Source organism: Lacipirellula parvula (genome assembly GCF_009177095.1).
Taxonomy (GTDB): Bacteria; Planctomycetota; Planctomycetia; order Pirellulales; family Lacipirellulaceae; genus Lacipirellula; species Lacipirellula parvula.
On sequence record NZ_AP021861.1, the window covers coordinates 4,435,127 to 4,492,797 of the forward strand.

Annotated in this window: 46 protein-coding genes (2 of these 46 running past the window's edge); 20 read left to right on the forward strand and 26 right to left on the reverse strand. The window is 61.7% G+C overall.

Annotation, left to right across the window (positions count from 1 at the left end; all coding sequences use genetic code 11):
* Nucleotides 1-1,670: the 3' portion of a glycoside hydrolase family 127 protein gene (locus PLANPX_RS17350; RefSeq protein WP_172992137.1), read on the forward strand. 358 nt of this gene lie to the left of the window's left edge; the window shows 1,670 of its 2,028 coding nt (coding positions 359-2,028); its start codon lies off the left edge, out of view; it ends in the stop codon at nt 1,668-1,670.
* A 31-nt stretch (nt 1,671-1,701) separates the two neighbouring features.
* Here PLANPX_RS17350 and PLANPX_RS17355 read toward each other — a convergent pair whose 3' ends face one another.
* Both PLANPX_RS17355 and PLANPX_RS17360 read right to left on the reverse strand, forming a co-directional pair.
* Complete coding sequence (locus PLANPX_RS17355; RefSeq protein WP_152099951.1) at nt 1,702-4,851, reverse strand: DUF6298 domain-containing protein; 3,150 nt, start codon at nt 4,849-4,851, stop codon at nt 1,702-1,704.
* 129 nt (nt 4,852-4,980) lie between these two features.
* Complete coding sequence (locus PLANPX_RS17360) at nt 4,981-5,763, reverse strand: LssY C-terminal domain-containing protein (RefSeq protein ID WP_198421755.1); 783 nt, start codon at nt 5,761-5,763, stop codon at nt 4,981-4,983.
* A 300-nt stretch (nt 5,764-6,063) separates the two neighbouring features.
* Between PLANPX_RS17360 and PLANPX_RS17365 the strand changes: the two genes are divergently transcribed.
* The 10 genes from PLANPX_RS17365 (at nt 6,064) to PLANPX_RS17410 (ending at nt 14,913) form a co-directional block, all read left to right on the forward strand.
* Nucleotides 6,064-6,339 carry an EsaB/YukD family protein gene (locus tag PLANPX_RS17365; RefSeq protein ID WP_152099952.1) on the forward strand — a complete coding sequence of 92 codons (276 nt, stop codon included), beginning with the start codon at nt 6,064-6,066 and terminating at the stop codon, nt 6,337-6,339.
* Between the two features lie 12 nt (nt 6,340-6,351).
* Nucleotides 6,352-6,750, forward strand: a complete 399-nt coding sequence (locus PLANPX_RS17370) for a DUF4190 domain-containing protein (RefSeq protein WP_152099953.1) — start codon at nt 6,352-6,354, stop codon at nt 6,748-6,750.
* 25 nt (nt 6,751-6,775) lie between these two features.
* A complete protein-coding gene (locus PLANPX_RS17375; RefSeq protein ID WP_152099954.1) occupies nt 6,776-7,972 on the forward strand; it encodes a ThiF family adenylyltransferase in 1,197 nt (398 codons plus the stop codon).
* Nucleotides 7,969-9,210, forward strand: a complete 1,242-nt coding sequence (locus tag PLANPX_RS17380) for a Mov34/MPN/PAD-1 family protein (RefSeq protein WP_172992138.1) — start codon at nt 7,969-7,971, stop codon at nt 9,208-9,210. Before PLANPX_RS17375 ends, PLANPX_RS17380 begins: the two co-directional genes overlap by 4 nt.
* Before the next feature lie 62 nt (nt 9,211-9,272).
* Nucleotides 9,273-10,334, forward strand: a complete 1,062-nt coding sequence (locus PLANPX_RS17385; RefSeq protein ID WP_152099956.1) for an FHA domain-containing protein — start codon at nt 9,273-9,275, stop codon at nt 10,332-10,334.
* 4 nt (nt 10,335-10,338) lie between these two features.
* Complete coding sequence (locus PLANPX_RS17390) at nt 10,339-11,400, forward strand: zf-TFIIB domain-containing protein (RefSeq protein WP_152099957.1); 1,062 nt, start codon at nt 10,339-10,341, stop codon at nt 11,398-11,400.
* Between the two features lie 252 nt (nt 11,401-11,652).
* Nucleotides 11,653-12,180, forward strand: coding sequence for a hypothetical protein (locus tag PLANPX_RS17395; protein ID WP_152099958.1), 528 nt, complete (start codon nt 11,653-11,655; stop codon nt 12,178-12,180).
* A gap of 34 nt (nt 12,181-12,214) precedes the next feature.
* A complete protein-coding gene (locus PLANPX_RS17400) occupies nt 12,215-13,561 on the forward strand; it encodes a trypsin-like peptidase domain-containing protein (RefSeq protein WP_152099959.1) in 1,347 nt (448 codons plus the stop codon).
* Nucleotides 13,558-14,409 carry a ubiquitin-conjugating enzyme E2 gene (locus PLANPX_RS17405; protein ID WP_152099960.1) on the forward strand — a complete coding sequence of 284 codons (852 nt, stop codon included), beginning with the start codon at nt 13,558-13,560 and terminating at the stop codon, nt 14,407-14,409. The genes PLANPX_RS17400 and PLANPX_RS17405 overlap by 4 nt, the downstream gene beginning before the upstream one ends.
* A 3-nt stretch (nt 14,410-14,412) precedes the next feature.
* Nucleotides 14,413-14,913, forward strand: a complete 501-nt coding sequence (locus PLANPX_RS17410; protein WP_152099961.1) for a DUF2752 domain-containing protein — start codon at nt 14,413-14,415, stop codon at nt 14,911-14,913.
* Between the two features lie 138 nt (nt 14,914-15,051).
* On the opposite strand, the gene PLANPX_RS17415 is transcribed toward PLANPX_RS17410, so the two are convergent.
* From PLANPX_RS17415 to PLANPX_RS17450, 8 genes are all read right to left on the reverse strand, one after another.
* A complete protein-coding gene (locus tag PLANPX_RS17415; protein ID WP_152099962.1) occupies nt 15,052-16,059 on the reverse strand; it encodes a DUF1559 domain-containing protein in 1,008 nt (335 codons plus the stop codon).
* A 61-nt stretch (nt 16,060-16,120) separates the two neighbouring features.
* Nucleotides 16,121-16,591: a hypothetical protein gene (locus tag PLANPX_RS17420; protein WP_152099963.1), complete on the reverse strand. Its 471-nt coding sequence runs from the start codon at nt 16,589-16,591 to the stop codon at nt 16,121-16,123.
* Nucleotides 16,592-16,672: 81 nt separating this feature from the next.
* Nucleotides 16,673-17,110, reverse strand: coding sequence for a hypothetical protein (locus tag PLANPX_RS17425; RefSeq protein WP_152099964.1), 438 nt, complete (start codon nt 17,108-17,110; stop codon nt 16,673-16,675).
* Between the two features lie 185 nt (nt 17,111-17,295).
* Nucleotides 17,296-17,499: a YezD family protein gene (locus PLANPX_RS17430; protein ID WP_198421756.1), complete on the reverse strand. Its 204-nt coding sequence runs from the start codon at nt 17,497-17,499 to the stop codon at nt 17,296-17,298.
* 53 nt (nt 17,500-17,552) lie between these two features.
* Nucleotides 17,553-18,629 carry a sulfate/molybdate ABC transporter ATP-binding protein gene (locus PLANPX_RS17435; RefSeq protein WP_152099965.1) on the reverse strand — a complete coding sequence of 359 codons (1,077 nt, stop codon included), beginning with the start codon at nt 18,627-18,629 and terminating at the stop codon, nt 17,553-17,555.
* A 189-nt stretch (nt 18,630-18,818) separates the two neighbouring features.
* Nucleotides 18,819-19,727: a sulfate ABC transporter permease subunit CysW gene (cysW, locus tag PLANPX_RS17440; RefSeq protein ID WP_152099966.1), complete on the reverse strand. Its 909-nt coding sequence runs from the start codon at nt 19,725-19,727 to the stop codon at nt 18,819-18,821.
* A gap of 2 nt (nt 19,728-19,729) precedes the next feature.
* A complete protein-coding gene (gene cysT, locus PLANPX_RS17445; RefSeq protein WP_152099967.1) occupies nt 19,730-20,569 on the reverse strand; it encodes a sulfate ABC transporter permease subunit CysT in 840 nt (279 codons plus the stop codon).
* Nucleotides 20,570-20,654: 85 nt separating this feature from the next.
* Nucleotides 20,655-21,713, reverse strand: coding sequence for a sulfate ABC transporter substrate-binding protein (locus PLANPX_RS17450; protein ID WP_152099968.1), 1,059 nt, complete (start codon nt 21,711-21,713; stop codon nt 20,655-20,657).
* A gap of 205 nt (nt 21,714-21,918) precedes the next feature.
* Between PLANPX_RS17450 and PLANPX_RS17455 the strand changes: the two genes are divergently transcribed.
* Nucleotides 21,919-23,508: a sigma-54 interaction domain-containing protein gene (locus PLANPX_RS17455; protein WP_232536160.1), complete on the forward strand. Its 1,590-nt coding sequence runs from the start codon at nt 21,919-21,921 to the stop codon at nt 23,506-23,508.
* A 158-nt stretch (nt 23,509-23,666) separates the two neighbouring features.
* On the opposite strand, the gene PLANPX_RS17460 is transcribed toward PLANPX_RS17455, so the two are convergent.
* Nucleotides 23,667-23,960 carry a hypothetical protein gene (locus PLANPX_RS17460; protein ID WP_152099970.1) on the reverse strand — a complete coding sequence of 98 codons (294 nt, stop codon included), beginning with the start codon at nt 23,958-23,960 and terminating at the stop codon, nt 23,667-23,669.
* A 243-nt stretch (nt 23,961-24,203) separates the two neighbouring features.
* Between PLANPX_RS17460 and PLANPX_RS17465 the strand changes: the two genes are divergently transcribed.
* The 4 genes from PLANPX_RS17465 (at nt 24,204) to PLANPX_RS17480 (ending at nt 31,465) form a co-directional block, all read left to right on the forward strand.
* Complete coding sequence (locus PLANPX_RS17465) at nt 24,204-27,080, forward strand: efflux RND transporter permease subunit (protein ID WP_172992140.1); 2,877 nt, start codon at nt 24,204-24,206, stop codon at nt 27,078-27,080.
* Nucleotides 27,081-27,128: 48 nt separating this feature from the next.
* Entirely contained in the window at nt 27,129-28,616 is a 1,488-nt protein-coding gene (locus tag PLANPX_RS17470) for an MFS transporter (protein WP_152099972.1), read from the forward strand.
* 77 nt (nt 28,617-28,693) lie between these two features.
* The gene (locus tag PLANPX_RS17475) at nt 28,694-30,055 is read left to right on the forward strand and encodes an MFS transporter (protein WP_152099973.1); all 1,362 of its coding nucleotides are present in this window, start codon (nt 28,694-28,696) and stop codon (nt 30,053-30,055) included.
* Nucleotides 30,056-30,061: 6 nt separating this feature from the next.
* On the forward strand, nt 30,062-31,465 hold the full coding sequence (locus tag PLANPX_RS17480; RefSeq protein WP_152099974.1) for an NAD(P)/FAD-dependent oxidoreductase: 1,404 nt from the start codon (nt 30,062-30,064) through the stop codon (nt 31,463-31,465).
* Between the two features lie 6 nt (nt 31,466-31,471).
* Here PLANPX_RS17480 and PLANPX_RS28275 read toward each other — a convergent pair whose 3' ends face one another.
* Complete coding sequence (locus PLANPX_RS28275; protein ID WP_152099975.1) at nt 31,472-32,485, reverse strand: OmpA/MotB family protein; 1,014 nt, start codon at nt 32,483-32,485, stop codon at nt 31,472-31,474.
* Between the two features lie 139 nt (nt 32,486-32,624).
* The gene (gene motA, locus PLANPX_RS17490) at nt 32,625-33,485 is read right to left on the reverse strand and encodes a flagellar motor stator protein MotA (RefSeq protein ID WP_152099976.1); all 861 of its coding nucleotides are present in this window, start codon (nt 33,483-33,485) and stop codon (nt 32,625-32,627) included.
* Between the two features lie 468 nt (nt 33,486-33,953).
* On the opposite strand from motA, the gene PLANPX_RS17495 reads away from it, so the two are divergent.
* On the forward strand, nt 33,954-36,368 hold the full coding sequence (locus PLANPX_RS17495; RefSeq protein WP_198421757.1) for a PSD1 and planctomycete cytochrome C domain-containing protein: 2,415 nt from the start codon (nt 33,954-33,956) through the stop codon (nt 36,366-36,368).
* A gap of 33 nt (nt 36,369-36,401) precedes the next feature.
* Complete coding sequence (locus PLANPX_RS17500; protein ID WP_152099977.1) at nt 36,402-37,880, forward strand: DUF1501 domain-containing protein; 1,479 nt, start codon at nt 36,402-36,404, stop codon at nt 37,878-37,880.
* Between the two features lie 119 nt (nt 37,881-37,999).
* Here the strand turns inward: PLANPX_RS17500 and PLANPX_RS17505 are convergent, their stop codons facing one another.
* The 8 genes from PLANPX_RS17505 to PLANPX_RS17540 all read right to left on the reverse strand — a co-directional run bounded on the left by PLANPX_RS17505 (nt 38,000) and on the right by PLANPX_RS17540 (nt 45,418).
* Nucleotides 38,000-38,365, reverse strand: coding sequence for an STAS domain-containing protein (locus PLANPX_RS17505; protein ID WP_172992141.1), 366 nt, complete (start codon nt 38,363-38,365; stop codon nt 38,000-38,002).
* Nucleotides 38,366-38,624: 259 nt separating this feature from the next.
* Nucleotides 38,625-39,638 (reverse strand): hypothetical protein, encoded by a 1,014-nt coding sequence (locus tag PLANPX_RS17510; protein WP_152099979.1) that lies wholly within the window; start codon nt 39,636-39,638, stop codon nt 38,625-38,627.
* Between the two features lie 140 nt (nt 39,639-39,778).
* Nucleotides 39,779-41,224, reverse strand: coding sequence for a TAXI family TRAP transporter solute-binding subunit (locus PLANPX_RS17515; RefSeq protein WP_172992142.1), 1,446 nt, complete (start codon nt 41,222-41,224; stop codon nt 39,779-39,781).
* A gap of 116 nt (nt 41,225-41,340) precedes the next feature.
* Nucleotides 41,341-42,144: an alpha/beta fold hydrolase gene (locus PLANPX_RS17520; protein ID WP_152099981.1), complete on the reverse strand. Its 804-nt coding sequence runs from the start codon at nt 42,142-42,144 to the stop codon at nt 41,341-41,343.
* Between the two features lie 51 nt (nt 42,145-42,195).
* Entirely contained in the window at nt 42,196-43,026 is an 831-nt protein-coding gene (locus PLANPX_RS17525; protein ID WP_198421758.1) for a sugar phosphate isomerase/epimerase family protein, read from the reverse strand.
* A gap of 86 nt (nt 43,027-43,112) precedes the next feature.
* Complete coding sequence (locus PLANPX_RS17530) at nt 43,113-44,156, reverse strand: TIM barrel protein (protein WP_152099982.1); 1,044 nt, start codon at nt 44,154-44,156, stop codon at nt 43,113-43,115.
* 101 nt (nt 44,157-44,257) lie between these two features.
* Nucleotides 44,258-44,785, reverse strand: coding sequence for a DinB family protein (locus PLANPX_RS17535; RefSeq protein WP_232536161.1), 528 nt, complete (start codon nt 44,783-44,785; stop codon nt 44,258-44,260).
* Between the two features lie 132 nt (nt 44,786-44,917).
* Nucleotides 44,918-45,418, reverse strand: coding sequence for a hypothetical protein (locus PLANPX_RS17540; protein ID WP_152099983.1), 501 nt, complete (start codon nt 45,416-45,418; stop codon nt 44,918-44,920).
* 236 nt (nt 45,419-45,654) lie between these two features.
* Here PLANPX_RS17540 and PLANPX_RS17545 point away from each other — a divergent pair, with 236 nt between their 5' ends.
* Both PLANPX_RS17545 and PLANPX_RS17550 read left to right on the forward strand, forming a co-directional pair.
* Nucleotides 45,655-46,698, forward strand: coding sequence for an AraC family transcriptional regulator (locus PLANPX_RS17545; RefSeq protein WP_152099984.1), 1,044 nt, complete (start codon nt 45,655-45,657; stop codon nt 46,696-46,698).
* A 237-nt stretch (nt 46,699-46,935) separates the two neighbouring features.
* Complete coding sequence (locus PLANPX_RS17550) at nt 46,936-48,279, forward strand: BBP7 family outer membrane beta-barrel protein (protein WP_152099985.1); 1,344 nt, start codon at nt 46,936-46,938, stop codon at nt 48,277-48,279.
* Nucleotides 48,280-48,299: 20 nt separating this feature from the next.
* Here PLANPX_RS17550 and PLANPX_RS17555 read toward each other — a convergent pair whose 3' ends face one another.
* From PLANPX_RS17555 to guaD, 5 genes are all read right to left on the reverse strand, one after another.
* The gene (locus tag PLANPX_RS17555; protein WP_152099986.1) at nt 48,300-53,564 is read right to left on the reverse strand and encodes an ELWxxDGT repeat protein; all 5,265 of its coding nucleotides are present in this window, start codon (nt 53,562-53,564) and stop codon (nt 48,300-48,302) included.
* 741 nt (nt 53,565-54,305) lie between these two features.
* Nucleotides 54,306-55,700, reverse strand: coding sequence for a flavin monoamine oxidase family protein (locus PLANPX_RS17560; protein WP_152099987.1), 1,395 nt, complete (start codon nt 55,698-55,700; stop codon nt 54,306-54,308).
* An 84-nt stretch (nt 55,701-55,784) separates the two neighbouring features.
* Complete coding sequence (locus tag PLANPX_RS17565; protein ID WP_152099988.1) at nt 55,785-56,756, reverse strand: NAD-dependent epimerase/dehydratase family protein; 972 nt, start codon at nt 56,754-56,756, stop codon at nt 55,785-55,787.
* Between the two features lie 51 nt (nt 56,757-56,807).
* Nucleotides 56,808-57,452 (reverse strand): antibiotic biosynthesis monooxygenase, encoded by a 645-nt coding sequence (locus tag PLANPX_RS17570; protein ID WP_152099989.1) that lies wholly within the window; start codon nt 57,450-57,452, stop codon nt 56,808-56,810.
* A gap of 33 nt (nt 57,453-57,485) precedes the next feature.
* Nucleotides 57,486-57,671 carry the 3' end of a guanine deaminase gene (gene guaD, locus PLANPX_RS17575; RefSeq protein WP_152099990.1) on the reverse strand. The gene runs 1,230 nt beyond the window's last position, so only the last 186 of its 1,416 coding nucleotides appear in the window; the start codon falls outside the window, past its right edge — the gene reads right to left on this strand; it ends in the stop codon at nt 57,486-57,488.

The following is a 57,671-nucleotide window of genomic DNA, read 5'->3' on the forward strand; positions in this document are numbered from 1 at the left end:
CGATTCTTGACGAGTCGATTCGAGTTATCGCGAAGGCCCAGCGGGACGACGGGTACCTCCATACGCCGGTGTTGATCGCGCATCGCAACGGCGACAAGTCGCTGCAGCCGTTTGCGGACCGTCACAACTTTGAGATGTACAACATGGGGCACCTGCTTACCGCGGCGTGTCTGCATCATCGCGTCACTGGGAACGACCGGTTTCTTGCCATCGCGCAGAAGACGGCCGACTTTCTTTGCCGCACTTTCGCGGCGCCAACGCCGGAATTGGCGCGAAACTCGGTTTGCCCGTCGCACTACATGGGGGCGATCGAGTTGTACCGCACGACGGGCGAACAGCGTCACCTAAAGCTCGCGCAGACGTTTCTCGACATGCGCAACCTTGGCGTGAGCGAGTCGGGGCAGCCAGTCGGCGGCGACGACAACCAGGATCGCATTCCCTTCGTCGATCAACGCGAAGCGGTCGGCCATGCCGTGCGGGCGAACTATCTCTACGCCGGCGCCGCAGATTTCTTCTTGGAGACGGGCGATGAGCGGCTGATGAAACCGCTTGATGCAATCTGGCATAACGTTGTCGAACAAAAACTCTATGTCACCGGCGGCTGCGGGGCTCTCTACGACGGCGCGTCGCCCGACGGGAGTGAGCAGCAGGAGCAAATCACGCGTGTTCATCAGGCGTACGGCCGCAATTATCAACTTCCCAACGCAACGGCCCACAACGAAACCTGCGCCGCGATCGGCAACGTGCTGTGGAACTGGCGGATGTTCCTGGCGACCGGCGACGCAAAGTACGTCGACGTCATCGAGCTGTCGCTTTACAACGCGATCCTCGCGGGCATGAGTCTCGACGGCGATGATTTTTTCTATGTGAATCCGCTGCGAAACGTCGAGCCGCAACCGACGCCGCTCCGCTGGCCGCGGACGCGCGTGCCGTTCGTGACGTCGTTCTGCTGTCCGCCGAACGTGCTGCGAACATTGGCGGAAGTCGGCGGGATGGCTTACAGCCGCACCGAGAGCGAGCTGTGGGTGAATCTCTATGGCGGAAATCGCATCGAGACGGGGCTCGGCGGACAGCCGTTCGCGATGTCGCAGCGGACCGACTACCCGTGGGACGGGCGGATTGAATTAATCGTTGAAGAGTGCCGCGAGGAGCCGCTCGCACTCAAGCTGCGCATTCCTGGTTGGTGCGAAGGCGCGACGGTACGTCTCAACGACGAGCAGTTGCAGGAGAAAGCTACGCCCGGCAGGTACTTCACGATTGAGCGTGCATGGACACGAGGCGACCGGGTGACGCTCAATCTGCCAATGACGCCGCAGTTAATCGAAGCTCATCCACAGGTGGAAGAAACTCGCAACCAACTGGCGGTGCAACGTGGACCAATAGTTTATTGCCTGGAGTCGCCCGACTTGCCGGACGGGGTTCGAGTCCATGAAATCGCTATCAACGCCGATGCGCCGCTGAACGCGAAGCATGACAATCAACTGCTCGGCGGCGTGACGGTCGTGGAGACGACGGCAGCGGTCCGCGCTGGCGGCGATTGGCAGGGGCGACTCTACCAACCGTTGGTACGCGACGATGCGAGCCGGTCGGTTCAGCTGCGGCTGATTCCTTACTATGCGTGGGCGAACCGCGGGCCGTCTGAGATGAGCGTGTGGCTCCCGCGACGATGATGCGCTGTGAAAACGCCACCCGTTCACAGAATTATTCGCGGCGTGTGATCCACGCGATTTTTTCTTGCGGCTGCAGCGAAATTGCCGCGCCGCCACGAATGTCCGAGCCATCAGCGACGGCGCCGGTCGTCGCGTTGATCCAGCGGACTTCGTACGATGCGTCGCTGTCTGGGAGTTTTAATTTGAGCGGCTCATCCGATGCGGCAGAGTAGATTAGGTAGGCGCTTCCCGGCTGCGAGAGCGCCCACTGATTTGCGTTCAGTTCTAGCGTTTGGTCTGGTTTCATCGCCGACAGAGCGGCGGCGAGTTCCGCGGGAAGTCGGGGCACGTCGGCCAGCGAGCCGCCGCCAATGAGGACCGCCCAGCCGTCGTGAGCACTGGGGCAATTCTGGTCGGCATAGTAAATGACGGCTTTTTCGGGATAGCGCTCACGGTACTCGCGCACCGCCCGCACGATCGCCGCGGCGCCGCCAGGCTTCAACTTGGTCTGCCGCAAGTGTTGGCGAGGCGCCAGGTTCTCGCCGCCGTTGGGGGCGTACAGCCCATCGTCGGCGGTATAGGCCCAGTAGCGAACGTCGATCACGTCGACCGCTTCAGTACGCACTAGGTCGGACAAAATCGCGTCCTGCACATTTTTTGGCGCACTGACGGCCACGAGCGCGTCGCGGCCTGTTTCACGTTCCCATTCGCTGATGACGTCGATCCAGAACTCGACGAAATGAAGCGGCCCGGAGTACTCGCCGCTGGTGAGTTGGATCACGTTCGTGCGGTCGGAAACGTTGAAGAGACATTGTCGGATGTACTCGCGGTGGAGTTCGCGCAACTGCGGATTCGTGACGTCGTAAAACGTCTCCGCGAGAAAGATGCGTTTGTCGCCAACGTAGGGGGGCGGTTCGGGGAAGGGGAGAAGACCATTAACGTTATTCGCCGGCCGCCAAGGGGAGTCGGCCCAGTGCGCGCCTGCCTCGAGAATGTTGTGCTGAAAATAGTTTTGATGGAGCAACACGAGACCTTTGTCGTCGCACTCCTTGGCGAAGTCGCGCAGTCGATTCCAGTACCAGGGGTTGAATTGCGTGAGGTCGTAGCGACTCAGCCCATCCCATGCGTCGCCCTCGCCGGTGCGAGCGAAGGGCTGCTCGTAGAACGGCGGTTCGACCTCGCCATTCGCTTGTCGCACATGCGTATGCTCGTCGCGGCGACGGTCGTACCAGAGGCCGTAGTGATGGTCGTAGGCGACCATGCCGTCGGCGTTCATGCGAGCCGCCAGCGCGGGGAGATCATCAGTGAAACCACTGCCGACGCGACCGGGGACGAATCGCGTGATGGCCGGCCCGAAGGCGGGCGCCTCGGCAGGGCGGATGTTGCCGGCCCACCACTTGGGCGTCAGCGTGCGACCGGTCGCGACGCGATCGCCGATCATGAGCCAACCGTTAAGCACGCCCAGCGGCTTGGTTTGCGGTTGCTGGTCGACGCTCTTGATAGGGGAACGAGACGGCGCAGTGTCTTTCGTGAGACTTCGTTGAATGACGTCGCTCTTCACCGCGGCTTCCATTCGCTCACGAATCACGTCGATCAATTGCTTTGGCGGCTCGGCGGATTGTCTCGTAAAATTTTCGGCTTGAGCGATCGTCGGATTCGTCGAACCGACCGGATCGAGCAAGAGCGGATCGATGCGACGCGCGGCAGCGTCGCCACGGCGTTCGCGGAGTTGGGCTTGGAACAGACTAAGTGGCTGCGCGAAGTCGCCAATCCCCTCAATCAGCCCATCGCCGGCGACGTTCGCCCACACGCCGATCGTCCAGTTGTTGGCGCCCGGCGGTTTGAAACAGCGCACCTGCGCCGCTTGGCACTGCCACGCCACGCAATTCGCCGCAGCCCAACCGCAACCGGCCGGCGCGGCCCAGCGATTCTCGAAAGCGATGCGACCGCCGTCGATACGCACGTTGTCGAACAATAGCCCCGAGGTCCAACTCTCCAGCGGCCCGCTGTCACCATGCGTTCGCGCGGCGAAGCAGTTTACAAAGGCGTTCGGCCCGGCGGAACAGTGGCCGGTCGCGAAGTCATGAATGCCCTCCGCGCTCCAGCAGCGGAGGAAGAGCGTCTGTTGCCCTTGAGTGAAGAAGGCCATGCGTCGTCGGCCGCCGAGTTCGGAAACCGGCGAGAGCGACAAGCAATCTTCGATGGTGATGCAGCGGCCGGTTTCCCACACGGCGACCGCGCCGCCGGCGAAGTGTCGGCACTTGACCCGCCGCAGCCAAGCGTCGACCACGTTCTCGAAGACGACGGCATGCCACGCATGATCTTCTCCGGCACGATTGTTCTTGTCGAACGTGGAGGCAAGCACGAGGTCCTCAACACCGACATTTTTAAGACGACCGGACCATTGGAGCGATTCCACCGTCGCTCCGCCAAATTTAGCTTCGATCGCGGTGGTGACCGGCGCGTCGAGCGTCACTCGCTTGCCATCGACGGTGACGACGGTTCGCTCCCAAGAGATGTCGCGCGAACCAGGACGCCAACCGACGCCGAACGCATCGGCGCCAAGTCGCTTGACCCACTCGACTGAACTGGGGCGTCGTAGAACGATCGCGTCGCCGACCTTCAGACCGGCGGCTGAGTCGAGCGTGAGCACTGTGCCGCCTACTGGGACGTAATCGTCGACGACGCGGCGAATGGAAGAGGCCGCCGGCGGCTGGCGATCATCGACGCCAGCGACGCGAATGAGCGTACGCCGATCACTGCCCCTGGCCACGACGATCGTGCCCTCTGCCGTCGCCCCCGCGCCACGGAGCACGACGCCCGAGGCGTTCATCACGAGTTGGCCGGCGACTTGAAACTCACCGGGCGCGAGCTGCACGGCGCCGCGAAAGCCATTCTCGCGAAGCGGCAACGCCGCGGTCTGGTCGAGCGCCGCTTGAATGCGCGTCTCATCGTCGCCCTCTCCGGCGTGCACCACGACGACGGCCGGCACGTCGGGAATGTCGCGATCGCCGCCGGCATAGCCGCAGGTCGAGAAATCGGGGATGCGATTACCAAGTTCATCGGCTCGGTACTGCAACTTGCCGTCGCTGCCAGACTGCACCGCAAACTCATCAGCCGCGACTGGTCGCCCAACGAAAAGCTCTCCCGTCACGCCAGGCGCGCCAAGCAGCAGAGCGACAAGCAACAACCGGCGGTGCATCGACAGCCGCCGACATTGTCGCGGCGGTACCCGAGAAGCGAAAAAAGCGATCGCCATTCCAAAGTAAACCGGGGTCGCGACCGCCTCAAGCCGCTCCGCTTGCATTCACCGGCGGCAAAACCGCAGGGGTTACTCCGGGATGAGCACGCCCACGTAAAGATTGCCGTCGGTATGCCATTCGTCGCCGCCGCCGTTCTTCCCTTCGAGCGTCTTGTGGAAGTGCTGCACGATGTATTCATCGCTCAGGACGCCCGCCTCATTGAGGTCAACGAACAGGGTGTCGCGTTCCTGATCGACGTTGCCGTCGATGTGGTGCGTGATCTGCCCCGTGCGGTGGCTGAGGCCGACCCCTTTGTCGAACGCGGCCGAACCAATCCAAACGGGCTGGCCATCGGGGTCGATCTTGTCAGTCTTCCAAAACCGAACGTGGTGGCGCTGGCGAGGGTCGTCGCCGACCTGCTTTTCGAACGCCAAATCCTCCTTGCGGCCAAATAAGTAAAGGCTACTTACCGGCGCCTGATCGTCGGGGCGTTTTAACACGGTCGCTTCGGCGATTTTGAGGTCACTGCTCAGCGACAACGGCTTCGCTTCCAGCCACTTGGCCGCCGCCATCCCTTTGATGAGATCGTTCTCCGACCCGATCAGGCTCACATTCAGCGGATCGCCCGGAATGTTGTCGGCCGCACGGGTGACGTCGGGGAGATCATCAAGTGCAGGATGGCGGGATTCCTTGATCTTCCAGACCAGCGGTAGCAGCAGATAAGCGCCGCCAAGCCAACCGAGAATCAGGAGCAGCATCCAACCAGCCATGCGTCGTTTCCATCGGCGGCGAACCCGCTCAGGGACTGCCGTCACGCCCTCCGCCTCGCGCGTACCGCTGGGGTTCTCAGCATCAGGAGGAATGTTCGCCATTGTTGCTTCAGTTGATTCCGCCACGTTCTATTTTCGGTCCGTCTCCGCCGCCTTCTATGCTAACGGACGGCTGCCAGGGGAAGCAACGTGCGATCGGGCCATACCACTGTTGCACAGCGGCCCTGTCAACCGGCTAATCCGCCGCGCCGCCCGCCGTTTGCGCATCGGCGACGCCTTCGATCAGGCGGTCGCCAATCGCCTCGCCGGATCCTCCGATATCTCTAGGTATTGGAGCAAAAGGTGGCTATAGTGCAGACGCAAAATTCCTCTCCATGTCTCGGCTGTGGCCGATCGCCCGCAATGAATGAGATCAAGATCGAAGTTTGGGACGCCACGGGAAACAAGCGTCAGCTCGTGGAGGTTCCCACCGACGCCGAAGTGAACCGCCTGATCGCCGTGCTCATCGAACGGATGAACCTGCCGCGGCACAGCCCTGACGGGCAAATGATGAGCTATAAGTTCCATCACAAGAGTTCCGGGCGGCAGCTGCTCGACTCCGACACGCTGCAATCGGCCAACGTGAAGGAAGGCGATATTTTGCGGCTACAACCAGAGATCACGGCTGGCTGCCGCTAATAGGGACGGTGCATGACGGTAGTCGAAGCGATCAAAGTCTGTCCATTTTGCGGCGAAACGATTCTCGCCGTGGCACGCAAGTGTCGTTACTGCCGCACCTACCTCGATCGTGCGCTCGCTCCTGCGGCGAAGGCGACGCGATATCCGCTGACCGATCGCGCCATCAAGGGCGTCAATCAACCGAAGTCGGCCATCGTCGCCGGCGGGTTGGGGGTGCTGGCCTGGTTTCCGATTGTGGGGGCGCTATTCGGTTTGTTGGCCGTTTTGTTTGGCCTCCTCGCGCTGAGAACGATTGGAGCCGACCCGTCGCGCGCCGGTCGCGGACGAGCGTGGTTTGGCATCGTCTCAGGCGGGGCGATGTCCGTGCTGTGGAGCATCGTGGCCGCAAACGCGCACCTCAACGCAACATAGTCGACCACCGGGACGATCGAAACTTATGAGCGACGTGCTGCAGATCAACCCCAATGTTAGTGAAGGGCGCTTCTCGCGTTTCGAACTTATCGGTTGGTGGGACCAATCGCGGCTCGCAGCGGCAAAGGCGCTCGTCATCGGCGCCGGCGCCCTTGGGAACGAGATTATCAAGAATCTCGCCCTGCTCGGCGTCGGGCACATTCTCGTCGTCGACTTCGATCAGATCGAACACAGCAACCTCTCGCGATCGGTGCTCTACCGTGAGAGCGACTGCGGTCGACGAAAGGCCGACGCCGCCGCGGAACGTGCGAAGGAGATCTACCCGCAGTTGCGGATCGAGCCGCTGCATGCGAACGTCGTTTACGATCTGGGGCTCGGTCCGTATCGCTGGGCCGACGTGATTCTGGGGGGTCTCGACAATCGCGAGGCTCGCGTTGCCATCAACCGCGCCGCCGCGAAGGTCGGTAAGCCTTGGATTGACGGAGCCATCGAACGCCTTGATGGCGTGGCTCGCGTGTTCGACCCCGCTATCGGCCCGTGCTACGAGTGCACGATGAGCGAGGTCGATTGGAAGATGCTCGAAGCGAGACGAAGTTGCGCGCTGTTGACGCGCAGCGAGATGGAGCAGGGGAAAACCCCGACGACGCCGACCACGTCGTCCGTGATCGCCGGCATTCAAGTTCAGGAAGCGGTGAAGCTGCTACATGGTTTGGAAACACTTTCGGGGCAAGGGTTCGTCTTCGATGGGACCTACCACCAAAGCTATTTGGTGAACTACACGCGGCTCGATGATTGTCCAAGCCACGAAGCCTTGGAGCCGGTCATCGCGATGCCGTGGAGCGTTGGCCGCACCACCCCGCGCGAGGTGCTGGAACGAGCCCTGCACGACTTGGGCGGCGACGCGGTGCTGGAGTTCAACCACGACCTGCTGGCGACGCTCACCTGCCCAACGTGCCAAGAGACGACGACGCACCTCGCCTCGCTCGGCAAGGTCACCGAGCGCGCAGCTGTTTGCCCGAAGTGCGGCGCCCTGCGCGCGCCAGGCATGTATCACTCACTCGCGCTCGATTCGCCGCTGTGTGATCGCCCGCTGGCGGAACTCGGCGTCCCGGCGTGGGATATTTTCGGAGCGCGAGCCGGCGATCGGTTCGTCTATTACGAATTAGCAGGAGACCAGCTCGATGTTCTCCGCTCGCTGTCAAACGACGAGGGTTCGACGTGAGTACTACTGACGTAACCAACTTGGCAAGCGAGGGGTTGGCGGAGCTTCGGTTCCCGGTCGACTACCATGCGCCGTTCCGATTCTTCCTTGTACCCGAGGTGCACCGTGCCGTCAGCGCTCACGCGAAGGAAGATACTTCGGTCGAAATTTGCGGCGTGTTGGTCGGGGTATGGGGACGCGATGAGTTAGGTCCATTCGCTCAAGTGAGTAACTTCATTCGCTGCGACAATGCTTCGAGCAAGGTCGCGGAAGTGACGTTCACCCACGAATCTTGGGCGCAGATCAACCAGGAAATGGACTCGAAGTACGCCGACAAGCGGATCGTCGGGTGGTATCACTCGCACCCCGACTTCGGCATTTTTCTTTCGGACCGCGACTGTTTCATTCACGAGCATTTCTTCTCCGGGGCAGGGCAGGTTGCCTACGTCGTCGATCCGGTGCGCGACCTGGAGGGAGTGTTCGCGTGGCAGAAGGGCAAACCGACTCCGCTGGACCACTACTGGATCGGGCCGGAGATTCGCACCGTGGAAGCGAGCCGGCGAAACGTGGCGAAAGAAAGCGCTGGCCGCTCGCAACCTGCGCTGGATCCGCGCGGCGTGGAGACAGCCGTCGCAGCGCCAAGCAACGCCGATCGATCATCGCTCGGAACGATCACGACCATGCTAGGCTGGCTGGCGCTCTTCCTGCTGGGCTACACGCTTGCCGGTGCGCGAACGCGCTGGGATCGCGAAATGATGATCGAGGGCGCCGTCGCCCACTACGGCATCATGAAAATTGTGGCGCTCGGACTGGATCAAGATCTCGCCAAAGTTCGTAAGAATCTCGACGCCATCGCGACGGAGACGAAGAAGTTTCCAGCGGCCAATGCGAAACTTACAGACGAGGAGGCGGCCGCGGCCGACAAGCAGCGCGAACTCGTCGTCGACAGCCTGGCGCTCACGTCGAAGATGGCGGATCAAATCCAGCAGCGCTATGCGTTGACGTTAGAAGAACGATCAGCGCTAGTACGACTGGTGGCAGTCAAGGAAGCCGAGGCGGCGGCGATCCTCGCGTCGCCGCCAGCGGCTAGCGGCACGCCGACGCCGCCGGCCGCCAAAGCAATCGCCTCGCCGCCGCAGCCTTCCGCCCCGGCGGCCAAAGCTGAAAAAACGCCGAGCACTGCGAAGCCTGGCGATGCTCCAGCAGCCTCGAACGCCGCACCGGCGGCTAACCCCGCTCCCGCTGCTCCAGGCGACTGAAACTCCCGAAGCAACGTCGCGTTCCCTGAAATCGATCTCCACTAGGCGCTTGCCAGCCAGTTATGGCCGATCCCATACGCATCACAACCGCCGATCTGCAGCGTCCCGAAGTCAACGACTACGTCGAGATGCAGAAGTATCTGCAGCGCGACGTCAGCGACTTAGGCCGGCAACCGTGGTTGATCCGCGTCATTTACGCGAACTGGTTCTATTTGTCGCTCGCTTCCATGTGCGGCGGCCTGGCCGCGTGGGCGTGTTTGGAACCTTGGTTTGACGACAACTCTCTCGACGAAGTGACAGTCGTTGCATTCTTGATGTTTCCAGCGGTCGTAGGCGGAATCGGTCTGTTCTTAGGGGCGGCGGAAGGAATTATGTGCCGCAACCTTCGCCGCGCGGTAATCAGCGGATCCGTTGGGCTGGGCGTCGGCTTTGCCGGAGGGATGATCGCCATTTTCCCGGCGGGGATGATCTTCATGGTGATGACGCTGATTGCCGTCAGCGTCTCAGGCGAACTCGACGAAAATGAGCTGCCAACCGGGGTTGGTCTGTTGATTTTTATGATGGGACGTTCGGCCTATTGGATGATCGCCGGAATTCCGGCGGGCTTAGGGCAGGGAATCGCGCTGCGTGAAAAGAAAGTCATTATCAACGGCATCGTCGGCAGCTTGCTCGGAGGCCTCGTCGGGGGCCTGCTGTTCGACCCGATCTCAATTGTTTTGCTCACAGAAGATGGCCAAGCAACCTACAGTCGAGCCGTCGGATTCGGAACCATTGGCCTCTTTGTGGGACTATTCGTCGGGCTCGTTGAAGGCTGGACGAAGACGGCATGGCTGCTGATGCGCAAGGGCCCGCTGGCGGGCAAGCAGTTCATCATGTTCAAGGATACGACGATTCTGGGCAGTTCGCCGAAGGCGGATATCTACCTATTCAAAGACGACGCGATCGAACCGCGTCACGCAACGATCACCAATCGCGGCGGGAGATTCGAGATTGAAGACTGCAACACGCCCGATGGAACGTACGTCAACGGGATCCCCGTGACGCGCACGATTCTCCGCGACGGCGACAAGATTGTGCTCGGGAAAACCGTGCTGGAGTTTTCGATGAAAGAGACGGCGTCGTGATCGCTTGCATCCATTGCGTCCGTCCACCTTCGCTGCCTTCCGCAACCTTGCCGTTCAACTCATCAATATTTTCTCGGGAGATTTCGACGTGCCCATCCAAGTAACCTGCCCGAGTTGCCAGACGACGCTGAAGACCGCCGACTCCTCGGCCGGCAAGCGGGCCAAGTGTCCGAAGTGCGACGGCGTGCTTGACATTCCGTTTCCAGTCGCCGAGATCGTAGAAGACGATGAGTACGAATTGGAAGTCGTTGCTCCGGCCGCCTCGAACGAACTTGGGGACGCCGAGCCGGCGAGCGAGGCTGATCGTCGTCCGTGCCCTGCCTGCGGCGAGATGATTGCTCGCAAGGCGATTAAGTGTCGCTTTTGCAACGAGATTTTCGATCGATCGCTGCGGGGGATTGCCTCCGGCCCTGCCGACATTCACGACCCGGACTGGCTGAAAGTTCGCAGCGGGGTGGCGGCGATTTACTACAGTTATATTTCTATTGTGGTCGCCATTGTTTTAGGGCTCGTTATCGGCGGCGTTGTTACGGCGGTAGCGGGCCGGGACGGAGACGCCGCGAATATTGCAGGGGGAATTGGCGGGCTTTTGTTTGTACTAGTCTTTGTTGGGGCCGCGATCGGCATCATTGTCGGGCAGGTCCGCTGCACCAACGCCCCCCAAGACAGTGGCGCCCGGGGTCTCGCCAACGGCGCCGCTATTTGCATGGTGCTCAATATCGTCCTCTCCATGGCGGGCCGCGGCGCGCAGTTGCCTGCGCTGAATTTGTTGGGGAGTTTGCTCTCAGCCGTCGGATGGATCCTCTTTATCCTCTTTATTCGCCAATCGGCCTCGTACTTAGGAAATGACGACCTCGCGAGAAGCGCTGTGAGGTTTCTGATTTTTGGGGTGGTCTGCTTCTTTAGCGCGATCGGAGCGGTCGCCGTGGTGGTCGCTCAAATTGAGATCCTGTCGATCGTGCTGGGCGTTACGCTCCTGGTGATGGCTATCATGGCATTCATTTGGTTGCTGAGATTGCTCAAGGGGCTGATGACCACCATCGATCAGTGCATGAGCGGTTACTGATTTTATTTCCACGACGACCTGGAACGCTTCCCCGTGCCCGAAACCGTCAACTGCGTCTGCGGGGCAATCTTGCGATTGCCTCCGCATGCCAAGGGTAAGTCGCTCAAGTGCCCGCAATGCTCTCGGCGGATCAACGTGCCTTTGCCGGGCGCGGCGGTCGCCGCTGCGGCGCCTTCGCCTTCGCCTCCGCCTTCGAGTCCAGAAAGCGTGCGGGCTACTGCCACGGACGCTCAACTGACCTGTTCGATCTGCTTGACGAAAATCGGCGTCGGCGAGAGCGTGCGTCGGTGCGCGACGTGCGATCAGCTGTACCACGATGAATGTTGGTCGGAAGTGGGCGGCTGCGGCACGTTCGGCTGCAAAGAGGCGCCGGCAAGCGACAAATCCGAGCAATCCCCGCAGGCTCCGCTGACTGCCTGGGGAGACCACAAGAACTGCCCGATCTGCGGCGAAACGATCAAATCGATCGCGCTGAAATGCCGCTATTGCGGCGTTACGTTCGAAACCGCGGATCCGCAGTCCGTCGGCGACCTCCGCCGGAGCGCATCGCAAAAAGCCGAGTTGGCCTCAGTTCGGCAAAGCGTCATTGCACTGTTCGTCGCGGCGTTGCTCGGTCTGTGCGCCCCGCTGATCGCAATCGTTTCGCTATTCTACCTGATTCCCCGACGTGCCCAACTCGCGAAATGCGGGCCTCTGTATATGATCATGGGGTGGACGGCGCTCGGCCTGTCGTGTTGCTACTGCATCCTCTTCTTTCTGCTGGTTGCGTTGAAGCAGTAATGCCAAGAGAACTCCACCCACTGGACCGCCGGTCGTGAGCGAAGCGAATCCGAAACATTTGCAGGCTGGCGAGCGCGAAGCGGGTTCGCTCTGTGCGCATTGCAGTAGAGAGTTGCGACTGCACGAACCGACGGCGCTCTGCACGCGCTGCGGAGCCGTACACCACGAAGCGTGTTGGCGAGACGGAGGCGGATGCGGGTCGTATCAATGCGCCCGCTCGGGGACGTTCGCCAAGCCGCGACAGATCGAGACGATCGCCGTCTCCCATGCGGAACTGGCTGCCGCAACGCCGTTGCCGCCGCCTGTGCAACATCGCACCTACGAGCCGGCGCCCGAACCGCCGCCGCGCTGGAACCGCATCGCCCTCTGGGCGTTCGGCATCGCAATCGCCGGCATCCCGCTGTTCGGACTCGTGACGGGGCTCGCGGCGATCATCGTCGCGTGTATCGCGCTGGTCGCGCACACGGCCAATCGCAAGGGAATGCCGCTGGCCGTCGCCGCCATTTTTATCGGCATGCTCGACATTGTGGGCTGGTCGTTTGCACTCTTCCAATACTACGGCGGCGCAGCGACCGGAATCGTAGCGATGAGCGAGTTCTCGATCGATCCGGAGTCGCTCAACGAACTTCCTGACCGCATCTCCCGGGCGATGCGGGCCAACGTGCTGATTCAGTCGAACTTCGGCTTCGGCCGCCAAGGATTGGGATCGGGCGTGATTCTCAAGATTGAGGACGGCTCCGCATACATCGTCACCAACCGGCATGTGATCGACGAATACTTCAGCGAAGCTGCCGCCGCGAACGCCGGCGCTCCCAACCTCGCTGACATGGCCGACCTCAATGTGATGACTGTCGAGCAAACATTCGGCCCGGCAAGCGTCGAGTGGGTGGCGCCCCACGGCGTCGATTTGGCAATCATCGCGATGCCGCTGATCGGCGCCGTCGATGAACTGCGCGAAGCGGTCTGGAACGGCGACGAGACGCCCCACATTGGCGACGCGGTGTTTGCGGTTGGCAATCCGCATGGATTGGGGTGGACGCATTCATCGGGCAGCATTTCACAAATCCGGCGCCGCTCGCAAGCAGATTTTGATTTCCGCGTGTTGCAAAGCACGGCAGCCATCAATCCCGGCAACAGCGGCGGCGGCTTGTACGACGCCGACGGAAAGCTGATCGGCATCAACACGATGACCGGCGACAAGCGCGTCGCCGAGGGGCTGGGGTTCGCCATCTCTTTCCCGACGCTCCTCGAACTCATTCCAGAGAAGTTCGGTCTGCGGCGCATCAACGCGACGCCAGTGCCCGCGGCGAGTGAACTAAAAGATGCAGCCGATGCGAATGATTTACCAGAATCGGCGGTGGATAAGGAAATAGAAGAATGAGCGCCGTGCGACTCCGCCGCTTGAAGGCTGATCACGAACGACTCAGCGAGTACGTTCGCCGTCATCCTCGGCTGAAATTGATTCAAGCCGAAGGCGATCCGCCGGAGCGTTACCAGCTGGAAATGCAGATCAAGAGCGTCCGCATGGTCGGCGGCGAGTTGCAACCAGTTCAAAGCCACCTCGTCGAAATCTCGTTGCCGCTCGCGTATCCGCGGACGCCGCCCCAGTGTCGCATGCTGACGCCAGTGTTCCATCCGAACATCGCCCCGCATGCGATTTGCGTGGGCGATCACTGGGGCGCCGGCGAGTCGTTGCAGTCGATCGTCACGCGCATCGGCGAAATGCTTGCCTACCAGAGCTACAACGTGAAGAGTCCGCTCAACGGCGAAGCGGCGCGGTGGGTCGAAGAGAATAAAGAGCGACTGCCGCTCGATCGCGTTAGTTTGCTCGTTGAGGATGAGCAGCCGGCCGCAGTCGGTTCGGCCACGACAGCGACGGTCGCTAAGCCGACTCCGCCGGAAATTCGACCGGCGAATCCTTCCACAATTGCACCCGCTCGCAGCGATGCAACTCCGCAAACGCTGTCGCAGCGGCTCGCAGCGTCGACTGTCGTTCCGCCAGTTCCGCCACAACCGCAGACGCCCCCGCCGCCTCCGCCACCCACTCCAGTAATGGCAAGCAGCCCGGCGACGCCTCCGTCCGCCCCAGCGGCGCCGCAAGCGGAGGCTGTGCGCGACTTGGTATCGATTGTTTGTCCCCACTGCAATGCTGGGTATCAGGTGAGCCGAGACAGCTCAGGTCGACGAGTTCGCTGCCGTAAATGCCAGCAAGTCTTCGTTGCGAGTTAGCCGATGGCTGCCGAAGCAATCTCATCGCAAAGCACTGCCGATGGCACGGACCACGACGGTCTCTGGCAGCGACGTCGCGCCGAGTTGCACGACCGCCACTGGGCGATGCTGGTCGTCGCCTTGAGCGTCGTCTCTTTTGCGTTCTTACTGCGCATTAATGACGGCGGTCGCGTTGCGGCTTCGTGGCTTCCTTTCGATTCACTGCCGCCGTTGTGCGGCAGCAGAGTGCTGCTCGGCATCGAGTGCCCCGGCTGCGGACTGACGCGCAGCTTCGTCGCCTTCGCGTCGGGCGACTTCCGCGAATCGTTCCGCTTCCATCGGCTAGGGTGGCTGGTATTTCTGGCAACGGCCGGCCAGATTCCGTACCGCATCGTACGGCTACGCCAACTGCGGCAAGGGACCTTTGCCGAGCATCGCTGGCCAGCCTGGTTCGGCAGTTTCCTGATCGCAGTGTTGATCGCCAATTGGGCAGCGACGATGATTGGCAAGGCTTTGTCGACATAAAAAAAGCCGCCTTCCCAAACATGGAAAGGCGGCTCGCGGTGGGACGAACGAACTGGCTGCCTCTGCTGCCGTTACGGCCCTTGGTTTATTTCGTATCGCGCCATCAGCTGAAGCAATCAGCTGATCTCGCTACTGCGATTAAAGATTCGGGTTCACCTCTTCGCCAGCGCGGGTGATCAATTTGGCGTACTCGCGGATGTCGACGCTATCGCTAATGCCGCGCACCGAACCGTCGCCGAACCCGTGAAGAACGACTCCCGAGTGGAACGAATACGGCGCGCTGACCCCGTAGGTGCTGAACTGCGGATCGGGATAGCCTCGCTTGACGGTATCGAGGCCGTTGGTGCAATTTAGCGCGCACGTTCCGAAAGGATCAACGCCGTCGGCAGTCGTGCCGAACACCAGAATATCACTCGCCGGACGAGGCCAGCCGCCGCCATTGACGCGTGCGATAGTAGCATCGTCGGTCACCTTGATGCTCTTGCGATAAATGTACGGGCGACCTGCCGACTCCGCGAACATGATCGTGTTGGACAAACCGTCCGTGACGTCTTTGAAGCTAGCTTTCGCATTCTGGTATTCCAAGATGCCTGGATAGTCGCCAGCCGCATTCGGGGCGCCAGGCGGGTCGATCGGGTTGGTGGCGCTAGCCGGATTGTATAAGGGACCCGAAACCCACACGGTGGGAGAGTAGTCGGTTTGGCTGCAGATCTCCTGAGTCCAGCTAACGTTCGGGTCGCCGTCCAGTCGTTCTGGAGCTTCGGAGCTTGAAGGGCACAGGAACCCTGGAATGACGGTGTTAGCCGCGATGCGATTGTCGAGGTGCGACCAGTTCTTTTTGATGTCAAACGTATTGCGCAGCGTACCGAGTTCCATGTAATTGAGAATGTGGGTCATCGCCGCGATGCGCGGGACGGTGGTATCCACAATGCCGACGGGACGGCCGCTGACAGGCACCGCTTTCTTGGCATCATGATGATTCTGAACGGCGAGGCCAAGTTGCTTCATCTTGTTGATGCACTCGGCGCGACGGGCCGCTTCACGAGCAGCCTGCACAGCCGGCAGCAACAGGGCGACCAGGACGCCGATGATCGCGATGACCACCAGTAGTTCTACGAGCGTAAACGCAGATCTTTTGCGTGACATAATTAAGTTCCCTCTCTGAAAAAAATAATTTATGAGCGTGGCGTACTGCAGTGAGTAACTGCTACAGCTGAATCGCCGGGATGGCGTTTTCTCCCGCTGTAACTTTCACAACCAAGTCGGACGACGTGGGATTGCCGTACTTGGTTGGGATGACATTCGGGCCAATTCTCACGTCTCCGCCGTTCTTGATCAGCTTGTTCCAAACAACGGTGAGAACGTATTCCCCCTCCGGAGCGCCATCGCCGCTGTCGTAGGTCGAAACGGCGAACGAGCCATCCTTATCAACGTTCGCCCGAGGCGCTGGGACGCCAGCCGGCAACGGCGACTTTGGATGGAGGGCGATGATTGCTCCGTGCGCTGGCTCGCCCTTGAGCGTAATCGTCCCTTTCGCGGGAAAGACTGCCGTCCGCTGCGGTTTCGCCTCTCCGCATCCGGCCATTGCCATCAACGCGATCGCAACGCCAAGCAGTCCCACGCCATGCCGCCTTCCCGGGCGGCTGACGCACTTCGTCTTGCAACACTCCAGATTCATTTCTGTGGGTCCTTCAGATTCAAAAAGCTTGCTTCGTAATGTTGCAGTCGCCGCTACCGCCGCGGCGCTGCCGAGTTCGACCTATAGGCGACCACCGTCGGCGCCGATGTTGATCGGCGGCAACTGGTAAGGGCCGTCCGCCACGCGTAGCTGCAGCGGCGATGCATCGGGGCGGCGATAGCGAGCGGGCACGCGCGGCGATTCGATCGTCAGTGCGTACAGGCTGGCATCGGCGCCTTCTGTGATTCGCGTCGTATTGATTTCGAACGTCCCGTCGGCCCGCACCGTCGTGCGCGGAGCGACGTACGCCCAACGCAGCGGAGCCACGGGATGGAGAGAGACCACGGCGCCCTCGGCGGGGGCTCCGTCGATCAAGATCGATCCAGCGACCGCATAGCGAGTCTGCTCGATCGAACTGCGAGAATTAGTGAGTGATCCGCTCGTCAGTACGCCCAGTCCGCCAAAGAGGGCGAAAGGAACGACGGCGAGCGAATGCGAAAGCGTTGAAGGCGCGAGCATGACGTAAACTGCGTCGAGCTCAAGGGCCTCCGGGTCTTCCGGTGGGAGTGAGCGGGGGAGGTGGTGTCAGTGGAACGCCTCTCGGGGAGCGAGTCGGGCGTTCGCGTTTTGCTGCATCGGCGGGGATGCGTCGCTCCCCGCCGCAAATTGATTCAATTCAAACAAGGCATGGCTGCAACTGAGTGCTAACCATTTTCCTGCGCGTCGCGGCGATTGCGAAGGCGACGCTTCTCCGTCTTGTCGATTTGGATGATCACGCCATCCTGAACGACAATCGTCACCGAGCCGAAGCGCATCCCGCGCAACGACGCGGCGACTTCGCGAAGTTCGTCGTCTGTCGGCATGCGGCTCGCAGCCGGGGCTGGCGAGGTTTGAGGGGAATGGTTCATCGCAATGGTCTTCCGTGCGTAATTAGCGGCAGATTGAAGTCCGGTCGTCTGGCTCATTTGGTTTCACTCGGTACGAAGACGCGGGCGTTTTTGGGATACAAGTGAACGTTCTCGCCATCCTGCAGCGAGAGATTGGCAAATTCTTCCAGTGGCAGTTCCACCAGCACGCTCGAGGCATCTTCCGTTTCGAGGAACACGCGAGCGACGGCGCCGGCGGAGTGGATGCGAACGATGCGGGCGGGAAAACTCGGCTTGCCGTTGGACGTGCGGCGAATCTCGAACTCGTGCGGCCGCATATAAACGGTTGCCGGACGTTCGCGGTCGTCGCTGTAGTTCGGGTAATCGACGGTCAGATCGCCGAGCGTCGCCTTGCCGCGCTGCACGCGACCATGGAAGACGTTGACTTGGCCGAGGAACTCCATCACGAATTGCGTCTTCGCGTTGTGGAAAACTTCGTCAGGCGTCCCCTCTTGTTCGATCTTCGAGTTGTTCATCACGACGACGCGGTCGGCGACTTCCAGCGCCTCTTCCTGATCGTGCGTGACAAGGACGCTAGTGATGTGGATCTCTTCGTGCAACCGACGCAGCCAGGCACGCAGCCCCTTACGAACCTGAGCGTCGAGGGCGCCAAATGGTTCGTCGAGCAGCAACACTTTTGGTTCGACCGCGAGCGCCCGTGCAAGGGCGACGCGTTGCCGCTGGCCGCCCGAGAGTTGCGACGGGTAGCGTTTGCTGAACTGGGCGAGTTGCACCAACGACAGCAGTCGTTCGACGCGGTCGCGAATCTCTTCATTCGACGGGCGCGACGATTTGTGCCGCACCCGCAGACCGAACGCTACGTTTTCGAACACGGTCATGTGGCGGAACAGCGCGTAGTGCTGAAACACGAAGCCGACATGCCGCTCGCCGACCGGGCGACGCGAGACGTCTTCATCGTAGAAGCGAATCGAGGCGTCAGGGTTCGGATCGGGAGCTTCGAGGCCAGCGATAATCCGGAGCAGCGTCGTCTTTCCGGAGCCCGAGGGACCAAGCAATGCGACCAGTTCGCCGTCGTTAATCTTCAAGCTAACGTCGTTGAGCGCCCGAAAGGTTCCAAACGTTTTCGAGATGTGTTGAACGTCGATGCTCATGACGGCTGATTCCTGCTCCTGTTGGCGCTCGGATGTGTGCGAGGGGTGAAAGCGAAGGTTGGGTAGGACTTCGGCGGCAGTGAAGTGCGGTGCGAAGGACGACCCTGGTTGTACGGCGACGGCGTTCTGCGATTTCAAGCTTGTCATCACGAACCCCGCGATCGCCCTCTCCACGAGAGAGGGCATTCGTTACTCACTCTTGGCGGCCTCGACGAGATCGCGTTGAATCCGCCATTCCAGCGTCGTCTTCAACACGAGCGTCACTAGGGCCAAGAGCGTAAGGACCGACGCCACGGCAAACGCCGCGACGAAGTTGTATTCGTTGTAAAGAACCTCGATATGGAGCGGCAGCGTATTCGTCTTGCCGCGAATGTGACCCGACACGACCGATACGGCGCCGAACTCGCCCACGGCACGAGCCGTGCTGAGGATGACGCCGTAGAGCAGCGCCCACTTCACGTTCGGAAGCGTGACGCGGAAGAACGTTTGCCAGCCGTTGGCGCCGAGCGAAATCGCCGCTTGCTCCTCTTCGCTCCCTTGCTCCTGCATCAGCGGGATCAATTCGCGGGCGACGAAGGGAAACGTGACGAAGATCGTCGCCAGCACGATGCCGGGCACGGCGAAGATAATTTGAATGTTGTGGCTGGCGAGCCAGGGCCCGAACCAACCAGTCATGCCGAACAGCAGCACGTAGATCAAACCTGAAACGACCGGCGAGACGGCGAACGGCAAGTCGATGAGCGTGATCAGCAGGCTTTTGCCGCGGAAGTCGAACTTCGCGATCGCCCAAGCGGCCGCGACGCCGAACACCAGGTTCGCGGGAACGGCGATCCCCGCCGCGATGGTCGTCAGCTTCACCGCCGCCCAGAAGTTGGCGTTTTCGAAGCTGGCGAAGTAGGCGCCCCAGCCTTTGCGGAGCGCCTCGGCGAAAATCGCCACGAGCGGCACGAACAACACGAGCGTGAGAAACAGAAGCGTCGTGCCAACGAGCAGCCAACGAACCCACGTCGACTCTTCGGTCGCATTGCGGAGCTGTGGACCAGCAACTTGCCACGATTCAGGCGATTCGAGCGTTACAGGAAGCGTTTGTGCGTTCATCGTTACGCCCCCGCCGTGTAGCGACGGCCGGCGAGGTGCTGCAGCATGTTAATGGCTAGCAGCAGTCCGAACGACGCGATGAGCATGACCACCGAAATCGCGGCGGCGCCCGCCGTATCGTATTGTTCCAGCTTCGAGATAATCAGCAGCGAGGTGATCTCCGTCCGCATCGGCATGTTGCCGGAGATGAAGACGACCGAGCCGTACTCGCCGATGGCGCGGGCCAACGAGAGCGCGAAGCCAGTGAGCAAGGCGGGCAGGATCGTCGGCAGGATCACGCGAGTGAATGTTTGGAAGCGATTGGCGCCCAAGCTGGCGGCCGCTTCTTCGCTTTCGCGTTCGAGGTCAGCAAGTGCGGGCTGCAGGGTCCGAACGACGAACGGTAGGCCGATGAACACCAGCGCCAACGTGATGCCGAGCGGGGTGTACGCGACCTTAATACCCAGCGGCTCCAGGTATTGGCCAAACCAACCATGCGAAGAATAGACTGCCGTGAGGGCGATGCCCGAAACGGCGGTCGGCAACGCGAAGGGGAGGTCGATCATCGCATCGATGATTGCCTTCCCGGGAAACTTATAACGAACGAGCGTCCAGGCGACGACGAAGCCGCAAACGGCATTGACGATCGCCGCCACCAGCGAGGCGCCGAAGGTGAGCTTGTACGAGGCGATGACGCGCGGGTTCCACACGGCCTTCCAGAAATCATCCCAGCCGAGGCCGGCAGATTTGATGAAGAGGGCGGCGAGCGGGATCAGCACGATCAGGCTCAGGTAGGTCACCGTGTAGCCCATCGTGATCCCGAACCCGGGAATCACTTGTCGTTTGGCGAATGTGTTGGACATGGGGGGGAGATGCTGAATTATTCGGCGAGTCGCGTTCCCTGGCGGCTCCGAACCGCCCACGACGCTGACTCAAGTGTTCGCTGCGCTATTTGCTGCTCGCGATTTCTTCTTGGATGACGTCGAAAATGCCGCCGTCATTAAAGTGCTTGGCCTGAGCCTCAGACCAGCCGCCAAAGACGTCGTCGACGTCAAACAACTCGACCTCTTGGAATCGCTTCAGGTCCTCGGGATCGGCATGTTGCTCGAGGCTTGGACGGTAGAAGTGCTTGGCCGCCAACTTTTGGCCGGCGGGTGAGTAGAGATACTCCAGGTAGGCTTGGGCCGCTTCCTGCGCGCCGTGAGCAGCGGCGTTCTTATCCACGACGGTCACCGGCGGTTCGGCCAGAATACTGATCGAGGGGACGACGATCTCGAACTTTTCAGGACCAAGTTCTTTGAGAGCGAGCAGGGCTTCGTTCTCCCAAGTAATGAGCACGTCGCCTTGCTCCCGCTGGACGAACGTCGTCGTCGAGTCGCGGGCCCCGGAACCGAGGACCGGCACGTTCTCGTAGAGTTTCTTCACAAAGTCGCGGGCCTTTTGCTCGTCATTCCCAAACTTCTTGAGGGCGTAGCCCCAGGCGCCGAGGTAGTTGTAGCGGGCGCCACCCGAGGTCTTCGGGTTGGGCGTGATGACTTCGACGCCCTCCTTCACCAGGTCGTCCCAGTCTTTGATCTGCTTCGGATTCCCTGAGCGGACGAGGAAGACAATCGTCGAAGTGTAAGGGCAGCTGTTGTTGTCGAGGCGCTTTTGCCAGTCCTTCGGGAAGAGCTGCGTCAGTTCAGAGACTTGATCAATGTCGTACGCGATCGCGAGCGTCAGCACGTCGGCCTTCAGGCCATCGATCACCGCGCGAGCCTGCTTGCCGGCGCCTCCGTGCGACTGCTCGACCTTGATTGGCGTGCCGGTCTTTTCCTCATACTGCTTCTCGAATTCGGCGTTGACCTCTTCGTACAGTTCGCGGGTCGGGTCGTAGGAAACGTTCAGCAACGTGATCCGTTCCTTCGCTCCGTCTGAACTAGAAGCGCCCGAAGAACCGCAACCAGCCCAGCTCGCGAAGAGGCCGGCAAGGAGGAGCGAGGTCGCGAATTTCTGGAATGACTTCATATAGGCGCCTGGGTTGCGTTTAGGAGACGGGGCCCCGCTTATGCAGGTTGAATGCCAAGCCAGGGGAATCGACGCAACCGTCTACTCAGTAACAACTTATGAAAACCCAAGAAACGGAAGCCACGCCGCAATCCGTGATATAAGACAGAAAAATTCCGTGAGATATAATGGAATGTCAGCTTATTTGCTGGAACCCAATGGACGCATGATGGAAAGATTCCGAGAGATCCTGCTCGCTGTCTGGCGCGAAGCATGCCAGCACATCGAGATCAACGAGTCAATTGCCGGAATCGCGGAGCTCCTTGCTGCCCACGTGCCGCTCGACTTCATGACGGTTGAGCGGATCGTCCCCGAACATCAGCTGATTGCCTCCGTCGCGGCCGCGCCGCACCAGCCACCTTCGGGAATGGCCGCTAGCCGTGAGTGCACGCCCGAGGAGATGAAAAAACTACTCGCCTGGATCAAGCTGGGAAAATTAAGCGCGCCCTATGTGCCGGGAGGCGCTCCGGAAGCGACGCTCGACGTGCTAGCAATTCCGCGCGGGGCTCACGACGTCCGCGTCGCGCCGCTCGCCAGTCGCGGTGAAGCCGTAGGCGCTCTGGTCGTCGCCGCCAAGCGGGGCGAACGATTTACGTTGGCCCATGAAGAGATGCTCTCCTGGCTACAGGAGCCGCTGGCCGTCGCATTGGAGAACGACCGTCGGCTGCATGAGCTCGCCGCCCTCCGCGAAGCGGCTGAAGCCGATCGCCGATCGTTGCTTCGTCGACTCGGGCGGCAAGAGATCAATGATCACATCGTTGGGGAGAAGCGCGGGCTGGCCCCCGTCATGAAGCGGGTCGATCTGGTTTGCTCCTCCGATGCGCCGGTGCTGTTGCTTGGCGAGACCGGCACCGGTAAAGAGGTCGTCGCGCGAGCGATCCACATGCGCGGCGATCGTCGCGACGGGCCGTTCATCCGCGTCAACTGCGGCGCCATTCCGCCGGAACTCGTCGACTCGCAGTTGTTTGGTCACGAGAAAGGCAGCTTCACCGGCGCGTCGGAAACCCGCCAGGGTTGGTTTGAGCGGGCTGACGGCGGCACTCTCTTCCTTGATGAAATCGGCGAGTTGCCGCATGACGCTCAGGTTCGCTTCCTCCGCGTGCTGCAAGATTCGTTCGTGGAACGCGTCGGCGGCCGCGAACCGATCCGCGTCGACGTACGAGTGATCGCGGCGACGCATCGCGATCTCTCGGCCATGGTGCGGCAAGGAAAGTTCCGCGAGGATCTGTGGTATCGGATCGCGGTGTTCCCGATTCTGCTGCCGCCGTTGCGCGAGCGATTGACCGACATTCCAGAACTAGCCGGCCATTTCGCAGAACGCGCCGCCGTGAGGTTTAGCCTCGCTCCCGTCATGCCGACGATAGAGGACATTGAAACGCTGCGGTCCTATTCGTGGCCCGGCAATATCCGCGAGCTCGGCGCCGTTATCGACCGCGCCGCGATTCTCGGCGAAGGGCGCACCTTGGAGCTAGCCGCGGCGCTCGGTTTCAGCGTCGAACAAGATCGCCGACCACACGGCGAACACGCGCCGAGCCCCGGACTGCGTTTGCACGAGCCGGTTTTCGTGGAAGGCAACGGCAGCATCGGTTCTCTGGACGATGCGGTGCGTCAACATATTCGCGCCGCGCTCAAGCGAGCCCGTGGCCGTATCGAGGGCCCGCGCGGCGTGGCCGCAATGCTGGAGATCAATCCCCACACGCTCCGCGCTCGAATGCGCAAGCTCGGAATCGATTGGTCGGAGTTCCGAGAGGATTAAGACAACGGCGTGATGGCCAACGAAGAGCTTCTTGCTCTTCCTTCAACGCGCCTCGTTATCTCGCCGCCAAAAAACAGAGGGGCCGTGAACCTAAGTTCACGGCCCCTCAAGGCGTTCAATATACGTTGCACAGTGCAACGCGAACCGCCGCACGAAGCTTACTTGCCCTTCTTGGGAGCCGCAGCGGGCTTGCCCTTTCCGGCCGGTTGTTGCTTGGTGCTCTTGGCGGTGTTCTTCGGCTGAGCCATCGGAGGAATCTCCACTCTTAAATAGTCCCGGCAGTCAGGCAGGCGATCATCGCCGGCACGAATAAGTGCTGCACGGTTGGCGGGAGAATATGGAGCCGCCGCGAAGCCGTCAAGGTTGATCTGATCGTCGCAGCTTTCCAATCGCCGGGGGATCTGCCCGGAAAAGCCAAACTTTCTCGCGGCGGGCGGTAACGAGATTCTCATCCTCGCACTTAGTAGCGAAGAGACGCGTTTTCAGCGAGAAATCGGCCCGTTTCCACACGGTATGCGGAGCCAAACCTCGCGAGGAAACGATCGCGAACCGTTCCCGCCCGCGATAGCGGTTCATCTTGAGCCATCGTTACAATCCGGCCAGAATGGACCAATTGGTTTTTGGACGAACCGCCCGCCGCGGGCACGACGCCCCTTTGCGCGAGTCTTATGGCTCGCCTGCGAAAATTGCAACACATGGCCAAGCCCTCGATCCTCGATCGCTATAAGAATCAGATTCTGATCCTCGCCGTCCTGCTGACGCCACTGGCTTGCTACGGCGCGATCAAGGCGATCGCAAACAATCGCAACGACGTTTCGGACTGGCTGCCGAAGAGTTACCCCGAAACGGTCGAGCTGCGCTGGTTCCGCAAGCATTTTGCCGCCGACCAGTTCATTCTTGTGAGTTGGGACGGCGCCGAGCTTGGCGAGGCGCACGATGGCTCGCAAGACGATCCGCGGATTCAACAACTCGCCGACGCCTTGCTCGAGGTGAAGCTGCCGGAAAAGGCAGGGGGCGGACAGGCCTTCACGACGGTCACGACCGCGCGCAGCGTTCTGAAGCAGTTGATGTCGCCGCCGCAAAGCCTCACGCGCAAAGATGCGACGAAGCGTCTTGAAGGGGGCCTGATCGGCGGCAACGGCAAACAGACGGTCGTGATGGCGACGCTTTCTCCTGAAGCGTCGGCGAATCTGAAGTACTCGGTAAGCAAGCCGAAGGCTGGCCTCGGTCTCAAGAAATGGCCGACTTCACCGCTCTATCAGGCGCTCGACAAAGTCGGCCTTGATCGTGAAACAATCCGGTTGGGCGGTCCGCCGATCGACAATGTCTCGATCGACGACGAAGGCGAGAAGACGCTGTTGCGACTCGCCGGCTTGGCCGGGTTGCTTGGCATTTCGCTCGCATATTGGTCGCTGCGAAACGTCTGGATGACGGCGCTCGTGTTCATGTGCGGCATCATTTCGGCCGCGGTGTCGCTTGCAATGGTGCCGCTGCTCGGGCATCGCATGGACGCGATTCTGATGTCGATGCCCGCGCTAATCTACGTGCTGGCCGTTTCTGGCGCCGTGCACATTATCAACTACTATCGTCAGGCCTGCATGGAGCAGGGGAACCTCGACCATGCCATCGAGCACGCCGTCGTGCATGCATGGCGTCCGGCCATACTCTGTGCCGTCACGAGCGGCATCGGCCTCGCCTCGCTCCTGACGAGCGACATTCTGCCGATCGCCAAGTTCGGCGGCTTCTCGGCCCTCGGCAACTTCACGATGCTGATCGTGCTGTTCATGGTGTTGCCAGCCGCGATGAAGAAATGGCCGTGGACGCCGCCCGAACTGAAGGCGATGCAAGCCGGCAAAGCCGTTCAGAAGCATGACGACGAACCAGAGTTCGGCGCGGCCGGGTGGACGCGGTTCGGCAATTTCATCCGTCGGCATCATGCGTTGGTGCTCGGCGCGAGCATGGCCACGATTGTGGTGCTGTGCGCCGGATTGCCGCGCATCACGACGTCGATCGACCTGCTGAAACTGTTTAGCGACGACGCCCGCTTGCTGGCCGACTACCGTTGGTTCGAAAACAACCTCGGCCGCATTGTGCCGATGGAACTCGTGGTGCGTTTCCCACGTGAGACGCAATTCGAAGCGGCTCCCGAGAACTTAGCCCCGGGGCAGAAGGTCAACCGCCACACGTTTTTCGAGCGGATGAAGCTCGTCGAACGCATCGAGAAGAGCATCGAGCGCAAGCTCGGCAAAGATGGCGACGACCTGATCGGCGCGACGATGAGCGCCGCGACGTTCGCACCGGATCTCGGCGGCGACGAAAGCGGCGTCGGCGCCGCCACCTATCGCGGCGTCGTCAACAAGCGGCTGCTCGCGTCGCGCAAGGATCTTGAGGAGTCGGGCTTCCTCAGAGTCGAAGGCCCCGACGCGGGCGAGCGCGCCGGCGATGAACTGTGGCGCATCAGCGTCCGCGTCGCCGCGTTCCACGACATTAATCACGGCGAGCTCGTCACCAGGATGCGTAACGCCGTCAATCCGGTGCTCACCGCACGGACTGCCAGCGTCGATGCCCTCGAAGGTCTCTCACAACGTCGCCACGGTCAGCCAAACGGTGCGAAGGTCGTGGCGTTACGACTTCCCGAGGCGAAAGGCGCCACCGACGACGTCGTGGCGTTCATCAACACCAAGAACGTCGTCGCCCAGAGCGCGGCGGTGAACTTGGAAGCGCTGAGCGACGAACAGATCCAGAAGAATCTCGCGCCGTTCGACGGAGTCATCCTGACCGGCGGCTACGGCGCGCACGATTACGAGCGACTCCGCAGCGCTGAGATTCCGATCCTCGCCTCGTTCGAATCTGCGGCCAAGGCGGTTGAGCACGACGTACGCGCCGAACATGGCGCCGCGGGCGTCGACGTCGTCTTCACTGGCGTGATTCCGGTCGTTTACAAGGCGCAGCACGCACTGCTGGAGAGCTTGATCTCCAGCACCTGGTGGTCGTTCATGACGATCACGCCGCTGATGATGTTCGTCTGCCGCGGGTTCGCCGCCGGCGCCGTCGTCATGGTGCCGAACACGCTGCCGGTGCTTGTCGTTTTCGGCGGCATGGGTTGGCTCGGCATTCCGGTCGACATCGGTTCGATGATGGCGGCGAGCATCGCGCTCGGCGTCGCCGTCGACGATACGATTCACTTCCTGGCGTGGTACAAGGACGATCTCAAAAACCTTGGCGATCGCGCCGAGGCGACGCTCTGCTCGTACCGCCGTTCGGCGAACGCGACCTTGCAAGCCGGCTTGATCAACGGGTTGGGGCTTTCCGTATTCGCCACGAGCTCGTTCACGCCGACGCAGCGATTTGGCTGGCTGATGTTGACGATTCTCGTGGCCGGCATCGTCGCCGAACTCATCATGCTGCCGTCGATCATGTTCGGTCCGATCGGCCGCGTGTTCGACTTGAAGAAGCGGAAATCGCGGCCGGCGACGGAGCCGATCGACGTCCGCGGACGAGTCGATTCGGTCCTTTCACCGCTTGACCGCCGGCGCGCGCTCAGGGAACATGGGGCGAGTCTGAAGGTGTAAGCCGCGCCCGTCGCATTGCAGCACAGGGCAGCCCCGCAGAGACTGCCCATGTCTGATGCATCGTCTCAACGCATGACGTTCGCTTTATGGACGGTGTGCATTATCGCCGCGATCGGGTTCGCGTTCGACATCTATGAATTGTTGATGCTGCCGCTGATCATCGGCCCGGCATTGCAGGAGCTGGGCGGGTTCGCGCGCGGCACTCCCGAATTCACGAAGTGGTTCGGGTTGCTGTTTTATGTTCCTGCGGTTTGCGGCGGCATCTTCGGCTTGCTCGGCGGCTACCTGACCGACCGGTATGGCCGTCGTCGTGTGCTCACCTGGAGTATTCTGCTCTACGCCTTCTCAGCGTTCTTTGCTGGGTTCTCGACGAACCTTTGGATGCTGCTGTTCTTCCGGACGACGACGTTCATCGGCGTGTGCGTGGAGTTCGTCGCCGCGGTCGCTTGGCTGGCCGAACTATTTGACGACCCGGTGCGGCGCGAGAAAGTCCTTGGCTACACGCAAGCTTTCTCGTCGATTGGCGGCTTACTCATTGCCGTCGTCAACGGCCTCATCGTGCGACACTCGGCCGGCTTCCCTGCCATCCAGATTCCCTCGTTCCTGACGCCATTGTTCGGCTCGATCGGCCCCAACTATCAGCACGCCGACTGGCGCTACACGTTAATGAGCGGGCTGATCCCCGCCATTCCACTGATCATCATTAGACCGTTCCTTCCTGAATCGCCGAAGTGGAAAGAGAAGAAAGACGCCGGCACGCTCCGCCGTCCCAGCATTCGCGAACTTTTCTCTCCCGAACTGCGCCGCACGACAATCGTCACCACGATCATGTTTGCGTGCAGCTACGGCGTGGCGTTCGGCGCCATCCAACAGATGCCGCAGATCGTGCCGGGCATCAACCTAGTGAAAGAGAAAGTCGCCAGCGCCGCCAAGGCAGCTCCAAATGAGAAAGCAGCGGCCGTGGCCAGCGGGCGCGTCGTTGGCGAAACAGTCGCGAACTACACGAAGTCACAAGAAACGGGCGGGCTCTTTGGCCGCTTCGCGCTCGCGATGCTGGTGGCACACATTGCCAGCCGCCGGGCGTTGCTGCGAATCTTTTTAGTTCCTGGCCTGATCCTGACGCCGCTCATTTTCTGGGCCTTTGCTCGCGGCGAGGAAAAGATCTTCTTCAGCTTCGATATGAGTTGGCTACCCGGCTTCCATGAAGTGAACGTTTCGATGCTCGGCCTCGGCATCTTCGTCGCCGGCTTCTTCACGGTCGCACAGTTCAGCTTCTGGGGGAACTATCTCCCGAAGGCCTATCCGGTCCATTTGCGAGGCACCGGTGAAAGCTTCGCCGCCAATATCGGCGGACGGATGTTCGGAACTCCGTTCGCGTTCCTCACTCAGCAAATCGCGCTGTTCTCGTTCATACCGGGCGCAAGCCCTGCAGCGAAGACTGCTGTGGTTGCTGCGGGGATGGCGTTGGTGCTTTTCCTCGCGAATCTCATTTTCTCCACGGTGCTTCCCGAGCAGGGAGCCGACCACGCGGAGTAGCGTCGCGCGAATGATTCGCTGCGGCGTCGCAAGCATTCACAACTAGGCTCGACGCCCCCGGCGTCGTCTTCTCGATCATGACGCAAGAACCGCGTGTCGCCTGGTTTCGCCAACTGACGCCTTACCACTGGTTCGTCTTTCTCGTGGCGTCGGCCTGTTGGTGCTTCGATTGCCTTGACCAGCGGTTGTTTACGCTGGCCCGCGTTCCAGCGGTCACCGCCCTGATGCCCGATGGAACCGACGCCAGCATCGTGCAGGCGAGAGGCAAAGACGTCACCGCCATCTTTCTCGTCGGCTGGGGCATCGGCGGCCTCATCTTCGGCGCCCTTGGCGACAAATACGGCCGCGCGAGGATGCTTACTGTCACGGTGTTGCTCTACTCCGGTTTCACCGGCTTCACTTATTTTAGTCAAACGTTCGCCGGCTTCGCCTTCTTCCGCTTCATGACCGGCCTCGGCGTGGGCGGCGTCTTTGGTTTGGCCGTGGCTCTCATCGCGGAGACCGTTCCCAATAGCGCCCGCCCAGGCGCGCTTGGCATGCTGCAGGTGCTTTCGACGATCGGCAATCTCTCGGCCAGTGCTTTCAAAATATTGTTTGATACTCTCGAACGGAACGAAGTGATTCGAGCTGGCGAGTCGTGGCGCTGGATGTTTTTGGTTGGCGCCTTACCCGCCGTGCTCATTATCTTCACGGCTAAGTTCCTCCGCGAGCCTGAACCTTGGCTCAAAGCGAAAGCCGAAGGTCGGCTCGGCGGCCACGGCATTCTAACGCCATACTTCTCGCTGCTTGGTGACAAGCAATGGCGGCGGAACCTCCTGGTCGGTACCGTGCTAGCCTCCACCGGCGTTGTTGGCTTGTGGGCGATCGGCGAGTACGCCCCCGACGTTCAGAGATACATCTTCACTAAGCACTTTGAGGAGCAGGGGCTCTCCCCCGCTGAAGTCAAAGAGAGCGTCAACAACGCAATCACCTTGGCCTACGTCCTCAACATGATCGGCGCCGCCTGCGGCATGTGGGCCTTCACGCGGCTCGCCATGTGGCTCGGCCGTCGGCCTGCATTCGCCATCGGCTTCACGGCGGCTTTGATCGTCACGGTCTACGCCTATTGGAAAATGGAAACGCCGACCGACGCGTACTGGATGATGCCGTTGATGGGCGCCACTCACCTCGCTACCTTCGCAGGCTTCGCCATTTATCTCCCTGAACTCTTTCCCAGCCGCATGCGGAGCACGGGAACCTCGTTTTGCTACAATATCGGGCGGTTCGCCGCAGCCGGCGGTAGCTTGTTCTCGGCCGCGCTGGCCACACAATTTTACGGCGACTACGGCACGCCGACAAAGGAACGCTATGCCGCGATGACGATGTGTGCGATCTTCGTGCTCGGCATCGCCATCCTGCCGTTCGCACCGGAAACCAAAGACAAGCCTCTCCCGGAGTAACTTCGCATGCCTGCCCCAGCCGCCACGCCACGTCCCCGCGTCGTCGTCGTCGGGGGAGGGTTTGCCGGCTTGAATACGGTGAAGTCGCTGAAGCGCGCCGCGGTCGACGTCGTGCTGATCGACCGCCGCAACTTCCACTTGTTTCAGCCGTTGCTCTATCAGGTGGCGACGGGCGGCTTGTCGCCGGCGAACATCGCCGCGCCGTTGCGGTGGATCTTCAGCCGGCAGAAGAATTGCGAAGTAATGCTCGCCGAAGTTGTCGGCTTCGATCTCGATCAGAAGCGCGTCCACACCACGCAGGGAGACGTACCCTACGATTACCTGATCGTGGCGGCTGGATCGCGGCACAGTTACTTCGGTCGCGACGATTGGGCGCAGTTCGCCCCCGGTTTGAAAACAATCGAGGACGCCACGGATATTCGCCGCCGCGTCTATTCGGCGTTCGAGCAAGCGGAAACGGAGCAAGACCCCGCCGTCCGGAGAGCGCTCTTGAACTTCGCGATCGTCGGCGGCGGCCCGACCGGCGTTGAGCTCGCAGGAGCGCTGGCCGAAATCGCACGACACAGCCTCAAGCACGACTTCCGCCAGATCGATCCGTCGGAAGCCAGCATCACGCTCGTCGAGGCCGGCGACCGCGTGCTCGGCTCGTTTTCCGAAGACCTGTCGGAGAAAGCGCACGCCACGCTGCAAAGGCTCGGCGTGCACATTCGTACGAAGACCATGGCGACGGCCATCGATGACAAAGGCATTGAGATGAAGTCGTCGACGGGCGTCGAGCATTGGCCGACTCGCACCGTGCTATGGGCGGCCGGCGTGAAGGCGTCGCCGCTCAGCAAGTCGCTCGCCTCGTCGTCGAACGCCGATCTCGATCGGGCAGGGCGGTTGATCGTCGAGAAAGATTTTTCGCTCGCCGGCCGGCCTGAAGTCTTCGTCCTCGGCGATATGTCGAGCTATTCGCACCAAGGAGGCAAGCCGTTGCCGGGGGTCGCGCAGCCGGCGATCCAGCAGGGACGCTTCGTTGCTCGGCTAATTAATGCGAAGCTACGCGGCAAAACGCTGCCAGAGTTCCGTTACCACGACCTCGGCAACCTCGCCACGATTGGCCGCAGCGCTGCGGTGGCCGACATCAAGGGCGTCCACTTCTCCGGCTTCATCGCTTGGTGGTTGTGGCTGGTGGTCCACTTGATGCACATCGCCAACTTCCGCAACCGCCTGCTGGTGCTCACGCAATGGTCGTGGAACTACTTCACGCACGACCGCTCGGCGCGGTTGATCACCGGCGACGTGCCGTCGGACGACGATCTGGCGGCGCTGCAGAACCTGGCCGTTCCGCCGAAGGCAGCACGGAACCCGGCGCCAGCCCAGGCAGCCAGCGTCGCAACGGCGCCGTCGACTTCTACCACGAAGTAGTGCGACTTAGTGCGGCGGAGCTTCGTGCCCGGGCAAGTGCGGGGTCGCAGGAGCAGGAGTAGCAGCTGCCGCTCCGTGATCTGCTTCTAACGCGTGATCGGCGTGGGCATCGTGCTGGTCTTGATGCTCGTCGCCGTGCGCGTCACTCGCGTGGAGATCGTGAGCTGGCTCGACTGCCGCCTTTGCGTCCGCGTAGTGCTGTTCGCCATGACTAGCCTCAGTCGTCGATTCGTGGTGCTCGACCGCATGCTCGTCTGGAACGGCATGCGCATCGTGCCCCACCGACTGCGGCGGAGCCACATCGTGGGCATCATGCGACTCGATTTCTGAGTGCTGCTCAGCAGCAGCGGGCTCGGTCGATTCCTCCACCGCTTCTTGCTCCGCTTGGCGCCGCTCCCAGGGAATCTCAGCCAGGTCCGGCAACAAGATCACGTCGACGCGAGAATTGAGTTTCAATTCCTCGGGCGAGAGATTAACCGCCAACGGTTCATTCCCCTCGGCCTGGCTCAGTCGAATCCGCTCCGGCTCGATGCCCAGGATCTGTAACTCTTCGCGAACACGCTGGCAGCGCGCGAAGCACATGTCCCAGTGATCCCTGAATGGACTATCCGACGGCAACGGACTGCGAATGCAGTGCGAGCGGATTTCAATCCGATTGAGCTTGCCGGCCATCATCGGCGCAAACTCTTGGATCGCCTTCAGTTGCTCCGGCTCGAGCTCGGCTAAGCCTTCCGGAAACAGGAGCGTGAACTGGTAGTCGGTGACGTCGCCGGAGATCGCCAGTCGTCGCTTTTGCGGTTGGGCCGTGTGGCCGTACATCGGATCGATGATCGGCTTGGCCGTCCCGGCGGCGCCTTTTTGATGGCTCTTGTAGGTGGCGAACGGCTCGCGGAAATAGCCGGCGACGGCTTCCTTGATGCCGGGCTTCTGACTGGTGAGCCACATCACCATGAAAAACGCCATCATCGCGGTCACGAAGTCCGCGTAGGCCACTTTCCATGCACCGCCGCCAGCTGCCATTGAAGTTCTGCTTTTTTCTGTGAGTGATTAAATGCTAGCCACGAAGGCACTAAAGCTCGAAGAATTCACAAAGTTGAATTGCGATTTGAGTGCTCTTCGTGCCGTTCTTCGTGTCTTACAGCCTTCGTGGTGAATGCAATTACGTCGCGTCGACTTCCTGGAACATCGTTTCCAGTTCTTCGCGGCTTGGACGATTCTCCGACGCGACGCCGCGGCGGGCTTGGTCGATCGCCACCTTCGGCGGCAAGTCATTTGCGAAGCCAGTGATGATCGTCGCAATCGTGCGGAAGAACGCGATTTCGGCTAAGCCAAGCAATTCCATACGAGCTGCCAGCGGAGCGACGAAGCCGTACGACATCAAAATCCCGAGGAACGTTCCGACGAGCGCGGCGCCGACCTTGTGGCCGATTTCCGCCGGCGGCCCGTCGATGTGTCCCATCGTGATGACGATGCCGAGCACCGCCGCGACGATGCCGAAGCCCGGCAAACCGTCGGCGGTCTTCGACAACGCGTGCGTCGGCAAGTGATGCTCTTCTTCGATCACCTTCAAGTCAGCGGCGAACAGCGCGGGTAATTGTTCCTTGCGCGCCGTTCCTTCGACGAGCGGCGTTAAACCGCTGCAAATAAAATCGCAAACGTGATGATTGTTCGCCACGCGCGGGTACTTGGTAAAAATCGAGCTCTCATGCGGATGAGCCACATGGACTTCCAGCCCCAGCAACCCCTCGCGGCGAGCCGTGCGGAGCAGGTCGTACATCAAGCGAAACAAGTCGCCATACATCGCTTTACTGAAGGGCGAGCCTTTGATGGCTTGCATGATCCCCTTCATCAAGTCGACGAGGACCTTCTTCGGCGACATGACGATGAGCGCGCCGAGCGAGGCGCCGCCGATCGTGACGATTTCAGACGGATGGATGAGCGCGCCAATATGACCGCCGGCCCAAGTGAAGCCGGCGAGCACGGCGCCCACCACCACGATGCATCCCACAATGACGATCATCTCGTAGTCCCAATCCCGCCGCCGGCGTTGTTGCTTAGCTGTCTAATTCCGGCTGGCGCCGCGTCTAGCAAATGGACGACCCCGCAGCGCACTCAGGCGGCGGGCGGTATCGCCGCGGAGGGCGGCAAACCTCGAAAATGTAGGTCACTTCGGTGCAATCGGAGGCCGCGGGATGACGCAGGCCGGTTGTAGCGGCTGGCGCGGTTGAAAGCCCTCGCAAGCCGCCGGAAACACCGCGGGGAGGGCGGCGTACCCCGCTAGCGCAGCCGCGGCTGGCGAATCGAGCATTCCACGAGCCGCAAAATCCGGGAAATCGCCCACTTTTCGTGGGGAGATCGGCCACAAACTGGCATTAAGGATGGAGCCGTGCCGCCCGCCGCGTTTTAGCGGAATCGAGTATCATGGCTACTGTCGCCGCCACGCCCGCCGGGGATGGTGCGGACCTTGTCTTAGTTGGGGAAATCGACGTTGGGAGCAGACGGCACACGGACCCGAGGACACCGCGCCCCAGGAGGCGGCAAGCTGCTCGCGATCAGCAACTGGGCGGCTGCGCTGGCGTTCGCGTGCTGCGGCTCTGCGGCCATCGCGGCTGAAGCCCCCAGCTACAACCGCGACGTGCGGCCGATCCTTTCCGACCGCTGCTTCGCCTGCCACGGCCCCGATTCAGGTAACCGTGCGGCCGAGCTGCGGCTCGACACCGAAGAGGGCGCCCACGAATGGGCGATCATGGCCGGCGACGCCGAATCGAGCGAGGTGATCAACCGCGTCGCGACCGACGATCCCGACCTGCAAATGCCGCCGCTCGAAGCCAAGAAGCCCAGGCTGACCGAGCGCGAGATCGACATTCTCCGCCGCTGGATCGACGCCGGCGCCAAGTACGAACCCCACTGGGCCTACGTTCCGCCGGTTCGCCGCGAACTTCCCGCCGTGAAGCAGGCCGACTGGCCTCGCAACGAGATCGACGCGTTTGTTCTGGCTCGGCTCGAAGCTGAGGGGATCGCCCCCTCGCCAGTTGCCGACCGCGCGACGCTAGCTCGCCGCGTCTACTTCGATCTCACTGGCCTGCCACCAACGCCGGCTCAGGTCGATGAGTTCGTCAACGACGCCCTTCCCGATGCATACGAGCAGCTCGTCGACCGTTTGCTCGCCTCCGAAGCCTACGGCGAACGGATGGCGTCGTGGTGGTTCGACCTGGTGCGATACGCCAACACCGTGGGCTACCACGGCGACCAGGAGCATCGCATCACGCCGTATCGCGACTATGTGATTAAGTCGTTCAACGACAACTTGCCGTTCGACCAGTTCACCGTCGAACAGCTTGCCGGTGACTTACTCCCCAATCCCACGATGTGGCAGCAGGTTGCGAGCGGCTACAACCGGCTCCTGCAAACGACGCACGAGGGGGGCGCCCAAGACGCCGAATACCGTGCGAAGCATCTTGCCGATCGCGTCCGCAACGTCTCGGAAACCTGGCTCGGCGCTTCTGTCGGTTGCGCGGAGTGCCACGACCACAAGTTCGATCCCTATACTTCGGAAGATTTCTACAGCCTCGGCGCGATCTTCGCGGACGTCGATCAGTACGGTTCGTTCGAAAAAGTCTCAAAGAATACGACGCCCACTGAACGCCCGCCCGAAATGCTGGCGTGGACGCTTCCGACCTATCGCAAGATCGCCGAACTCGATGCGAAGATCGCGGAACTTGAAAAGGGTCTTGTTGGGACGCTCAACGCCAAGTGGCCGCAACAGCAGAAGCGGCTGGTGAAGCTGCGGACCGAGCGGGCGAAACTCGAGGGCGAGTTCGAGCCCACCATGATCACCGCCGCGACGACGCCCCGCGAAGTTCGCATCCTGCCGCGCGGCAATTGGATGGATCAATCGGGGAAGGTCGTCGCGCCGCGCGTGCCGGCGTTCATGGGTGAAATCGAGACCGACCGACGGGTGAGCCGGCTCGACTTGGCTCGCTGGCTCGTGTCGCGCGAGAACCCGCTCACCGCCCGCGTCGAAATCAATCGCCTCTGGCAGCGGTTGTTCGGCGTCGGCCTGTCGAAGACGGTCCTCGATCTCGGCTCGCAAGGCGAATGGCCAGCCAACCAGGAACTGCTCGATTGGCTAGCCGTCGAGTTCATGGAAAGCGGCTGGGACGTCAAGCACATGATGCGGTTGATGGTCACCTCCGCCGCGTATCAACAGTCGTCGCTGCCACGAGAAGAGTTGGAGGCAATCGATCCAGAAAATCGCCTCCTCGCACGGCAGTCGCGGTTCAGACTCGACGCCGAGGAAATTCGCGACAACGCGCTCGCTGTGAGCGGGCTACTGGTGATGCAAACTGGCGGCGGCGTTTCGCGGCCCTACCAACCGGCAGGGTACTACGCGCCGCTCAACTTCCCCGAGCGGGAGTACCAGCCGACCCTCGACTCCGCGCAGTTCCGCCGTTCGGTCTACGTCCACTGGCAGCGGCAGTTTCTCCACCCGTGGTTGCTGGCGTTCGACGCCCCCACGCGCGAAGAGTGCACGGCTCAGCGTCCGATCTCGAACACCCCGAGCGCCGCGCTCGTACTCCTGAACGATCCCTCGTTCGTCGAAGCCGCCAGAGCGCTAGCCACCCGCGCGCTCACAAGCAACGCTGCAAGCGACGCCGGTCGACTGGAATGGGCCTGGCGAACCGCGGTCGGCCGCGCCCCTCATGTTGAAGAGTTGGAACTGCTGCAGCAACTGCTGACTAAGCATCGCAACCACTTCGCTGCCAACCCGGATGAGGCTGCGGCGCTCCTCCGCGTCGGCATGACCAAGGCCGATCCCAAGCTCGCCCCAGCGGAACTCGCCGCCTGGACCTCAGTAAGCCGGGCGCTGCTCAACCTTAACGAAACCATCTCGCGCAACTAGCTCGCGCGCGATTCCATTGCTGAACCGACTCGCATGAAGCCTACGACCTTCGAAACCTGGGAACGCTTGGTCGATCGCCGCACCTTCGTCGGGCAGGCCTCGCTCGGCTTGGGGACGATGGCGCTGGCCGGTCTGCTGCAGCGACAGTCGTCGGCCGCTCGCGTGGATGCGGGGCAGGGTGGCGCCGCGCCGCTCGCAAGCTCGCGCGGCGTCGTCAATCCGCTCCACTACGCCCCGCGGGCGAAGCGTGTCATTTTCCTTTGCATGGCAGGCGGGCCGTCGCAATTTGAAACGTTTGACGATAAACCGAAGCTCGCCGAACTCCACGGCCAGCCGATGCCGGAGTCGTTTACGAAGGGCCAACCGATCGCGCAGTTACAGGGGAGCGCACTCCTGGCGCTGCGGCCGCAAGCGAAGTTCCAGCGTTACGGCCAATCAGGCCAGCAGATCAGCGACCTGCTGCCGCACACCGCGAGAATCGCCGACGACATCTGCATCATTCGCTCGATGCAGACCGAGCAAATCAATCACGATCCGGCGCAAACGTTCCTCAACGCCGGCACCAGCGTTTCGGGCCGCCCCAGCATGGGCGCCTGGATCAACTACGGCCTCGGCAGCGAGAGCGACGACCTGCCCGGCTTCATCGTGATGAAAAGCCTCTCCGACAGTCGGCCGCCGCAACCAATCTCTTCCCGGCAGTGGCATAGCGGGTTCCTGCCAAGCCGCTTCCAAGGCGTGCCGGTCTACTCGCAGAACGATCCAGTCCACTTCGTCAGCAATCCGCCCGGCGTCGATCGCCAGCGGCAGCTGGACGTGATCGAGACGATCAACGGCCTCAACAAGTTTCGCGACCTCTCGGAGCAGAACCCCGAAATCGCCACGCGGATCGCGCAGTACGAACTCGCGTTCCGCATGCAGGCGAGCGTCCCGGGGCTCGTTGACATCTCCGACGAGCCGCAGCATGTGCTCGATATGTACGGCGTGAAGGGCGCCGACGGCTCCTTTGCCTACAACTGCTTGCTAGCGCGGCGCATGGCCGAACGCGGCGTGCGCTTCATTCAGCTCTACCACCGCGGCTGGGATCATCACAACGGCATTAAGAAGTACATTCCCGAGGCCTGCTTCTCGAGCGATCAGCCGAGCGCAGCGCTCATCACCGATCTGAAGCAGCGGGGCATGCTCGAAGATACGCTCGTCGTCTGGGGCGGCGAATTTGGTCGTACGCCGATGGCGCAGGGCGACGTCGAGGCCCCCATGGTCGGTCGCGACCATCACATTCGCGGCTTCTCGATGTGGCTCGCCGGCGGCGGCACTCGTCCGGGCGTTACTTATGGGACGACTGACGAGCTTGGATACCACGCCGCCGAAAACCCGGTCCACATTCATGATCTCCACGCCACGATGATGCGGCTGCTGGGGATCGACCACGAGCGGCTGACATACCGCTATCAGGGCCGCGACTTCCGCCTCACCGACGTCGCTGGTCACGTCGTCAACGGCATCATGGCGTAGCCATTTAGCCCCGGGCTCTGCCCGGGGGTCGGTTTCTATATCGGTAGACGTCGCCCCGCGTGCTGCTACCCCCGGGCGGAGCCCGGGGCTAGAAATGCGATCGCAACGCTCACTCAGTTTCAGCGCACGCTTGCGTGGCCCTGCGAGTCGCGGCAGACCCGCTCAATCGCTTCGTCGAGCGTCTTGCACACGACGAAGAACTCGCCGAAGCCGGTCGCTTCGACCGTGTCGCGAAGCTCGCCGTTCATACCGACGAGCGCCATCTCGCCGCCGCGAATGCAGACGAGGTGGTAGAGGTGTAGCATCATCCGGAATCCTGTTCCGGAAACATCGTCGACTTCCGTTAAGTCGAGCACGAGGCTGCGCGCCGGTTCGAGCACAGCCGCCAGTTCTTCCTGATAGCCGGGGGCGTTGTGCCGCGTGATCGCTCCGCTGAACGTTGCGAGCAGGGCGTCGCCGTAAAGTTCGTAAGTGAGTGTACTCATCGAGCCGTTGCCAATCATCGTGGAGGCGCCCATCGGTCGCCTGACCGGCAACCATAGGCCACGAGACTGGGCCGCTGCCTGAGGATTACGGCACTCCCCACGCACCCGCAGCGTGCAGAAACGCTTACGGAGACGCGGATTGCGCAAAGCGGTGAAATCCGGACGCTCAGGACAGGAATAGCCGCGTAGAACCGGTAGAATCGTCACGCTTGGAATAACTGCTGATCGCGTGCGGGAAACAGAATTCCCGCCGTCGCCGCTACCGCGTCAGCATAAAGCCAGTCATTAACGACGCCGTGCCGAGACTGCCGGAGTCGAACCCGCCGAACTCGATCCAATCGTTGGCGAATTCAACGTCGGCGGTCAGCAGAATATTGCAGGTGTCGTACCTGCGGCTGAGGAGAATCGCCTCGGTGCCTAGCAGCAGTCCGCCGAAGGTATCCGTGTTCAAAAACGTCGACTGGATGTTGCTGTTCGCCGAGGGAACGAGGTCGAGATGCTTAATGAAGCGCCCCCGCACCGAGCCCATCCGCCCGCCGAAGCGCGTCGCAAACCGCAGCCGCGGATCTTGGCCGCGGCGGTCGACGACGTCGCCCCAGTACCAACCGAGGGCGAGATTCACCGAGGCGCGTTTCACTTCAAGCAGGTTGACGGTGAACGCATCGGCGACCGGCGTTTTGACGTTGGTGATCGTATTCGTTTCCACGCCGTCGACGACGCGCGTGGTCTGTCCGACCGCCGAAAGATAGCCGCCGCCGAGATCGAAGAACATGTTTCCCGGTGCGAGTCCGGGAGCGAGCGCCTGGCGGAAGCCGCCATTGATGCCCCAACCGAGCTTCTGGCCTCCTTCGAGAATCCCTTCGCCGATCGTAAAGTCGACGCCGTACCGCAAGTACGGGCCCGAGATCCAGTTGATCGGCATGTTCCCCGGCAGATAGCTCGGCTGATCCTCCGGACCGACGCCGAACGGCGGTTCGTGATCGTCGTAGTAAGGTGCTTCGGCGACGCTACTCGCCGAACTGAGCGGCTGTTCGAGGGCGATCTCGTCGGCAAGCGGCATCGGCTCGCCCTCGACGATGGTCTCCATGTTTGCAGACGCTGGGCTCACTGACCGCGACTCAGCCCTTTGTAGGTACTCCAGCAGCGTCCCTTCGCCGCGAACCGATCCCGCAGCGGCGAACCACGCGAGGCTCCACGCCGCCAATGCCCACGGCGTGCCGCAGCGCGACACGCGAGCCGCCAAGCGGCGCAAGATGGGGATGAAGCGTGGCACGTTGAGCAACAGTCCGACGAGGCGCGTGGCATGATCGCACGATCTGCGATCTCATGCTCTAGTTCGTCCCGTCGAGCTGGCGGAGTTTAACGATTCCAGAGGCTTTGCCAGCTAGCAGCGCCGGCGCCGTGAGCGGATGCTCATGCGGCGCCCGTGCGCCGCACTAGCCCCAATTCCACCGCCGGGCTGGCGCCGACAAGCTGCTTGCGGCGCATGGCCAGCAGGTGTCGCGTATCGGCGACGAGCGTGAGGATGCCGACAAGCGCCTCGTCTCCGTGCATTTTTCCCGCGGTATAGTCTTCGATGGCCGCCTGCTTCACTTGCGCCAGTCGAGACTCCAAGTAATCCAAGAACTCGCGAGGTAGGGTCGGAGCCGCTTCGTCGAGTTCGTTGCCATGCAACAGCCGTTCAACCCGTTGGACCTGACGCATGTGGACGTCGGGGGGAACTGCCCGCAGCCCGCGAACGAATCCCCAGATGGCCAGCGATCCGGCAATCGTCGCGCCGAAGACGCTCAGTGCGTCAGTCGTTGGGCCCAAAATTTCGTCGACGTTGATCGGCCGCCGTGCTCGCAGGAACGCCTCGGCGCCGGGATGAACGGGAAACTCGGGATTCGCGTTCGAAACGTCGAGTTTGATCTGCGCGTGGCGGGCGACGGCGTCGTTAAACGATCGTAAGGCGTCTCGCAACGCATCGCTCGGCGTCGCTTCGTTGGCGACGAGCAACAACCGCAGCCCAATCGTGTCGCAATCGGCGGCTGGCATGGCGGGATGAATCCCGTAGGAAAACGCTGGAATCACGACCTTCTCGACGCGATCATTCCGCAGTCCGCCCGCTTCTGTTCCGTGATGCCGACGGCTATCGAGGTGCAGCGCCGTCGCGAATGGCAACGAAATCAGTTGATAGTCGCACTGCCGAACCAATTCATCCACAAGATCCGACGGCAACGAATCAACGATGAACACCGCGTCGGGAAGCTGCTTCTCGAGCTTCAACCGCTCACCGACCGACGCCGAGCGCCAGGCGGCGGCTTGATCGTGCAGCTGAGGCTCGGTGGCGTAGTCAGCCTCGAAATCGGCTGGCGTCGTCGCCGAACCGGCTTCAAGTCCCGCCAACCGGAGCAGATCGATGGCGAGCCGACAGCCATTAGAACCAGCTTCTCCTAGCGAAACGCGCCGGCCGCGAAGCATCTCTAATGACGGCGCTTCCGACGCGCGGGCGATGTCGCGCCGCACGACAAGATGAAGGGGCTCGACGCCGAGCGCCGCCACTTGCCGCACATTCTTAAACTGGTTCGCCGGCAGTCCGCCGAGGACGAGCCCCATATCGAGCTTGCCGTCGTTCACCGCCTGGCAAATCCCCTCGGAATTCGTTCCCTCGCAGACGGCGACTTCGACGTCGCCGCTGATGCTTGCGGCTATCTGACTGGCCATTTCCGAGCGCAGCGGGCAAACATTGCCGGCACTCATCGAAAGCCGTGTGGGCCCGCCGCAGTAGCAACGGCAATAGTTGTACGCGGCGATGCTCAATAGGAGCACGCCCAGCACGCCGCCGCCGATCGTCCACCACCGTCGCTTTTTTTCCATCGCTCGCATCTCCGCATGACGTTGCGACACGCGCAACAAGCGGGCGGAGAGTAGCAATTGCTAGCAGAGCCGTCGACGCTGATTTTCCGCGGCAGAATTGCTCGGAGGAACTAGTGCTAGCGTTCCGCGAACCACTTTGCGATGCGCGGATTGAAGTCTTCGATCTGCTCCCAGTGGAAGGCATGCCCCGCGTCGGCGTAAAGATGAAGTTCGCAGCTCGGAATCGCTGCGGCGACCTCTTCAGCCATCCACTGCGGCGTGAAAATATCGTCCTTGCCGCCAATGACTAGCGTTCGGCAGCCGATAAGGCCGAGGTCGGCCAGCACATCATGGGTCACGCAGGCATCCGCTTGCGCTTCGAGGGCATACAGCGGCTGCGGCGCCGGGTCTTCGCTCGCCAGCAGGCGGCCGTCTAACAACGTCTGGTAGCCGGCGTCGCTGTCCCAGTAAGGTTTCGTGAAGATGAGGAGTTGCAGGTAGCGCACGAACTCGGCTGCCGTCAGCTTCGCTTTGGCAACGCGCAGATGCTCAAACACATCGCGGGCGTAGCGATCGCACCGCGCCCACGGGCACATCAGCACTAGGCTCTCCACCCGTTGTGGATGGCGAATGGCGAGTTGCTGGGCGATAGCGCTCCCCATCGAGCAGCCGATCACGCGAGCGCGATCGATCTGCAATGCGTCCATGAGGCCGGCGTAATCGTCGGCCATCATTGCCGACGAATACGGTCCCGGCGGCATGTCGCTTTGTCCGACGCCGCGGTTGTCGACCAGGATGCAGCGAAAGTGCTTGCTCCAAATCGCTGTATGGTTGGACCAAACGCTCCCCGGCCCCGTGATGCCCATGATGCAGACGAGCGGCGGACCGGCGCCTACTTCTTCGTAGTAGAGCTTGATTCCGTTGGTTTCGACATGAGGCATCGTAATCGTTCCAAGCTAGATGGGCATGACTTACTCTCGATCGCCAGTCGTTCAAGCGATCGCGGGAATGAGCGTTTCACGAATCCAGCGGCCATCATGCAGCGTCACGCCTTCGGGATCGTCAACCGCTTGCTCCGCTTCATCTTCGCAAATGATCCAACCGCCGTAGTTCCAGGAGTTCAGCCATTTCGTGACGCCGATGAGGTCGACTCTGCCGGCGCCCATCAGCGCGAACTCCGGTTGGCCGTCCCAATCCTTGAAATGGACGTGATTAATCAGCGGCTGCCACTGCTGCATCGTGGCGAGCGGATCCATACTACCGTTGATGATGTGCCCCACGTCGGGGGTCCACCCCGTCGCCTGCGAATCAAGGCCGTTGAGGATGACGTCGTAATCTTCGGCGGTGCGATTGATCGACGTCGGCGGCGAGTTCGGGTGGAAAGAGGCGTTTACTCCGCGATCCGCGGCGCGACGCGACACGGCGTTGAGATTCGCCGCGAGGTTCTTTCGCCGTTGCGACAAATCATCGCGGCTGGTTGGCAGCTGCACAGTGCAGAGCAGGGCGCCTGGGAACTGCGCTAGCAGATCGATCACGCGATCTGCCTCGGCTCGTTCGTGCTCGGTCTCCGCTGGGTGGTTCCATTCCAACACCAACGCAATGGCAGCCAACTGCACCTGATGCTTTTGCAATGCCTCAGCGAGCCGCCGTGGCTCGGCCAAATCGCCCATCCAGAAGTGAATCGGCTCGATGCCCGTCATGCCAGCGCGGGCAGTGATCTCAACCATGTGCTCTAGTCGGTTCGCATGCGTGGCCCCCGCGCCGCTCATGAACCACGTGTAGCACTCGTTGCCGAATCGAAAGGGGAGGGTATTCGTCGACATAACAGTTGAAGGCGGCCGTGCCCCGCCATCAGGGCATCGATAAGTGAAGATAAGTAAGCGTGTCGCCGCGAACCAACGATCAAGGCCTAGCCTCGTTTGGCCACGGCAGCCGTGCTCTCGGAAACCTCGACCATCAGCGCTAAAATTTTGTCCCAAGTCGCTGGCGCTTCGAGCGCCTCGTTTGAAATCATGCAACCGTCCCAGCAGATGTGCTTGATCGCTGGTCGCGGCACGCCATCGCCGTCGAGTAGCCAGTAACGGGCGCACTTCGCGACGTTCAACTTGCCGCGCGGATCGTCGGCTCGGCAATGCCGGCCCGTCTTGTCGTGCGCGCCGCTGCCGAACACCGTGCCGTCGCTCTGCGCGATGTGAACGTCGAGCGTCCAAGGCCCGAGCGCTCGCGTCATGGCGCCGTAGGCTTCCCAGAACTCGTCGACCGAGTAGTCGCGATTCAACAGGCGGTGCTCCGGCGCGTTGTATCCGAGCATGTAGAGGTAGGTGTGGGCCAGATCGGCTTGAAACCCAACGAGCCCCGGCCGATAGATTGCTTCCAACAACTCGGCCATGTGACGCCACGAGTGCATCCCCGCCCAGCAGATTTCGCCCTCGGCCGCGAGGACCTCGCCGAAGCCGTCGGCAATCCGGCCCGCTTCGCGAAAGGTATCGGCAATCCGCCGCGAGTTCTCGCGCGGGCTTTCCGCCCAGCGCGTGGGATTATCTGCCGAGTCGATCCGCACGGCGCCATACGGCCGCACGCCCGCCTCGCGCAAGCGACTCGCGTAGCGACACGACTTTTCAACCGCAGCTAGAAAGCGTTTGCGCTGCTCGGCATCGCCCATCGCACTGCCGCCGCCGAGATCGCCCCAAACAGGCGCGACCACCGATCCGCAGACCAAGCCGCGTGATTTCAGAGCGTCGACCAACGCCTGAAACGCGCCGTCGTCCGCATCCATGTCGACATGCGGCATGTAAAGCGAGAGATCGACCCCGTCGAAGCGACGAGTCCCCACCCCGGCGTCGCGAGTGAGATCGAGCATTCGCTCCAGCGAAATCGGCGGGTGATCGGTCCCTGGCTCTTTGCCGACGAGACCGGGGCCCATCGCGTTATGCAGCTTCCAACTAACGGTCATCGAGCTTGCGACGGAACGCCCCTGCTTGGCCTGATTGCGGAAAAGTCAGGCCCGAACGTAACCGATTCGCATGCCGATTGCCAGCAAAATTGAACGCGGGATCAGGCTTCGCCTAGGCCCGACATGCGCCGCCAGGCGCTCAGCTGCCCCAAGTGCAGCATGATGTGGCCGCCCGCGTAGAACGCGTGCATCGATCCGATGGTTGGGAAGAGTTCCGTCGATCGACCGCCCGTGGGGTTCGGCCGCAGAAACAGCTCGTCGTCGCTCTGGCGAAACTGCCCCAGCGCCGCTTCGTAGCCGGCGAAGAACCGGTCGACGACTTCTTGCATCGGCGGATAGATCGTCCCTTCAGGGTCGTCGAGGCATTTCGCCGTCGGCGAGTAGACTTCGACGAAGCTTTCCGGCAACTTCAACGCCGCCGCATCGCCGGCAAGCTGTTCGACAATCCGCGCCGGGTAGATCGCGAGGTGCCCGAGCACGAACGAAGCGTGGTTCGACTTGACCACCACGCCGCCTGGGGACGCCAGTCTTGCGAACATCTCTTCCGTGACGCCGACGAGTAGGCCTTTCGTTTTGCTCAGGCCTAGTTGCAGCGAGTCGGCGATAATGTTTCCGATAGAGGTCGTCACGATTCAGCTCTCCAAGTGTCTGCCACGCGTTGAATCCCCGATTCTCCGTGGCTGACGCCGTGACGGCAAGCCTCCTTCGAAATCGAGTCGCAGTGCGGGCAACTGAGCGGAGCACCGAGACGCAACTCAAACTCAAGCCGTTTGGTCGAATCCCTTCACAGCATCGAGTAGCAGTTCGGAGAGGTCCGCGGAGCTGCTGCCCTCTTTCGCCATGCGGTTGAGTAAATCAAGCAACGTCTTGCGGCTATCTTCGCCTTCCTTCGGCGGGCCAACGGCCTCATTCAAGGTCTGTGGCCCGAACTTCCCGCCTAGAATCTCTTTGGCGTCGAGACCATGCTCGGCGAAGATCTCGTCGATCGTCGACTTCATCGACTCGGGATCCGATAGCTTCCCCTCCGATTTGGCCTTGTCGAACGCTTCCTGCAAATCGCTCTTCAGCGCGTTGGCAGTTTCCTCATCGACGCCCGCTGCTGAGAGCGCCTGATCGAGACGGTCTTCCAGCGCCCCTTGCCGCAGCGACTCGACGTCAACTGCCGGCATCTCCGGCAACGCGCTCTCCGTTGCCCCTTCGGACGAGGTTTTCAGGTACGAGAACAAATTCGGCGTCGAGCCGACGCTGCCGATTCCAGCCATGACGCGCTCTCCTTACGGAAGACCAGAACAGGGGTCAGAAGAGAAAACTCCTCGGCTAACTATCGGTCAGGCGCGATCACCGGCCACATGTGGGACAAGCCGAAATCTCATCGCATCCGTCGAATTCGCTGACAATTTAGTAATCCCCGACGCCAAAAACCTGTTGGCGGAGTTACTTCTAAATATTTCCACGCTTGCAGCGTTGCGCGAGAACCATTTTTCGATCTTGCTAGATAGTGAGCCGCGCCCAAACCACATTCGCCGAGCCGCAAGGCGCCAATCCGCCGACGCCTTTCCGGCTGCACGCTCCTGCTGCGCTTGATCCGCCCCTGCGGTCTTCCGCAGCTCATTTAGCGCCGTGCCGCAGTGCTGGCGGCGGCGATCCGCTCAGCGAGTTCTTGGCGCGGCTCCATTTCCTCAACTGGCGTTGCGAAACAACGACGCTCGCGCTGGATTCAGTCGTCTTGGTTGAAGCTGGCGCCACGGCAATCGCGCTCGTTCTCAGCGGATCGCTCGATGTTGAATCGGCCGAAGGTTCGCGCCTGCAACTCAAGCCTGGCGGACTGGCGCTGTTGTCAGCTCACGGAACGCTGCGAGCCTCAACGACAACGCCCGGCCTGCCCCACGAACACCGTGAATCGCCGCCGACGCTGCTCACCGCCCGCTTCGACGCCAGCGCCGTCGGACTACCGCTCGCCGGCCTGCTGCCGCCTTGCATTTCGTCCGCCGGTTGCCATTCTCCCGGCCCGCTTCGCGACTCAGCGCTGCTAAGCTGGCTGTCGACTCAAGCGACTTCGCACGCTCCAGGCAGCATGGCGGTGGCGAGCCGCTTTCTGCAGTCGTTGTTGATCGAACTGCTACGCGACTATCTCGCGTCCAGTGATGGCCCCGAAGCCGCTCAGGCGCCTGCAGCTAGGGGCGCTTATCAGGCGACATTCGACGCTTGCCTCGGTCCGGTGATGCGATTGGTGCACGCCTCGCCGCACCGCGATTGGACCGTCCATTCGATGGCTCGCGAATCGGGCCTCTCGCGTTCCGCGTTCGCCGATCGGTTTCGCACCGTCGTCGGCCAGCCGCCGCTGCAATATGTCACCGAGATTCGCATGCAGAAGGCGGCTGAACTGCTCGAACTGACCGACGTCCCGGTGAAGCGGATTGCCGCCCAGGTCGGTTACGAGTCGGTATCGGCATTCAGCAGCGCGTTCAAGCGCCGCTTCGGCGTGCCCCCCATCTCGCTGCGGCAAGCGACCGCCGCTTCGAGCGACGCCCCCGCCGAGTGAGCGGCCGGCTACCGTTAAGCGCCTTCGGCGCTCTTCGCCGGCCGCTCCCGGAGGCGATTTTGCCGACATGCCGGCGACGCTAGCATCTCACGCGACCGAGGCAGCGACTTTTCCTGCCGGGCAAGCTACTCCGACTGCATAAAGTTTAATGATCGCGATCCGAGCGCTCGATAATGATCGGGGCGAAGCCTCCTTCGCCGCTGGTCTCGGTCCGATCACTTTTCTCCACGCAACGGCATGTCGCGACTTTCGCCGTCGATAATCCGCCTGCTGATGCTCGCCTTCGCGGCGACCGCCATCGGCGGCCGCGCGTACGGTAGCGACGTGCCAATCGACGCCGACGAGGAAGAGGTCGTTCAGACACTCTCGCTTGAGGAACCCCTCGACGCGCCGCTAGAAGCTGCGAGCAACGCCGCACCGGCCGCGGCCGACACAATGGAGCCGACGGATTACTACGACGAAACGCTCGTTCAGGAATTCTCTGAATCTCCTGAATGCACCGACGGCTGCAGCCTCGCGCCGCTGAACTCGCGCTTTTGGTTCACCGCCGAGTACCTGCTGTGGGGAACCGAGGGGATGTACGTCCCGGCCCTCGTCAGTACCAGCCCGATTGGGACCGCATCGGGCCAGGCGGGCGTCTTGGACGGCTCCTCGACGACGCTCCTCAAAGGCGAATCGCACTTCAACGACGACGTCCGCTCCGGCGCACGGTTTGAGTTCGGCTATTGGCTCGATTCGGAACAGCTCGACTCGATCGCCGCCACGTACTTTTTCATCGGCCAAGGCTCGTCCGGCTACCACGTTGACCCGGCTCAGAACGGCATCATCGCGCGTCCCTTCTACAACGTGGAAGACGAAGCGGGCGACGCGCGGCTCGTCGCCTATCCGAATCTTGTCACCGGCACGGTCGATATCGCCGCGCAGATGAACTTTCACGCCGCGTCGGTCGAGTACCGCCGACGTGCGATCAACTCGGGCCGTTACAAAATTGATTGGCTGTTCGGATACCAATTTGCGCAGCTCGACGAGAACATCACCATCCGCGATTCGACGCTGTCACTCTCCGGCATCACGCAGGGAACAAGCATCAATCTCTACGACGCGTTCGACTCGTCGAACGCGTTCCACGGAGCGCTCCTCGGGCTAGCGGCGCACGAGCAGCTCAGCGACAACTGGACCGGCGACGTCTACGGCAAGGGGTCGATCGGCGGCGTAGCCAGCCGAACCAACATCACTGGCGAAACGGCCACGACGCTGAACAACGTCACCACGACGAACGCCGGCGGCCTGCTCACGCAGACGACCAATCTCGGCGTTCATCGCGAAGGCTACGTCAGTTCTGCATGGGAGTTCGGACTCCGTGCACGCCGCAAGCTGACCAGCAACATGTCATTCACTATTGGCTACACTTGGTTCTTGCTGAGCCACGTCGAACGCGCCGGCGAACAGATTGACCTCGCGGTCAATGTGTCGCAAATCCCGCCCGGCAGCCTGAGCGGTTTAGCCCGACCGGCGTTCCCCGGCGAAAAATCAAGCTTCTGGACGCAGGGAATCAGCGTCGGCCTTGAGTCTCGCTTCTAAGCCGAACGGCCCATCACGGCCTAGGCCGCGAGCCCGCTCTGCAACTCGGCAAACGCCGCGTCGATCGCGTCAATCTCGCCGTCCGTCGACTCATTGGCCGCGTCGATGAGATCTCCGCTTGCCGGCTCCTCGTGCAACGACAACGGGACTTCGTCGGCGCCAGCATCACCTGCGTCCGAATCGTCCGAAATCGGTTCCGCGACAACGTCGCTCTCGTCCGACTCATCATCGGCGGCGGCAAGCGACGCGAAGGCGAGCCCCGCGAGCGACTCGTCTGAGCTATCTTCAGCGACGTTTGACGCCTCTTCCTCGGCGAGCAACGCGGCCGACGATGCGTCAGCCGCACTCGCGCTGCTCGGCGTAAACGTCGTATCGCCGTTGCGGATCGCGGTGGCGAGCTCGTCGTTGCCGGCGGCGTCTTCGCCCCGTGCGATCACTTGCCGAAAGAAGTCGTTGCTGGCGTAGCTAGAAGCGAAGAACCACCGGATCGAGGTATGCTCCGGCTTCAGCAATCGTTCGCCGAAATTGTTGTTAGCGGCCGTTTCAGCGGCCGTCAGCACGATGTTCGCGATCGAGTCGTTCGTGATCGTCGCTCCCGTATCGGCGCTCTTCTCGATGCCGTCGTTCATCGCCGCCGGCTGGGATTCAACGACTTTGTAGGTTCCTGCGGGCAACGCGGTGAACGAATAGCTGCCGTCGTTTTTCGTGATCGCCGTTCGCGTGACGTTCGTTCCGCTGCTCGTGCTGGTAAGCGTGACAAGCACGCCAGGAACGCCCGTTTCGCCCGTGTCTTTCACGCCGTCATTGTCGGCGTCGAAGTAAACGAATCCGGAAATGACGCCCGTCGACGTCGCAGCCGTGACCGTCATCGTCACGGTGGCAGTCTTCGTCACTCCCCCTTCGTCAGTGATCGTGTAAGTAAAGGTTTCCGTTCCGGTGAAACCGCTTGCCGGCTTGTAGGTAACGTTCGCTCCGTTCGTGCCGATCGCGACCACGCCGCCCTGGGAACCTTGCGTTACCGCGGTGACCTTCAAGTCGTCGCCGTCGGGATCGGTGTCGTTTGCTAGGACGTCGACGGTTTGAGTCGTGCCGTCATTGGCCACTGTCTTCGAATCAGCAGTTGCCGTCGGCGCGTCGTTCGAATTGACGACGTTGATCGTCACCGTTACCGGCTCCGATTGGCCGGTAGCGTCTTTCACACGGTACTTGAACGTCACGGTTCCCTGGAAGTTTGCCGCTGGCACGTAGGTGAACGAACCGTTGGAATTGAGCGTCAGCGTGCCCGAGGCGGGGTTCTCCGCCACGACCACGGTCATGGCGTCCCCTTCAGGATCGGTATCGTTCTTCAGCACGCCGTTCGCCACATCGACGGTGAGCGTCGTCTCTTCATTCACTGTGTACTGATCCGCGACGCCGGTGGGCGCATCGTTCACCGCCGTGACGTTGATCGTGACAGTAATCGGGTCCGAAGTGTTCGTGCCGTCGGAGATGCGGTATGTGAAGGTGTCGGTCCCGTTGTAGTTCCCCGCAGGGGTGTAGACGAACGAACCGTCCGGATTGAGCGCCAGCGTGCCATGCGCTGGGTTCGTGTCGACTGTTACGGTGAGGGTCTCTTCGTCCGGATCACTGTCGTTCTTCAAAACGCCGTCCGCGACCGGAACAGTCAGCGGCGTGTCTTCGTTGGTCGTGTAGCTATCTGCGACGCCGACAGGCGGGTCCGACACGGCGGTGACGTTGATGGTCACCGTCGCGATATTCCCTTCAATGGCTCCATTCTGGGCTTTGTAAGTGAACGTATCGGTTCCGAAGAAATCGGGGTCAGGCGTGTAAGTGAACGAACCATCGTCGTTAAGCGTCAACGTCCCATGGGCTGGCTCGCTCACCAATACTGCCGTCAACGTCTCCCCGCTGCCGTCGTTGCCGAGAACGCCGGTTGCCGCCGGGACTGTCAGCGTCCCATCCTCGGCGACCGTGTAATTATCGGGTAGCACGGCAATATCGCCTGTCACCGTGAGGACGACAGTCTGCAGCGCCACATTGCCCGCAATATCGCCCAGGCGGATCACAAATTGGTGCGTCATCGCCTGCTGAGCGGTCGGCGTCCATTGGATCGCGCCCGTCGCCGCATTGATCGTCATCCCCGCGGGAGCGTTCAGCAACGTGTACGTAGCGCCATCGACTCCTTCACTGGTGCTTGCCGGATCGTACTCGTACGTGTCGCCAAACGCGACGGTAGCGCCAGGCGTCGTCGAAATCGGAGCCGGCGCCGTCGTGTCAATCGCAACCGTCAGCGCAGCGCTGGCGCCGCTTTCGGAACCGCTCAACGTCTGCCGAGCGGTGATTTGGTGCACCCCATCCGTCAGCGTGACGCTTCCATTGGTGACGATCGTGACCGTCGATCCCGTGGCCACCGCCGAGCCGATCAGTGTATCGCCCGCGTACAGCCGGACTTCGCCGCCAGGAGCGACGCCGCTCACGACGAACGTTAGCTGGCGACCGCTCGAGTTATTAAGCGCGGTGATGTGATCGCTGTTGGAATTGCCCGTATCGCTAGCCGCCGCGAGCGTCACGCCGGTAGGCGCCAGGATGATCGACTCGCCGAAGTTACGATTGTTGAGTTCAACGCCGATCTCAACCGTTACGGTGTAAGCAGCGCCTTCCGCCGGCAGCGTCTGCTGCCCCTGAGCCGACGCGACCATGCGGATCGTGTACGTTCCCGGCTCAAGTTGCAGGCGATACTTGCCGTCGTCGTCGGTAAAGGTGAAAATTTCTCCATCGTCGCGGGCGCCGTTGTTGTTGGCGTCGACGTAGATCACGGCGCCGGCCAAGCCCTCTTCACCGGAATCTTGCGTCCCGTTGCCGTTGAGATCGACGAACCGCACGCCCGAGACGTCGCCGAGCCCTTCGATCGACTGCACCACCGCCAGTTTCCCGTCGGCGCCGACCGGCAATTCATTGAACGGCGCTGCATTGCTGGAATTGATCGGCAAGCTCGCGATCGCGTCGACGGTCGCCATCGACAAAATCTTGCCGAAGACGGTGAACGAATTGTTCTCCGGGAGATCGAGGAATTTGTTCGAGTCGCTCAAGTTGATGAAGAACTGACTCGTCGCGCTGTTGACTTGCCCGCCGAGCTTCGCCATCGCGATCGTGCCGCGCACGTTTGATAGCTTGAACTCGTTCTGAATCTGCGGGTCGGTCGGAACCTCCGTGAACTGCGAAGTGCCGGAGCCCGAATACGTCGTGGACGACGTCGTGAATCCACCGCCTTGAATCACGAAATCGCTGTCGGCCCGATGAAACAGCGAATTGAGGTAATCGCCGTCGTTGATGTAGTTGAGGAAGTTCGCGACTGTGATCGGCGCGTCGCCGTCGTACAGTTCGATCAGAATTGTTCCATACGTCGTATTCAGCGAGACGACGGGATTGGCTCCATAGATGATGACGACGTCGTCGCCCGCCTGCACATGGTAGTTCTCAAAATCGCGAACTACTTGGCCATTGACGAACATCTGCACCGTCTTTTGAACTGTGGCGACGTTGCCGAGGATCTGCGTCGCGCTGAACATTGCGTTCGCATTGTTCCCCGCGATCCCGGCGTCGGTCCGCCACACGTCGAAGAATTGCCCCAGCGTCGTTCCTGCGCCTCCGGTGTAGTTGACCTTCCCCCCTTGCGACGACGTGAAGCTCCACGCCGTAGCGCCGTTCTCCTTGACGCCGACCGTCGAGGGAATCGTCACGGCGACACCGTCGACGTAAATCGAAAGCTGGTACTGCTCCGCTTCGACTAGCGTGAAAAGCTCGCGCCCGCTCGAGACGACGCCCGAGAACATCAATTTGCCGTTCACCTCGGTGAGGGCGTTCGGGTCAAGCGAGTTGGCGCCAGTGGCAAGATCCGCGACGATCTTCGCACCCCCGGCGGGAGTGTACTGCCAGAGTTCGCGGCCCGTCGCCGTCGTGTAAGCCGAGAAGTAGAGCGTTCCGTTCACCTGTGTCATGTAGATCGGGAAGCTCGACGACGCCCCCGTACCGGGCGAGACGTCGGCAACCATCACCGTGCCGGCTTCGGTGCCGTCCGACTTCCACAGCTCTTTGCCGTTGACGGTATTGTCGGCGCCGAAGTAGAGGACGCCGTCAATCACTTCGAAGCCGGCAAAGTACGACAGGTTGCCAGTCGCTCCCGGCGTGATGTCTTTCACTAGCGCCGTTCCAGCTTCGGTGCCGTCGCTCTTCCAGAGTTCGTCGCCATGCGTCCCGTCGTTCGCGGTAAACATGAGCAAATTGCCGACGACTTCGATAACGCTGGAAGTCGTGAAGGGGCTGTCGGCGCCCGCGCGGATGTCTTTCACCAGCGAAGTGCCCGCCTCGGAGCCGTCCGTCTTCCACAGCTCGGCTCCGTGCGTTCCGTCGTTGGCAACAAAGTAAAGCGTGCCGTTCATCACGCGTAAGAGCCCGGGATTCGACGGAGCAGGGCGGGTCTGCGCCGCCCCGCCGCCGCTCGGCGTATATTCGTACGTGCCGGTGCGGATGTCCTTCACCATCACGGTGCCGACTTCGGTCCCGTTCGACTTCCATAACTCACGACCATGGACGCCGTCGTCGGCGGTGAAATAAAGCTCACCGTTGTAGTTAGTCAATTGCAACGGATTCGCAGACGAAGGCGTCGCGCCAGAGTCCGCAAAGATATTGCGAACGAGCGTCGTCCCCGCGGCAGTGCCGTCGGAAGTCCACAGCTCGACGCCCGTGACGCCGTTGCGCGCCGTGAAGAACAGCTTGCCGTCGACGTTGGTCAGCTGCGAAGGCAGCGACGAGTTCGGCAGCGTCTGATAGCCCGCCGCATAAGTCCCGGTGAAGACGTCCTTCACCATCTTCGTACCGATAACGGTTCCGTCGGTCCGCCACAGTTCGACGCCGTTCGTACCGTCGTTTGCGGCGAAGTAGAGGACGCCGTTGACGTTCACGAGATTCGTCGGATTCGAAGCCCCCGCGCCGACGTTGATGTCGACAAGCATCGACGTCCCTTGGGGCGTGCCGTCGGTCTTCCACAGCTCGCGCCCGTTCGTCCCGTTGCTGGCGACGAAGTAGGTGACGCCGTTCATCTCCGTGAAGTCCGTCGGCGTCGACGCACCGGTGGGATTGAGATCGACCAGAATCGGCACGCTCGACAGCGCATAACGCGATTCGAGCGATTCAACCCCCAACGCGCGAATGCCTTGCTGACGAAGAGATTGAGCGTGGCGACGCCGACGTTCACGGCGGCTGATCTGCGAGCGATGCTTCTTCATAGTTGCCTGAGTCGATGCCCCCGCCTGGGCGGGGAAGTTCGTCGATGCCTGTTCCGGATCTACGAGACGAGCGATGGGAGATTTTTTCCCGCTGGCAAAACCCGTCAACGCCGGCGGGACCAATTTCCATCCTAAGTACGGATTTCCGGGCCCACAACAAATCGGCGTGCTCCAGCGTCCGAACTCGTTTCCCAGACGCCCAAAATGTCCCGTTGTGCAGATCGCACGGGTTGGACAGGTGAAAAACGCCGAAAAAACGCCAGCGGACCTCGCCTCCACCGGACGAACAACTCCGCTGGGAATGGGACTTCGCCCAGCAGTGCTTCCCCGGCGCGCACGTCTCCAAGAATGGAGGGCCGGAAGCCGCTCAAAGCGTCACGCCCGGCGTTAAAAAAGGCCGGGACAGGGGGAGCCGAGGGAAGGTGTCCCTTTGGCAGGAGAGTAGAGGGCAGATCCCAACAGGACGACCGAGAATGGCCTGGTAACTCGCAGGATGATGTTTCGGTCGCTAGCCCCCAGAGGGGGCGGCATGATGTAGCCAGGGGCGCCAGCCCCTGGTTCGAAGCATCGTAGCGAGCGAAAGCCCCGCGAGGGGCGACACCACTCGAAATTGTGATCACGAGCAGTGCCGCCCTTCACGGGGCTGGGACAGCTGCTCCAACCAAGAACCAGGGACTCGCTCCCCTGGCGACGCTACTCGGCCCCTCCAGGGCCGATACGGTCAGCAATTCTTGCCGCAGACTAACCGACCGCAGCACAGGTCAACGACGCCGCCACTTCCTCAGCAGCCTGCTCGCCCGCGAACAGCGCCCCTTCCAAGTAACCATTCCAGTCCTTGGCAAGATCAGACGCCGCCCACCAGACGTTCTGGAACCGCGGCATCGACTCGCCGCCGAACGCCGCCCCGAACTCGCACCAGGCGCCAGGCGGAAAATGGCAGCCGTAGCCGCCGCGCGTGAACTGGTCGGCAGTCCAGTCGTGTTCGATGTAGTCGATCGGCTCCAAGGCCTCGGGCCCGAACACATCGGCCCACGCTTGAAGCACTGCTTGCTTCCGCTCATGCAGCGGCAGACGCAATGCTTCCGTCGCACGACGCGCTGTCAGAAACCCGAGCAGCACGCCCGGACCGTCGCCGAGCGTATTGTCATAGGTGAACGTCTGCGGCCCGTCCCAATTAATGCCGTTCCCCGACAACCCGTTGTCGCGCCAGAAGGGGCGATCGTAGACCGCCTGCACTTTCATCGTGTTGCCCGTCTGCATGGCGGCAAACGCGCGATAGAGATCGGGCGGCAACGGCGGGCTGAAGATCAGCCCCGGCACCAGTTGCGGCGGCAAACAGACGATCGCCGTTTGTGCGAAGTAATCGCGTTCGCCAGTCTCGACGCAGACGCCCGCTTCCGTTTGCACGATAGCCTGAACCGCTTGGTTGAGGTGCAGCGCGTCGCCAAGCCGCTCCGCGAGTCGCTGGGCCACGAGTTGCGTTCCGCCGGCGACTCGATTCGCCTGGGCGCCACCAATCGCCCAGGGCGGCAGCCCGTGGCTGGTTTGGATGAACCACAGCATCTGCAGCAGCGAGACTTGGCCAGGCTCGGTCGAGTACGCCTGGTTGGTGAGGAACTTGAAGAACTCACGGCCCATGTCGGACTGCACGCGCGTTTCCAGCCAACTCTGGAAGGTGATTGCGTCCCAATTCTCCGCGTCGCCGCCAACCCACGGCTCTGCAGCGGAGACGAGTGGGAACAGACGATTCAATTCATCGAGCGTTCGCTCAATCTCGGCGCCGACTTCGGCCGGGTAGTTCAGCTTTTCGGTAAGGCACTTCGCGGGCGTGCCCGTATACCGGGCCACGCGATCGCCCACGCAAAGAAATGAATCCCCCTCTGTCCAAGCGGGCACGGCCTGAAGGCCGACCTCGCGAACGAGTTGATTCACGCGCACTTGCGCATCGTTGATGTACTGCCCGCCGAGCTCGAGCCGAGGCATTTTGGCGACGGGCAGTTCGAGCGTCCGTCCTCCCACCCGATCGCGAGCCTCGATGAGAATCGCATTGACGCCTAGCGCCCGCAGCCTGGTCGCGGCGGCCAAGCCACTGTAACCAGCGCCGATGACGACGCAATCACAAACGAAGCGATCCATGACTACTCTCCGGACGGTTGGCCCAATAACGCCTCAAAAGCGCGGGGCAGTTCTCAGCTCACGTCAATAATGGAATATCGTGTCCTACGCTCCGACCGTCACCAGCGATTGCTGCCGCTCGTGCTCTCCGACGAAACTCTCGAACAGCAACTTTACCCCTTGGCGAATATCAACCTGCGGCTTCCAGCCGAGATCTCGCTCGATGGCGACGAGCGACATCTTCCGCGCGTTCATCGCGTACTTATCGGGATCGCTGGTCGGCTGGATGGTCGCCGTCGGCACGTGCTCTTTCACCAACTCAGCAATTTTGCGGAACGTCGGGAAGCCTGGCCCCGTGACGTTGTAGGCCAGCGTGTCGACCTCGCCGATGCGCTCGCGAGGAACGCTCAACGCCCGTTGCAGGGCAAAGCATACGTCGTCGACGTACACCCACGGCAGCGGCACATCGCAACCTGCATCGAGCATGATCGGCTGCCCAGCCAGAGCCGCTTTGAACATCTCGCTAATGCCGCAGTAAGCCGTCCGCCCCGCGCCGTAAACGATACTGATCCGTAGCGACACCGCGTCGATATCCTCTTGAGCGTTGAACGCCCGCAACATCGCCTCGCACGATACCTTCGTCGCGCCATAAGGCTCGCTAGCCAAGAGCGGCAACCCTTCGACCACCGGCGTTACGCACGATGCCTTCTCGGCGGCTTGGCCGTAGACCGAGCTCGACGATAAAAACACAATCCGTCCCGACAGCTTCCGCAGCCGCGCGACCTCAAACAGATTGAGCGTGCCGAGGACATTCACCTCGAACACTTTCGCCGGGAAGTTATTGCAGATATGAGGACCTGAAACGCCGCCTGCGTGGACGACGCTCGTCACGTCATGTTCTTCAAACAAACGGTCGACGAACGCTCGGTCGGTCACATCGCCGACCACAACTGGCCAAGGCCGCGGCGTTGGGCTCTCGATTACGTCCAGCCCGACGACTTGCTCGCCCGATTCATGCAGCAGCTTCGCCAAATGGGTTCCCAAGAAACCTTCGGCGCCAGTAATCAAAATCGACATCAGTTCCCCCTCAAGCTGCTAATCAACAACGAACGACGGACAAGTCTCTGCTCAACCAGTGATCGGCCGGAAGGCGAACGCAATCCCGACAAGCAGCGCGAACAAACCAACGACGCCTGCGATCGAAACGACTTGCTTCGCAGGCGAGTTCGCTTCCAGCCACGGCTTGAGCACCCGCGTCAACGCCGGCACCACAGCCCATTGCAGCAGTGCGACGCTCATTGCATTGCCAATCAACATCGCGATCGACATCCCCAGCGGCGACGTGAACGGCCCGACGAAGATCGTCAGCAGCATCACCGTCGGATAGAGCCCGAACAGCACCGTCGATGCCATCTTCCATGGCGGGATGCCGGGCTCAAAGTCGCCCTGCATCGAGGCGAACCACGCGCTGAAGCCGCCGTCGAGCGTCTTCAATTCAAAGTCGCCGACCGTCTCGCGCAGCCGAGCGACGTACTTCGCCCGTTCCGACGAGTTGATCCACGCTTGCAACGCAGGCTGATCGGCGAAGTGAATCACGGAGACCCATTCGCCCGTGGCGCCGTTCGCCGGAGGGTAGAGGTCGGTCCCCTCATACCCCGGGAAATGCTGCGCCGCCGTGCTAACGTCGCGCTGCCACTGTTTGAACTTGTCGGTCGCCTCGGGCGGCACGCGCTGCACGATGGCTGCCGACGATTTGGCAACGCAGGTTTCCATGTTTCGTTCCTTCGTGGTGCGATTGCGGCGAAGTTAAGCGACGGCGCCGCCCGACTTCGAGTAAGCCCGTTTGCCCGCGATCCACGTTTCATCGACGTTGCGGTCGTCGCCAATCGCCAAGATGCCGAACAGCAACTTCGCAGCCTCTTCCATAGTCGCCGGCGTCCCTTCAGTCACGAGCGACTGATGCCAGGCCATCGCTGCTTGCCCCCCGTTCCA

What these genes read in the sequence shown, in the direction of transcription:
- PLANPX_RS17470 (WP_152099972.1), top strand. Translation starts at nt 27,129, where the DNA reads ATGTCTGATGCATCGTCTCAACGCATGACGTTCGCTTTATGGACGGTG.
- PLANPX_RS17460 (WP_152099970.1), bottom strand. Translation starts at nt 23,960, where the DNA reads ATGAGAATCTCGTTACCGCCCGCCGCGAGAAAGTTTGGCTTTTCCGGG.
- PLANPX_RS17530 (WP_152099982.1), bottom strand. Translation starts at nt 44,156, where the DNA reads ATGACCGTTAGTTGGAAGCTGCATAACGCGATGGGCCCCGGTCTCGTC.
- PLANPX_RS17355 (WP_152099951.1), bottom strand. Translation starts at nt 4,851, where the DNA reads ATGCACCGCCGGTTGTTGCTTGTCGCTCTGCTGCTTGGCGCGCCTGGC.
- PLANPX_RS17365 (WP_152099952.1), top strand. Translation starts at nt 6,064, where the DNA reads ATGAATGAGATCAAGATCGAAGTTTGGGACGCCACGGGAAACAAGCGT.
- PLANPX_RS17430 (WP_198421756.1), bottom strand. Translation starts at nt 17,499, where the DNA reads ATGAACCATTCCCCTCAAACCTCGCCAGCCCCGGCTGCGAGCCGCATG.
- PLANPX_RS17405 (WP_152099960.1), top strand. Translation starts at nt 13,558, where the DNA reads ATGAGCGCCGTGCGACTCCGCCGCTTGAAGGCTGATCACGAACGACTC.
- PLANPX_RS17500 (WP_152099977.1), top strand. Translation starts at nt 36,402, where the DNA reads ATGAAGCCTACGACCTTCGAAACCTGGGAACGCTTGGTCGATCGCCGC.
- PLANPX_RS17515 (WP_172992142.1), bottom strand. Translation starts at nt 41,224, where the DNA reads ATGGAAAAAAAGCGACGGTGGTGGACGATCGGCGGCGGCGTGCTGGGC.
- PLANPX_RS17475 (WP_152099973.1), top strand. Translation starts at nt 28,694, where the DNA reads ATGACGCAAGAACCGCGTGTCGCCTGGTTTCGCCAACTGACGCCTTAC.
- PLANPX_RS17410 (WP_152099961.1), top strand. Translation starts at nt 14,413, where the DNA reads ATGGCTGCCGAAGCAATCTCATCGCAAAGCACTGCCGATGGCACGGAC.
- PLANPX_RS28275 (WP_152099975.1), bottom strand. Translation starts at nt 32,485, where the DNA reads ATGGCAGCTGGCGGCGGTGCATGGAAAGTGGCCTACGCGGACTTCGTG.
- PLANPX_RS17525 (WP_198421758.1), bottom strand. Translation starts at nt 43,026, where the DNA reads ATGTCGACGAATACCCTCCCCTTTCGATTCGGCAACGAGTGCTACACG.
- PLANPX_RS17455 (WP_232536160.1), top strand. Translation starts at nt 21,919, where the DNA reads ATGATGGAAAGATTCCGAGAGATCCTGCTCGCTGTCTGGCGCGAAGCA.
- PLANPX_RS17565 (WP_152099988.1), bottom strand. Translation starts at nt 56,756, where the DNA reads ATGTCGATTTTGATTACTGGCGCCGAAGGTTTCTTGGGAACCCATTTG.
- PLANPX_RS17465 (WP_172992140.1), top strand. Translation starts at nt 24,204, where the DNA reads ATGGCCAAGCCCTCGATCCTCGATCGCTATAAGAATCAGATTCTGATC.
- PLANPX_RS17570 (WP_152099989.1), bottom strand. Translation starts at nt 57,452, where the DNA reads ATGGAAACCTGCGTTGCCAAATCGTCGGCAGCCATCGTGCAGCGCGTG.
- PLANPX_RS17425 (WP_152099964.1), bottom strand. Translation starts at nt 17,110, where the DNA reads ATGCTCGCGCCTTCAACGCTTTCGCATTCGCTCGCCGTCGTTCCTTTC.
- PLANPX_RS17420 (WP_152099963.1), bottom strand. Translation starts at nt 16,591, where the DNA reads ATGAATCTGGAGTGTTGCAAGACGAAGTGCGTCAGCCGCCCGGGAAGG.
- PLANPX_RS17505 (WP_172992141.1), bottom strand. Translation starts at nt 38,365, where the DNA reads ATGAGTACACTCACTTACGAACTTTACGGCGACGCCCTGCTCGCAACG.
- PLANPX_RS17370 (WP_152099953.1), top strand. Translation starts at nt 6,352, where the DNA reads ATGACGGTAGTCGAAGCGATCAAAGTCTGTCCATTTTGCGGCGAAACG.
- cysT (WP_152099967.1), bottom strand. Translation starts at nt 20,569, where the DNA reads ATGTCCAACACATTCGCCAAACGACAAGTGATTCCCGGGTTCGGGATC.
- PLANPX_RS17560 (WP_152099987.1), bottom strand. Translation starts at nt 55,700, where the DNA reads ATGGATCGCTTCGTTTGTGATTGCGTCGTCATCGGCGCTGGTTACAGT.
- PLANPX_RS17435 (WP_152099965.1), bottom strand. Translation starts at nt 18,629, where the DNA reads ATGAGCATCGACGTTCAACACATCTCGAAAACGTTTGGAACCTTTCGG.
- PLANPX_RS17375 (WP_152099954.1), top strand. Translation starts at nt 6,776, where the DNA reads ATGAGCGACGTGCTGCAGATCAACCCCAATGTTAGTGAAGGGCGCTTC.
- PLANPX_RS17520 (WP_152099981.1), bottom strand. Translation starts at nt 42,144, where the DNA reads ATGCCTCATGTCGAAACCAACGGAATCAAGCTCTACTACGAAGAAGTA.
- PLANPX_RS17555 (WP_152099986.1), bottom strand. Translation starts at nt 53,564, where the DNA reads ATGAAGAAGCATCGCTCGCAGATCAGCCGCCGTGAACGTCGGCGTCGC.
- cysW (WP_152099966.1), bottom strand. Translation starts at nt 19,727, where the DNA reads ATGAACGCACAAACGCTTCCTGTAACGCTCGAATCGCCTGAATCGTGG.
- PLANPX_RS17550 (WP_152099985.1), top strand. Translation starts at nt 46,936, where the DNA reads ATGTCGCGACTTTCGCCGTCGATAATCCGCCTGCTGATGCTCGCCTTC.
- PLANPX_RS17415 (WP_152099962.1), bottom strand. Translation starts at nt 16,059, where the DNA reads ATGTCACGCAAAAGATCTGCGTTTACGCTCGTAGAACTACTGGTGGTC.
- PLANPX_RS17360 (WP_198421755.1), bottom strand. Translation starts at nt 5,763, where the DNA reads ATGGCGAACATTCCTCCTGATGCTGAGAACCCCAGCGGTACGCGCGAG.
- motA (WP_152099976.1), bottom strand. Translation starts at nt 33,485, where the DNA reads ATGATCGTCATTGTGGGATGCATCGTGGTGGTGGGCGCCGTGCTCGCC.
- PLANPX_RS17480 (WP_152099974.1), top strand. Translation starts at nt 30,062, where the DNA reads ATGCCTGCCCCAGCCGCCACGCCACGTCCCCGCGTCGTCGTCGTCGGG.
- PLANPX_RS17385 (WP_152099956.1), top strand. Translation starts at nt 9,273, where the DNA reads ATGGCCGATCCCATACGCATCACAACCGCCGATCTGCAGCGTCCCGAA.
- PLANPX_RS17450 (WP_152099968.1), bottom strand. Translation starts at nt 21,713, where the DNA reads ATGAAGTCATTCCAGAAATTCGCGACCTCGCTCCTCCTTGCCGGCCTC.
- PLANPX_RS17540 (WP_152099983.1), bottom strand. Translation starts at nt 45,418, where the DNA reads ATGGCTGGAATCGGCAGCGTCGGCTCGACGCCGAATTTGTTCTCGTAC.